Below are 57,671 nucleotides of genomic sequence, written 5' to 3'. Positions count from 1 at the left end.
GTAAACAGCTGCTGCTGCCCAAATCTCTAATCTTCCAGACTGGAGAGGATTGGTGCGTTTCCTTCCAAGTTTCTGTATCAGCTGGGTGCATAGTGTGGCACATTCCTCGTCCAACTTCTCGTTGCAGAAGTTCACAGCAAGTTCTGTTACCTTCACTTCTCTTTCTTTCAATTCTTTTTTGTCCATATTTTCTGATGCCTTTTATTTTTATTCAATAATCTTCACCTCGAATGGTTCATGCGTCTAAATATATTTATGTAATGCTTTCAAAGAAATACTTACTCCTTGAAATCCAAAGATGGCAAGTCTTCGTTGCCGTCAAACTTGTCGAAGTCGGAGCGGAAAAGGCGGTCTTGGATGATGCGGTATTTTTCAAACTCAGTCTCGGCATATTCCTTTGCATACTCTGCCGTCACCTCCCCAGCGTCTTTCAAGACGGCATCTCCACCAGCTTCTAAAACGATATCTATACGTTTCGCCCAATCCTCCATTGTCATGGGAATGTGACGGTCTGCCATGCGTTGGGCAAAATCCAAAATGGTGTTGACAAGTTTTCCCATATCATCAAGCTCCGATTCCTTGAGATAGTTCTTAGCTATGCTCACATCTGCTTTTACTATTTTTCCGTTGGGAGCTTTCTCCCATGTAGTCAACCCCATGTGTTCCTTGTCAGCATCGGCACGGTCAACGATAAGTTCTGCCGCAGTATGACCATGTACGGCAAAATGCATCTTGTTTTGCATTTTCTTATAAAATAGGCGGGTCGTTGGTGCATCCTTATTGTAGTCGATACTTGTGGCATAGATGTCCGTCAATTTCTGGTAGAACCGCCTCTCGCTCATTCTGATCTCGCGAATCTCGGAGAGCAGGTGCTCGAAGTAATCCTCCCCGATAAACGATCCGTTCTCCATTCTCTTCTTGTCTATGATGTAGCCACGCAGTGAGAATTGGCGGATGACATAAGTACACCATTGGCGGAACTGGGTGGCACGGATGGAGTTTACACGATATCCTACACTGATAATAGCATCGAGGTTGTAGAATTTGGTTTGATACGTCTTGCCATCTGAGGCAGTTGCCGAGTTTTTCTCGGTAACTGAATCTTCCTGCAGTTCACCAGACTTGAAAATGTTCTTTAAGTGCAAGCTGATGTTATCGGTTGAGCAGTCAAACAATGTCGCCATTGCCTTCTGTGTAGCCCACACCGTCTCGTCTTTATACAATACCTGTACGCCTTGTTCCTTACCCTCTGCCACGAAGGTAAGAAACTCTGCAGTGCTGTTACGTATTTCTTTTTTCTTTGCCATTGCTTGTGATTCTATTATTTTTCCATCGGTCTTGGAGCAAACTCTGTATGTAGGGTCTCCATCGGATGCTCTTTGAGGTCGATGAGGATGTTTGGGGTATTACCATTGGCAATGATCACCTTGATGCCGGCATTCGCTACATCCTGGGCGGTCTTCAATTTGGAAATCATGCCGCCTCTGCCGTGGCTACTCTTCTCATCGCTCACATATTCGCTCACATCTCGGTCGTAATATACCGAAGGGATGATGCGAGAGGTTGGGAGAGATGGGTCGCCATTGTAAATGCCATCTACATTGGAGAGCAAAACGAGGGCATCGGCATTCAGCATTCTTGCAATCAAGCCAGATAATTCATCGTTATCCGTAAACATTAGCTCGGTGAGGCATACGGTATCATTCTCGTTGACGATAGGGAGTACGCCATTCTCCAACATCAGTTCCATACAAGCCTTTTGGTTCTGATACTGTTCCTTGGCAAGGAAGTTCTCCTTCATGGTCAATACCTGTCCCACCTTGATGTTGTATTCTCTGAACAGGTCATAATACAATCTAATCAGCTTGCCTTGACCTACGGAAGAGAACAGCTGTCGCTGCTCTACACTGTCCAGCTGGTGGTCTACCTGCAATTCGCCCCTGCCTGCCATCACGGCACCAGAAGATACGAGTATCACCTCGTAGTCGTGCCTTCTCAACCAAGCCAGTTGGTCAACCAAAGCCGACATTCTAGTTACGTTCAAATGTCCATCCTCTCGGGTCAGCACGTTGCTGCCCACCTTTACTACTATTCTTCTCATGCTTGCATTTTAAAAATTATAACCGATACTAACGAAAAAGGCATCTTCATCTACACCATAGTTTCCACTTATGTCGTAACCACAGTTGATGTAAAGATGTTTTTTATTAAAGCCTACTCCCATTCGGCATCCAAAATCAATTTCATCTTCATCAAATCCGTATGCAAGGAAAGGACCCATAAAAGGTTGGATTGACATATTCTTTTTAAGATGTATGTGATAGGATAATAGGGCTGGGGATAAAATAGAGTGATTATCCCAATCAGAATAATATCTGTTGGTGTAATATAATCCAGTCTCGATATAGAATGGAAGTTTTGCTATACTGAAACTAGCAGCTAAGCCTGCGGTAGGGAAAACTTCAATGTTGGAACCATCCCAATCTGTTGGGGCAAAAGTGATACCTCCTCTAACTCCGAGTATCACTTTTGGGGCATTTGCCAATTTCTGTGCTTTCACACTATTGCCAATTAAGAGCAATAGTGTGAGTGTAAATATCATCTTATTTAATTTCTTCATCTTGCTTCGTTTTTCACTTAACCCCGTCTTTTTCCCGAATCTCTACTCTTCGAATCTTGCCGGAGATGGTCTTTGGCAATTCATCTACGAATTCGATTATGCGAGGATATTTATAAGGGGCAGTCTCATGCTTCACATGATCCTGCAGCTTCTTGATGAGGTCAGGGCCCGCCATACTCTTGTATTCATCCTTCAGTACGACGGTTGCCTTGACTACCATACCGCGGATTGGGTCAGGAACACCGGTGATGGCGCACTCTACTACGGCAGGGTGAGTCATCAGGGCATTCTCTACCTCGAAAGGACCTATGCGGTAACCCGAGCTCTTGATCACGTCGTCGATTCTGCCCTCAAACCAGAAGTAGCCTTCCTCATCACGCCAGGCCATATCGCCCGTGTGATAGAAACCATCATGCCAAACCGATTTGGTCTGCTTTTCATCACGATAGTAATATTTGAAGAGGCCGATAGGCTTGTCATCGCCGATGCGGATGCAAATCTCACCTTTTTCACCATCCTCGCATTCCGTCATGTCTGGACGGAGAATGTGAACATCATATTGTGGGTTAGGCTTGCCCATGCTTCCTGGCTTTGGTTTGATCCAAGGGAAGGTTCCGAGTGTCATCGTGGTCTCTGTCTGTCCGAAGCCCTCGTAAATCTGAACACCAGTAAGCTTCTGGAAGGTTTCTGCCACGGATGGGTTCATAGCCTCACCCGCAGTGGTGCAGTATTCAAGACTGCTGAGGTCATACTTAGAGAAATCCTCCTGAATCATGAAGCGGTAGATAGTAGGAGGGGCACAGAAAGAGGTGACATGATACTTCTCAATCTGGCGCATGATCTTATCCGCCGTAAACTTCTCGTGATCGAAGACGAAGACGGTGGCTCCGGCAAACCATTGTCCGTAGAGCTTGCCCCATACAGCCTTGCCCCAACCGGTATCGGCTACGGTAAGATGGATGGAGTTCTCATGGAGATTGTGCCAATATACACCCGTGGTCAGATGACCGAGCGCATAGAGGTGATCGTGTGCCACCATCTTTGGCTCGCCTGTGGTTCCCGATGTAAAGTACATCAGCAGGGTATCTTCGTTAGAGTTTACATGCTCCGGACGAACGAAAGGAGCACATTCGTTCCATTCCTTCATCCAGTCGTGGAAACCTTCAGGGATATCCGGACCGATACTAATCAATGTCTTGACAGTCGGACTCTCTGGCATTGCCTGATTAACCTGCTCTACCACGTAATCATCGCCGCAGCAGATGATAGCCTTCACGCTTGCTGCATTGTTGCGGTAAACGATGTCGTGCTTGGTAAGCATGTGGGTGGCAGGGATGGCTACGGCACCCAACTTGTGGAGACCGAGCATGGCAAGCCACCACTGATAGTGACGCTTCAGAATCAGCATCACCTTATCATCGTGACCGATGCCGAGACTCTGGAAGTAAGCAGCAGCCTTGTCGCTCTGCTCCTTCAGGTCCTTGTATGTAAAACGGATTTCTTCGCCACGTTCACTTGCCCAAAGCAGCGCCACGTGGTCTGGTTTGATCTTTGCCCATTCGTCCATCACGTCGTAGGCAAAGTTGAAATCTTCTGGTATGATAAACTCCAGATGCTCCTTGAAGTCTTGCTCTGAAGTAAATTTTGTCTGTTTTAGAAATCTCTCGATCATAGTTACTCTTCTAGATAATTATACAAAGGAACTTGGCAGGCTCATTGTTGAGTGAGCGGAAACAATGCGACTTTCTACTGTCGAAATAGATGCTGTCGCCCGGATTCAGCACCATCACCTTCTCTTCGATGGTTACTTCGAGCTGTCCCTCAATCACATAATCATATTCCTGCCCGTCGTGTCCGTTCTTGTTCGGCTTCTTGTCGCCTGGCAACGGATCCACCTGTACCATGAACGGATTCACCTTTCTATCCTTGAATCCTACGGCAAGGCTCTGGTATTTATACTGGTTGTTGCGGTCTATCTCCGGTCCCTGTCCCTTGCGGGTAACGTAGTATCCCTTCATGCGAGGTTCCTCTCCGAAGAGCAATACGTCAAGGTCGATGCCGTATCGCTTAGAGATTTTTGACAGGCGATAAACAGAAGGATCCGCCTCACCGGATTCTATCTTGAGGTAATGATCAAGACTGATTTCGCACAGTTCTGCAATTTCCTCGGCAGGAATATTGAGAACCTCGCGGAGACCTTTCAGCCTTTCACCGATTTGTTTGATTGCTTCATCCATAGTGCTATTCTTTTTAGTTGTTCCTGGCGAAGGTATATTGCAAACCTTCGCATTTTGGGGCAAAATTACGACTTTTTGTTGATATATCCAAACAATCTGCTGATAAATTAATAGATTAAAGTGATATTTATGTATAAGAGCATAAAACTATTAGAATGCGCAGACTTCATCTTCCATATACCAAACTTGTTTTTCTTTAGCATATAGTTTGAATCGTTGGACCCAGGAACAATGCCTGAAGATGTCTTTCTCAACAGGAAAGCATAATGAATTGCAAAAGGCAATCATAGAAGAGTTTGGTGCTCGGTTTGCACCTGGTGCCGAATGTCTTTATGTGGGTGATACAACAGAGAAAGACCTTGTAAAGAATGAGCAAAGACTCTGCGAGTTGGGTTTTGAGATAACATTGCATGATAAAATGCCAGATGTGGTTCTCTATCGGGAAGATAAAGATTGGCTTTATTTTATAGAGTCTGTTACTTCCGTAGGTCCGATGGATAACAAGAGAATAGTTGAACTTCAAGAGTTGACAAAGAATGTGAAGAGCGGTAAAATCTTTGTTACGGCTTTTCTAGATTTTAAAACATTCAAAAAGTTCTCGGAGTCTCTTGCTTGGGATACGGAAGTGTGGATGGCAGATATGCCCGACCACATGATTCACTTGAACGGTGATCGATTCTTGGGACCAAGATAATTTTCGTGTTATATGTGAAAAATGCTGCAAGAACTCAGATTCTTGCAGCATTTTTTATATATGGTTATTTCTTGTCTTTCTTTTTGAACAGCCCCTTGCCTTTATTGAACAATCCCTTTACGCCATCGCTGGCAGCTTTCACAGGGTTCTTGGCTGCCTCCTTAGCTGAAGGGGCATCTGAGCCGACAGTAACGTTCTCCGTTTGCGGCTTAGAACCAGGGTATGTGATTGTATAGGTATATTTGTTCTCGCTTTTCTTTACAAACTCATGGCGTATAGTTCCACCAGTTCCGCTCTTGGTAGAGAAACTCTCCTTGTTGCCTACTTTCTTGTAGTTAAGGACTTTGTCCCACTCTTCTTCGCCGCAGCCATCCATGAGAAAGCGCATGTTCTTGGTGTCCAGCTTTACCCAATAGCCGCCTACATCATAGGTGAATTTTCTTACGTCCTGTGCGTTAGCCGTAAGAGCAAATGTGCTTAGTACGGCAAATGTTAATAATAATCGTCTCATAATTTCATTTGTTTTTGATTAAACATATTGTTATTTAACTTCTTTCCAATCAATGAGTCCTTTGCCCATGTCATCTAATTCTACAGCTACCCCTATAACTTTTCGGTCATCTGCCAAGAATGGCTTGAGATAGCCGTTGTCAATCATTTGTTTTTCGGCAGCATTTATCCCTCCGTTGTTTGCTAACTTTAGTTCCATCACATAGATGAAACGAGAGGTGGAGGCTACGATGTCTATCCTGCCAGTTGATAGCATGTGTTCTACTTCTACTTGGCAGCCTATGGCATTCAGTATGGTGCTGATGATAAGGCGATAACGCTCCTCCATGTCCATACTTACCAATTTCTTATTGCTGTATGGGACATTTGAGATGAGAGATTTCATACACTGCTTGGCTTCTTCCAAATTGCCATTATTCATACTGTGCATCAACCTACTTTGTATGGAGACAATATCCGTGATGTCCTTCTGGGTCAGTGCAGGCAATACGGCTTTATAGAGAGCCTTTCTTACTTCCTCATTCGGAAAGCCTAAAGAATATCCATCTTCATCAAAACCCTTGATGGTGAGATAACCTGTCTGATAGAGAAATAGTTCGGAACCGCCTTCTATGACATCTGATGTCTCCAGTGTGTCTTTGTCGATGTAGCAATCTTCGAAGTCATGAAGGCGTAACTCCATGTTGTTTACGAATTTATTCAGCATGGAAGTGGCGCCGGATGAAATCCAATAGTTGCGCAGACGCAATTGGGAGAGGGCGTTGAGCAAGCTGAACGGATTGTAGATGTCGGTCATGTTCTCATCGCTGAAATGATAACCGTCATAATAGGTCTTCAACTTGTCGTGTGCTTCTTCAATGCTGCATTCCATCTTATCTGCCAAGGCTTCCAACTCTGGGGCGAAGTTGACTGTCATTTCTTCCTCGGTGATGCCACAAAGAGGGGCAAATTGTGGGAGAAAGCTGATGTTTGTCAGATGGTTAAGTACAGAGAATAGGGATATCTGGGTAAACTTCGTGATGCCTGTGATGAAGACAAAGCGAAGTACATTTCCTTTGAGTTTGAGTACGGAGAATACAGAACGATAAACTTCAGTGCAACCTTCATGCTCTGGTGTCTTCCATGAATGCTGCAAAGGGGAATCGTATTCGTCAATCAGTACCACTACTTGCTTACCTGTCTTTTGATAGGCTGTGTCAAGGATAACTTGGAAACGTACGGATTCGCGAAATGTCTCTTTAGGCTTGATGCTGTATAAAGCTTCATATTTCGAAAACTCAAGATTGAGATAGTCTTTGATTTCGGCAGCAGTAGCACCTGCACCGCTCATGTCAAGTCTGATGACGGGATACTCAGTCCATTCTTCTTCCAGTTCCATAATCTTCAGCCCATCAAAGAGTTCTTTCTTGCCTTCGAAGTAGCATTGCAAGGTATCTATAAGCAGAGATTTACCGAAACGACGAGGACGGCTCAGATAATTGTATAAATCACCTGAGTGAGTAAGTTGCCATACCAAGTCGGTCTTGTCAACATATAAGTAGCCATCCTTGCGGATAATGCTAAAGAATTGTATGCCTGCTGGCAATTTCCTTGTGATCATCTCTGCCATAGTCTTTCTGTTCTTTTATTCTTTGGCAAAGATACATTTATTTTTCCATTTATCCAAGGATTATGTGCAATAAATGTAGTTTGCTATCTTATAAAACATAAAAAATGCAGCAAGAGCATAAAACTCCTGTTGCATTTGCTTTTTTTTATGGGTTGTTTGCTATATGTCTTCTATCATCTACAGATAGATTTTATTTTTTTCCTGCCAGCAAACCATTGATGACAGCGCTAGTAAAGCCGCCCTGTTCCATGGTGTTGAGGCCCTTGATGGTGCAGCCGCCTGGAGTAGTAACCTTATCAATGGCAGCCTCAGGGTGTTCGCCTGTTTCCTGAAGCAGCTCTACGGCTCCCTTGATGGTCTGCAAGACAATCTTCTGGGCATCCTTTGCCTTGAAGCCCATCTCTACGCCGCCTTCCACATTGGCTCTTACATAGCGCATGGCGTAAGCGATGGCACACGACATGGCGGTGGCAGCAGGGAAGAGGCGTTCTTCCATGATGAGGCTTTCGCCCAATTCATCGAAGATTTCTGTAATCTGCTGGATTTCTGTGGCAGATGCATCTACAGGAGTGATGAAGGTCATCGACTGCTTGTAGGCGATGGCGATGTTTGGCATCACGAGGAAGAAGGTTGGGGTGATACCATCCTTGTCTAACCACTCCTTGATGTTGGCTGATGGTACACCGGCAGCAACGACTACGAGTTTCTGATTCTTGTAGTTGAGTGCCTCCTTGATTCCTTTCAATGTCTTCTCCACGCACCATGGCTTTACTACCACGCATACGATGTCTGCGCCGTGGCAAGCCAACTGGTTGTCGAGAGTTACGCTGGCTCCTTCGCTTGCGAAGTGATCCAATACTGGTTGGTTATGGTCTGATACCGTAATATCTGATGGAGTGAACTTCTCGCTCTGCAAGAGTCCTTCAGCCATAGCACCGCCCATGGCACCTGCTCCGATAATTGTTATTTTCATTGTCGTCTTATAGTTAAAATGCAATTATGGTGCAAAGATACTACTTTTATCTGAAAATAGCGTGTCTATAGACGATTTTTTAAGAAAGTACGCCTGTTTACTGACGATATTTTAAGAAATTCGCTAGTTTACTCCCATTCTGGAAGTATCTACGTCCTTGGTTCTCTTTTCCTTGTACTTGCCTATCTTATAGATGATGGAGATGGAGGCAGATGCCCAATCTTGCTTGATGTTCATGTGGTAGTCTTGATTGCCTTGTACTGATTTTGTAGAGAATCCCTCGTTGAAGATGTTGCTGCCTTTAACCACAATGCTCCATTTATCATTATCGGGAGCCCATCTCAACATAGCAATCAAGAGAAAGACTGATTTGATGTCATAGAGTCCTTGAATGGCTTTTGACTGATAGAATGGGTTAAGTATGAAATGGATGTGATGGCTTCGGCTAAGCTGGGCGGATAGATTTCCGGCAAGAATGGCAGAGATATGTTTGCGATTGAAGGGCAAGTCAAAGAAATCGTTACTCTTGTCATGTCTGTAGATTCCTGTTGCCGAAACACTTCCGTTCATCCAATTGCCTATACCGAAAGTCGTCGATGCTCTAATGCCCATAGTATGGTTATAGTCGAAATTGGTCTCCTTCATAATGACTGCCAGGCGGTCGGTAGTCTGATAAGGCAACTGCACAGAATAGTTGGGTTGGAACTCTGCAAATGCCATCAATGCATGGCGACTTTTGATAGTCCACATCAGGTTGGTCTCGTATGTAGAGTAAGGCTTGAGATGAGGATTTCCCCATATCTCCATATAGGTAGAGGCATAGTAAATGCTGCTCATAGTTGACCAATAGCTAGGAAACTGTGAGCTGGAACTGAAGGATAAGTTGAGTATGTTGCCAGGATAGGCTTTCCACGATGCATTAAGTGTGGGATAAATATGCCATTTGTTCCATTGTGGAGAATGGTATTGCTCTGCTTCGACAGAGGCTTCCAAGCTGATTCGCTCGTTTATTTGTTTGCTTATGCCGCCATAGAAACTCAAGATTCTTTCTTTGATATTCACCTGGCTGGTTGCATCTGGAATGTCTGCTCCATCCTTGTTGGTCGTGGTTTGGTAGCTTCTGTTGTTGCTGTTTTGGAATTTCATACCATACGACAGTTCCCAACCCTTCTTCAATGAGTGGGATTGATCGGCGGTGAAAAGCCATTTGTCTATTACCTGCTTGCTGTTTGTGTATAGAATACGTTCTTCGTCAAGCATCGTTCCTTCCAGATATTGCTGGCTGGGATTTTGGTAGTTGAGATAGGATATGCCTATTTGTAGTCCAAAGGGCAGGTTGTAGCTGGCATCTACATTGTGCAGGTAGGTATGTTCATTGCCCTGTTGCTGGGATGTGCCTGTTCCCATCGTTTCATGATGAGGATGACTGCTGTCCCATTTTCCTGTATATGCCAGGGATAGCTGGTGGTTATCAGCAAATGCATAACTCAGTCCCAAGCGATAGTTGTGAGTCAATCCAAGGGTTTTCTGTGAGGTCTTGTCATGATACGCTACTCGCTTTCCTTGAAGCGGATGATTGGCATTGGTAGTAGTTTCACCGTATGATGTTCCATCTGTAAATGAATACATGGCATCCAGTCCGAATTTTCCTTTTTGGAACAGCAGGTTGCCTTTGCCTTCCCCTTCTCCGTATTTGCATTGGCTCCAGATGCTTTGTATTTGTCCTGAAAGTAGGTTCTTTCCTACATAGTCTTTGGTAATCAGGTTGATGACCATTCCACGAACATGTAGGCGTGCTAGCGCTGCCAGCATCACTTCGGCTTTGGCTAATTGTGAGGCGGGCATGGCTTTTAATCGCTCTGCCAGTTGTGCGTAATTGAGCGTGGTTGGTTTGCCGTTGATGATGAGAGTCAGTTCCTTTCCTGCATAATTGATGTTGCCGTTTAGTTCGTTTACTCCTGGTATTCGGGTAAGGGCATCATAAGCGTTGTCTGCCGGCATTTTCTCTATGAGCAGTGGCATGTTGTAAACCAACTGTCCTCTTTCTGCCTTGACGATAGGACGTGTCGCCTTGACGAAAACCTCTGGCAGGTTTTGCATCATCATCTGGGTGGTAAGCGTGTCTTTTGCCTCTTCGTTTTGAGCGCAAAGGGACTGGCTCAGCAATAATGCTGAACCTAAGATAAAATTTATTTTCATGTATTTATGTGAGTTTGATGGTTATTGCTTGAGCTGCTCTTTGGCTTTGGATATGAGTTGCGCTGCCTCTTTTTTATCTTCTAGTCTGTTTGCATTTGCTAAGAACATCTGGAGATGCTGTTTCGCTTTCAGCTTGTTTTTGGAAGCGATGAACATTTGGGCGGCATTGTAATGGTTGAGAGGATTATCTTCCTCATCGTATAAGGTGCATAACTCAAAGTCACGGGCAGCGTCTGCATATCGGTTGTGTTGAAAATGTAAGTCGGCTAACCATTTATAGGTACGCAATGCTCTGCCTTTGGGTAAGGAGACTTCTAACGACTGATTGAAATGAGCCATAGATAGCGAATCCATGTTGAGGGCTTTCTCTGCCAACGCCAAATGGAAAAGGCAAGTGGCATTGTCACTTTTGAACTGAACAGCTTTCTGGTAATGTTTCAGCGCCTTTTCATTGTCCGGTTGGTCCTCATAACAGAGACCAAGGATGAAGTTGGATTCAAAATTATCAAAGCCTTGCGCTATCAACTTTTCATATAATGGTATAGCTTCGTCATATTTGAATTGCATGAATAGGGAATAGGCATATTCCTTGTTGATATACAAGTTCGTGGAATCACATTTGTAGATGTAATTCTTTGCAACTTTCTCGGCTCTGCCAGGTTGGTTTGCTCCATTGTAATGAGAGGCAAGTGAAGCAATAATCTCGCTGTCGTATGGAAATGAAGAGGCTATGCGCTCGCCCCAGAGAGAAACCTTGTCATTGTTGTTCTGATTGAGATATGCATAATAGAATATTCGCATGTCTTCGTGGTTGATGCTATCTGATGGAATCTTGTCAAGGCAAGAAATGCAGGCGGTGTAGTTGCCTACTTTCCGATAGCAGGAAGCCAGTTTTCTGCGTGCTTCCAGGTGAGATGGATTTGCTTCCAGATACTTTTGGTAGTATTGGGTTGCATGAAACACATCATATCTACTCAAACAGCTATCTCCTTGTTGAAGTAGATTAGCTGTAGTCTCGTTGGCCTTGGCATTCATTGCCATACATAGGCATAATATAAGGAACAATCTAAACTGTTTCATCGTTTTTGCTGATTATTTCTTTCTTACTTCGGGAGTGAAAACGACAGGCAAGGTAAACTCCATGTTGACTTCCTCGCCATCGGAGAGTCTGGCAGGCTTCCAATGAGGGCTTCTCTTGAGAAGTTCAATCACAGTCTGCTCGTAGGCTTTTACTTTGGGAGCTTCGAGAACTTTAAACAATCCCAATGTTCCATCCTTTTGCACGGTGAAGTTGATGACTACTCGTGCAGGCTTGTCTTCCAATCCTTTAGGATATTGGATGTTTGTCATCACCCATCTCAAGAAATCGTTGATGTCGCCATTGCCGTTGAAGACAGGCATCTGACCACCTTCCGGCAAAACTGCTATCGTCTTTAACACATGGGGTTGTGATACGCTTTGCGGTTTGAACATAAGGATGAGGGCTATACCTATTATTGCTATCACGCAAGCGGCAATCCCAAATACCTTTTTATATAAATGTGATTTTGTGTATCTTGTTTCCTGTGCTTTGCCCAGGAAATAAGTTTCTTCCTGATTGTTTTTTCCTTTCATACCTTTTACGATTTTATGGAATTGTCTAAAAGTGCTTTTAATTGTTTGAGTGGTTCCTTGCTGACGTGCAGGGTGAATTTCTCGCTAAACCGCTCGTTGTACAAAACTAGTTCTGAAGTATTGAGGTTGATGCTGAAAATATGCTGACTATTAATAATGTAGTTTCTGCCAACACGGGCGAAGAAGTGTACCGTTTGGGCAAGTTGCTCTACTATTTTCTTCTCAAAGGCCACAAGGTTGAACGAGAATGTGTATTCATCGCCGTTGGTGAGTCGGAGATTGCAATAGCTTCCTTCCGAACAGACGTATGCTATCTGTTCGGAAGCCACTCTGAGCAAGAAGTTGGCATTTGATATGATGAGATATTCTTCCATACTGATAAGTTTGGTGCAAAGATAAGCATAATATTTAAAATGTATGGCTGGAGGTATCGTGTTTTTTGTGAACCAGTGGACTTGCTTTGTGGAGAATATGAAGTCAAACTCCAGATATGACTATCTATTTAAGGTGGTCTACTAAAAATATGACTAAACTTCAGGAAAGTCAACGTGAATTATAAATAAGTTTTAACCGAGTCAACTCGTCTTACAGATAAAACTAAAAGTGGTCACCTAAAATCGTTAAACCACAAAGGTTTGCCATCCCACGTACTTGAGCAAGGATGACCGACGTAATGAACAAGAATGACCGACGTAATGAGCAAAGATGACCGACGTAATGAGTAAACATGCCCGGCTGTGCCGGGCACATTTGCCCAAGGCTTCGGGTAAAACTGGGCAACGCCTTTGGTGAATATCCTTGATGCCATGGAGCTGGCTCAAGAACCCTAGTTGCCTGACCTGGAGCGTGGCATTAGGTGGCATTAGGTGACAATAAAAGTACCGCTTATTGCCACGCATTATTCGTTTATAATCAATGAGTTAAATTCATGTGTGGCAGATGTGGCAATAAAAAAAGAAAAACATTTTTCTTGTGTATAGTGAACTTGCTGGCCAAGGCGATTTGCAACATTGTAGTTTCTTGACGATATGAGGTAGGAAGCGTTAGTAATCTTTTGTTACTTTTATTCAAAAGTAGAGACATTTAAGGTGATTTTTCGAGTTATCGGGCTAAAAGACTACAAAATGTTTGGTTAATCAAGAAAAATACCTTAACTTTGCCACCATAATTAAAGGGAATAGCTTATGAAAGGTAGAAGATATCCTCTCGGAATACAGACTTTCAAGAATATCATAGAGGGAAATTATGTATATGTAGATAAGACCGACTTAATCTATGAGTTGGTGCATGAGAAGAAATATTGCTTTCTGAGTCGTCCTCGACGATTCGGAAAGTCACTCCTTGTCACAACCCTACAAGCATACTTCGAAGGAAAGAAAGAGCTATTCAAAGGACTAAAGCTGGAAGCTTTGGAAAAAGATTGGGAGAAACACCCCGTTATCCATCTTGATCTTAGCAAGGGGAAATATTATAATATGGAAAGCCTGATAGAAACTCTTGATAAGATTCTTGAAACATACGAGGATTTATACCAAATAACTTCTGTTAGTACCGAGGCTTTTAATGTCCGATTGATTCGCATCATCAATGCCGCCAAGCAAAAGACCGACAGGAATGTGGTTGTGCTCATCGATGAATATGATGCGCCGATGCACGACTCTATGAAAGACAAGGACTTGCAGGACAAGATACGTGACATCATGCGCAACTTCTTCAGTCCTTTGAAGTCAGAAGAGGACAATCTTCATTTTGTCTTTTTAACAGGAATCTCCAAGTTTAGCCAGTTGAGTATCTTCAGCGAACTGAACAATATCACGAATATCAGCATGTGGGATAAGTACAGTTCTATCTGTGGCATCAGCAAGGAAGAACTCTTGGAAAATTTCCACGATGACATAGAGGAATTGGCGCAGGCCAATGATATGAACTATGAGGAGGCCTTAGCTGAGCTGAGATATAATTACGATGGCTACCACTTTAGTGGGAAAGGTGCCGATATGTATAATCCTTACAGCATGTTCAATTGCTTAGAGACCCATGAGTTTGATAGCTATTGGTTCTCTACGGGTACTCCTACCTTCCTGATAGAACTGCTTCAAGAGAAAAATGTTGATATGCTCCAGTTGGACGACATTTGGACAACCTCCGACCGCTTCGATACTCCAACAGAGAAGATTGTTGACCCTGTGCCGGTATTATACCAAAGCGGCTATCTCACAATCAAGTCATACAATCGTTTGGCGAAATTATACAAGCTTGCCTTCCCTAATGAAGAGGTGCGCAAGGGCTTCTCCAACAGCCTCTTCCGCTATTATGCCCCAGACGGCATGGGCGACCGTGATGCTATCTACATGGCATGGGCAAAGAACTTCATCCTGAGTGCCGAGGACAATATGGAGGCATTCCTCCCTCATCTCCAGACTTTCTACAAGAAGTTCCCATATACATTGGTCAACAACAACGAACGCCATTACCAAGCCGTGCTCTACACCATATTGTTAATCCTCGGATGTGATGTTACTCCAGAGATGCCTACATCTGATGGCAGAATCGACATGGTGCTGAAAACCAAGCGCAGCATCTATGTATTGGAACTTAAATATAAAAAGGATGCTGAGGCAGCGATGGAGCAAATCGACAGCAAGGACTATCTCGCAGCCTTCGCCGATGACAGCAGAAAGAAATACAAGGTGGGTATCAACTTCTCGGAAGACCGTCGAAGTATCGATGACTGGAAAGTGGAGGCATTGGCATAATACTGCTTGTGATGAATGGGTTAAACATCTTCTTATTACTATTTAAATATGAGGAGGTAAATATGGATAGATATCAAATTATACGTATAATCCATGACTATATGTCTAGGAAACCTGTGTTGAAGGCATGGATCTTTGGGTCTTTTGCTCGTGGTGAAGAAAAGGCTCAGAGCGATATAGATATTCTCTTTGTCCCCGATTTTGAGCATGGTTCGTTTACTTTGCTTACTCATGGAGGAATGTATGAGGATTTGAAGCAACTGCTAGGTCGTGAAGTTGACTTGGTTGTTGATGGCTCTTTGCGTCCGTATGCTCAGGAGAGTGTGGAACGAGATAAAATCTTGGTATATGAGAGAGCTAGTTAGGGAATTCAATGCAAGTCACCCGGAGATTCCTTGGAAACAGGTGGAAGGTATGCGCCATGTTTTGGTGCATGGTTATTCGCAGGTGTTACCTCGTATTCTTTGGGCAACAGCAAAAGAGAATATTCCCGAAATCAAGGCTCAAGTGGAGAAATACCTGAACGAGATAGATTGGGAACATTATTGTGGGGAATGACGAATCTGTTCAGCAATCATAACCAACCATTATATCAATGATGGAATGCCTCAGTCTGAGCGTTCTCCTTCTCGAAGACAATTCCTTCTTTTATGAGATGCAAGGCGGTTTGCAACTCCATGGCATTCTTTCGTCTAGTCCATTGTATTTTGAATTTAAACTGATGGGGGCTTCTCGCCCCCAAACCCCTCGGTGTTTTCTGGTATTAGATTATTTATTCTCATCTACCAGAAAATTACAGTTCTATGTTGAACTTGCGATCCTTCTTTTACATAGCTTCTACTTTACCATATCCGCATACCTCTTTACCATATCCGCCACTCCGATAGGTTTTCCCATATTTTCAAGTGAAAATTCCACTTCTATCCCTTTCTCAACAGCAGCAGATTGTGCGACTACGGCAAAAGTGCTACGCTCCGTTGCACTTTCTCATTATGCCCTGCATAAAAATCGATATGTCGGGCTATTTCTGTCCTGGCATGTTCAATTACTGCGACAGCATGTCGCAGTATCTCGGCATAATCGCAGTTCTCTATTGAAATCCAGTTTGTTGTCTGTTGTTGTCTTGGTTTTATGTTTGTTTACAGTTCATTTTTGGGAAACTGCTACAAAAAAGTAGAAAGTCCCTCATAAAAGTGTATGGATAGCTCGAAAAGTCCCTCATAAAAGTGTGTTAATCTTCTAAAAAGTCCCTCATAAAAATGTAATAGATTTTGCTATTTCATTGTTTTTCAGTCTTTTGCAGCAAGAATACAATAATAATACCATGAGTATATGAAGGAGATGATGTCGCATCGCAACCTTTTTGATGGCTTTTCTGTCTAATAACTAGACTGCAGTGTCAAGTATTTAGACAGATCATCTTATGGCCTTTTTCTATATATTCTGATAATCAGTCGCTTATGTTTTTGGCATAGCCGTTGCCTTGCTATTTTGCAACAAATAAGAATAGTAACAACATAAAGAATAATAAGACAATGAAAAGACTTGCATTAGTAGCATTCTTCAGTGGCATTGCCATAACACAGATGATGGCACAGAACATCAACGGCGAACAGATTTCCGACACGACCCTATTTGATAAGTTCTCCAAAGAACTTGGCGAAGTGGTGGTGAAAGCTCATCTTCCTCAATATAAGAAGACCCACGAAGGACTGCTGACCAACGTGGCAGGAACCGTGCTTGGCAAGATGGGTACGGCAGAAGATGTATTGAAGCATGTGCCGAGTATCGTGAAGAAGAAAGATGGATATGAGGTGGTCGGCAAGGGTACACCTATTATATATATCAACGGCAGGAAGATGCAAGACATCAGTGAGTTGGATAACATCAAATCTTCCGACATCAAGAGTGTGGAAGTCATCCAAAATCCAGGAGCCGCCTACGATGCTTCGGTAAATGCGGTAATCAAAATCAAAACCATCAAGAAGAAAGGCGAAGGCTTCGGCTTTGATACTCGCTCTGTGTATTGGTACAATAAGCATGACAATACCATCCAACAGGTTAACATGAACTATCGCCATAATGGACTGAATCTCTTTGCCACTTATAAGTTCTCTGATGCAACATGGATGCAAAAGGCCTCCTACAATCAGACTGTACATGTAGATACGCTTTGGCAACAGCATAACAACAACGAAGTAACAGGTCGTATAGAATCGCATCGTCTTATCAGTGGTTTTAGCTATGATTTCAATGCCAATCATTCCATTGGTGCGAGATACACCTTGACCTCGCCAGGCTATTCTCGCTCAAAAGATTTTTTCGATAGTCAGGTGACTGCCGACGGTAAGTTTTACGACTATATCAAAACCGATGGTCTGACGGTCGACAAGGACAGCCCTAGCCATCAATTGAATGCCTACTACAACGGCACATTGGGCAAGACCACTATTGATCTGAATACCGACCTCTATTTCAGTACAAACAGGGCTTATGCCTATAGCGATGAACAGAGCCAGGAGCACGATTCTCGTAACATCAACTCCAAGAATCGTGTGAGCAACAAGATGGTAGCTACCAAACTCGTAATTACCTCTCCTCTCTTAGGCGGTAATCTCTCTTATGGAGCTGAGTATATCAATACTCATCGTAACGATGACTACGAAGTGAATCGCACCGACCTCCTCGCCAACTCTTATAGCAAGTTGGAGGAGCAGACGGCAAGTCCATTCATCCAATATGCGCGCCTCACCCCGATAGGAAACATCACGGCAGGGTTGCGATACGAGTATGTAAGATTCAAGTATTATGATGCAGGCATCTATCAGCCCGAGCAGAGTCGCTCCTTCCGTAACCTCTTTCCTACCATCAGCTATGGTGCGAAGATAGGTAAGGTAATGGCACAGTTGAGCTATTCGGTAAAGACCTCTCGTCCTTCATATAGTCAACTGAGCAACAATGTATCTTATATGAATCGATTTACTCGCCAGACTGGTAATCCTTATCTCGACAACGAAACCAATCACAGAGTGGAATTATCGGGTGTATGGAAGTTCATCCAGTTTATGGTCAACTACAAGGACTCTCGCAATGCCATCATCTATTGGGCAGAGCAAATTCCTGAGGACGAAGCTATTACCATGATAAGTCGTAAGAACGTGAAGAGTCTCAAGAGCATGACCGCCTACATCAGTGCCGCTCCAAAGATAGGCATTTGGGCGCCACAAATCAACTTGGGCATGCAGAAACCCTGGTTCACCCTCCATACTGATGTGGCATCTTATCGCTTGAATCGTCCTATCTTCATGGGCAACTTCAATAATGCCTTCTCCTTGCCATGCGGCATCATCCTTAACGTGGATTATCGCTATCAGAGCAAGGGTAACACGATGAATGTATATCTTGCCAAAGAGCAGCATGTACTGGATGTCAGCATCAGTAAGTCATTCCTAAAGGATGCCCTTACCTTGGAAATAAAAGGCAACGACCTGCTTTACAAATGTTGGGATGCCGACTTGCTCTATAACCAGAAGATGGAACTCTTGCAAGTATCTAAGCGAGGTACGAGAGACCTGCAACTCACCCTTCGCTATAAGTTCAATACCACACGTAGCAAGTACAAGGGAACTGGTGCCGGTAATGCAGAGCTGAATCGACTATAAATATCTTTTATTACTTTTATTTGAAAGTAAAGCCATTTAAGATTATATTTTTTGAGGTAGGCTTGCACTTTTAGGCAGGAATGTTTGGAGATAAAAAATAAAAGGCGTATATTTGCAGCGTGAAAGTCGTTTAAAGTTAATGTTTTTATATTTAAGATATGAAAGAGAACAATAAATTAAAAGTAGTTCATACTACCTGGGAGGAGTTTCTTAAGGAGCATCCTGTAAATGAGGTAGTTGATATGCCATCTTTGCCTAATGGCTATGTGGCAAGGGTTGTGACTGTCAATGCGGTAAAAGTTTGATATAAGTTAAGGTTATAAGCTTATGGCTGTATTGAACAGGGAGTATGATAGTTTGGTTAATGTCATCCAGACTGATAGTATTATTATGCCGAGCATAGATGAGATTACTAAAAGTGGGCAGTTAAAATATACGCAGGTTTCATCTATGGTTTGGGATACAGGTGCAACCAATACCCTTATTTCTTCACAAGTGGTTGATGCGTTAGAGCTAGTTCCGTTGGAAGAAAGTCTTGTAGAGGGTGTTGGTGGAATAGTCAAGTCCTTGGTTTATGAGATAAGTCTTTATTTGGCGAATGACATTGTTTTCAAGAATGTAAAGGCACTTTGTAGTGACATTGGAGACTATGACCTTGTTGTGGGAATGGATATTATAGCTCAGGGAGATTTCGTTGTTAGCAATAATCAAGGAAAAATATGTTTTAGTTATCGTTATCCATCGAAAGGAAAGATAGTCTTGGAGCCTTAATAGCACAAGGGCATTTGCTGATATTGTCGGCAAATGCCCTTGTTGGCTTATATTGCAAATTCTTTATTCCACTATTTTCGCATACCTCTTGAACAGCTCCGCTACGCATTCACTCTCCGTCATCTTTATGGGGAAGGCATAGGCCAAGAGCGACAGCCAAAAATGTATCGGCTGCCGCTCTATTATTTGCTTTTGACATTTGCTTGCTCAATTAATCTTTTTTTCTTTTTCCTCACTAAATGCTTTTATCTCATCAGTAAGGACTTTCTGTAATTTCTCTTTCGGTACTATCAGCTGATAGTCTGCCACTCCGATAGGTTTTCCCATATCTTAAGTGCAAGTTCCACTTCTATAGCGTAGCTTCATCATTCAGCCCCTTGCTCAACAGTAGCAGATTGTGCGACCACGGCAAAAGTGCTACGCTCCGTAGCACTTTTTCATCATGCCCAGCGTAACGCTCATAAAATTTCATCATGTTCCAAAGTTGATGTGGCGAGACACCCATCTTCGGGTATCGTTCTTTTAGGTCTGCTGACAACCGTCTTACAACGCTGTCACCATACCCGCTTTCAATCTTGCGCTCATGAAGTATTTTTATACACCATTCCAATGTGAAACAAAAAAGCAGCAAACCGCAAAGGGCTTGCTGCTCACGATAGGAGTGATTCCTATTTCTTTTATGGGTTGAGTTTTCTTTATATCCTTATCTCAATGGTTTTATACTTCCTTCAATACGGTTTCCAATCTTCCGATGAAGTCATCCACATTCTCCTTGGTCAATACCAATGGAGGGAGGATACGGAGGATGTTGGTGCCGGCGCAACCGGTGAAACAGTGCTGCTCGTGGATGAGCTTGCTGCGAACTTCCTTGTGAGGAATGTCGAGTACGGCACCTACCATCAAGCCACGGCCACGAACCTCTGTGATATGGCTGTTGCGCTTCTGCAACTCCTTCAACTGGGCGATGAGATATTCGCCAACCTCATGCGCATTCTCTACCAGGTTCTCCTTCTCGAATACATCGAGAACGGCGAGAGCGGCAGTACATGCCAGGTGGTTGCCACCGAAGGTAGTACCCAGCTGACCATATACAGGAGTAAACTCAGGAGAAATCAACACGCCACCCATAGGAAAACCATTGCCGATACCCTTGGCTACGGTGATGAGATCTGGCTTGATGCCCAACCACTGGTGAGCAAAGAACTTACCGCTTCTGCCATAACCGCACTGGATTTCATCGCAAATCAGGAAAGTGCCGTATTTCTTGCAGGCTGCCTGCAAGCCCTGAGCAAACTCAGGAGTTACCATGTTGCAGCCACCTACGCCCTGAATAGCTTCGATGATACAAGCACATACATCGCCCTTGGCGAGTTCCTTCTCCCAAGCCTCCAAATCGTTGATAGGAAGATAGGTTACGTGACCATTATCATTGATAGGAGCGATGATCTTTGGATTATTTGTTACCTCTACGGCAAGGGATGTTCTGCCGTGGAAAGCCTTCTCTATAGAAAGCACGCGGGTTCTTCCGTTGGTGAATGAAGCCAGCTTCAAGGCATTCTCATTCGCCTCGGCACCTGAGTTGATGAGGAAGAACTGATAATCTTCATAACCGCTTATCTTGCCCAGACGCTCAGCGAGTTTCACCTGCAACTTGTTGATGACAGAGTTGGAATAGAAACCCAGGTTGTTCAACTGGTTGGTGAGCATCTCCACATAGTGAGGATGGCAATGACCGATGCTGATAACGGCATGACCGCCATAGAGGTCGAGATATTCCTGCCCCTTGTCGTCCCATACCTTGCAGCCCTGTCCTTTTACAATATTAATATCGAAAAGAGGATATACGTCGTAAAGTTTCATGTTAAATCTATGTTTTAAGAAAGACAACTCATAGAGTTATCTTATTACAAACTATTTTTTATGATAGAAGAACGAATGATTTTTCATCCGTTCTTCCGTATTCTTTTATCTAAAATGCTGATGGCTTGAGCTTTAAACCTGCAGTCTGGTCGAGACCAAACATGATGTTCATATTCTGAACAGCCTGACCTACGGCACCCTTCAGAAGATTGTCGATGCAGGAAGTGATGAGGAGCTTATCGCCATACTTATCCACATGAACCAGGCACTTGTTGGTATTCACCACCTGCTTCAGGTCGATTGCCTTATCCACATAGTGAGTAAACTTGGCATCCTTGTAGAACTCCTTGTAACCTGCTACGATTTCCTCGATTGGCTTATCGGTCTTCACAACTTCTGTAGCGAAGATACCGCGGGCGAAGTCGCCACGGTAAGGGATGAAGTCGATGGCTGCATCGAGATAACCCTGTGTCTGCTTCAGACTCTGACGAATCTCTGGCACATGCTGATGGTTGAATGCCTTGTAGATGCTCATGTTGTTGTTGCGCCATGAGAAATGAGTAGTGGCGCCTGGCTTCTGACCAGCACCGGTGCTACCGGTAATGGCGTTAACAGATACATCGCTGTTGATGAGGCCCATCTTAGCAGCAGGCAACAAACCAAGTTGAATGCAAGTTGCAAAACAACCTGGGTTTGCCACGTGCTGAGCTACGGCTATTTTTGATTCATTTATTTCTGGAAGACCATATACAAAATCGTGAGCTGCTGGGGTTGGCTGCTGGGTAGCAACCACAGTCTCAGGGGCAAGACGGAAGTCTTGTGCCAGGTCGATAATCTTCACGTTCTCCGGAACATTGTGCTCCTTCAGGAACGCCTCGCTCTTGCCGTGACCGAAGCAGAAGAAGATGACATCCACCTGGTCGAAAGGCATCTCGGCGGTAAACTTCAAATCAGTCTCGCCATACAATCCCTCGTGAACCTCAGCCACCAGGTTGCCGGCGTTGCTCTCGCTATTGGCGAATACAATCTCTGCCTCAGGATGGTTGATAAGGAGGCGAATCAACTCACCTCCTGTATAACCAGCTGCTCCTAAAATACCTACTTTTACCATATTATCTTTCCTCGTTAGGGTGCATACCATAATAAACACGGAGTGGGGTAGAGCTTACCTTGATGAAGCCCTTCGCATCCTCGGCTGTCCAACCGTGCTGCATCTCACCATACTCACCGAGCTTAGACTTGGTCAAATCGTCTGGTGAGTCGATACCTACAGTCTGGAAACTGTATGGACGGAGCTTCAGGATAGCTGTACCGTTTACGTTGCGCTGAGAAGAAGTCAGCATTGCCTCGATATCCGGCATTACAGGCTCCAGGTACTGGCTCTCGTGGAGGAACATTCCGTACCAGTTGCCTACCTGGTCCTTCCAATACTGCTGCCACTTGCTCAATGTGCTCTTCTCCAACAGGCGGTGAGCCTCGATGATGAGCTTAGGAGCTGCAGCCTCGAAAGCTACACGACCCTTGATACCGATGATGGTATCACCCACGTTGCAGTCGCGACCGATAGCGTAAGATGCACCAATCTCCTCAATCTTCTGGATGGCAGCAATCTTATCATCAAACTTCTCGCCGTTGACAGCCACAATCTCACCCTTCTCGAAGGTAATCTTCAGTTCAGCCTCTTCTTCCTTGGCAGTAACGTGCTTCAGATAAGCCTCCTCAGGGAGACCCTGGGTTGGGTCGAGAATCTCACCGCCGCAGATACTGGTTCCCCAGATACCTACGTTATAAGAATACTTCAATTTGGTGAAGTCTGCATAGAAACCATGCTCGTTCAGATAGTCAACCTCCTCCTTACGGGAAAGTGCCTTGTCACGGGTCAAGGTGATGATCTCTACACCAGGAGCCATTACCAGGAAGGTCATGTCGAAACGAATCTGGTCGTTGCCGGCACCTGTACTTCCGTGAGCGATGGCGTCAGCACCAATCTCCTTGGCGTAACGAGCGATGGCGATAGCCTGGAAGATACGCTCAGAAGATACAGAGATAGGGTAGCAGTTGTTGCGGAGCACATTACCGAAAATCATGTATTTCAATGATTTCTCGTAATACTCGTGGGTAACGTCGAGAGTGACGTATGCCTTGGCACCCAACTTATATGCGTTCTCCTCGTTGGTCTTCAACTGCTCGGCAGAGAAACCACCTGTGTTAGCGCATGCTGCATAAACATCCCAGCCATCCTGGGTCAACTTCATTACAGTGTATGATGTATCGAGACCGCCGCTAAAAGCGACTACTACTTTCTTATTTGCCATTTTATTTTATGTTTAATATGTGATGAATAATGTTTAGATGGCATTCTTGCCAACACCTTAATCATATATAAGGATTTAAATTTCTGCAGAAGGTCCGTCAATCTTTCTGATTCTCTCAATCACCTCCTGAGGAAGCTTGATAGGCAGATGCTCCTCTGGGTCGAAGAGCATGGCGGTGCAGATGCAGTATTTGCGGTTGGTACGATGGAGGACATCTACGTTGATGCAACCCTCGCAACCACGCCAGAAAGACTCGTCATCGGTCAGGTCGGCGAAGGTAACAGGAAGATAACCCAGCTGGGTGTTCATCTTCATGACAGCCGAACCGGATGTCAAAGAGAAAATCTTGGCATGAGGCCATCGCTGTCGGGCGAGCGTAAAGGTCAGGTTCTTGATGCGTTTAGCCAGTCCCATACCACGGAAGTCTGGGTGAACGATCAAACCTGATGTGGTGACATAGTGCTTGTTGCCCCAAGTCTCGATGTAGCTGAAGCCTGCGAACTTATCGCCCTGAAGTGCGATAACCGCCTTTGCCTCTCTCATCTTGGTAGCCACATATTCAGGTGAACGCTTGGCGATACCTGAACCACGTTTCTTTGCTGCTTCTGCGATTGTAGTCAGAATGGTGTCGATGTACTTGATGTGACTTTCGTCAGCCACCATTACTTTTACTTCTTCCATTTTCTCTATATATTTATAATGTATTTGTATTCTTATTTATTATCTTTATGAATGTCAGGAATAACTTCAGCCAAAGCATTGATTACTTCTTCTTCGGTAGTTCCTTTTTTCTTTACCAGGAATATCGTATCATCACCAGCGATGGTTCCCAGTATTTGAGGAATATCACTGTTATCTATGTTGTAGGCGATACTGCTGGCGTAGCCTGGTCTTGTTTTGATAACAACCATGTTGCCAGAGAAGTGGACAGACTGGAATCCTGTACTCACCATCATCTTGGCAACAGATGAAGGATGGGAAACTCTCTTATACAAGGTGTCGTTTGGCAAGACATAAGCATATTTACCGCTGGAAGAAGCGGCTTTCGCAACCTTGAGCAGTTTCAAATCTCTACTCAATGTTGCTTGCGTTATCTGGAAGCCTTCTTTGTGAAGAGCTTGCAGGAGTTGCTCCTGCGAACTGAGCTCCTGGCTTGAGATAAGCATCTTTAATGTTTCTAATCTGCTATTCTTTACCTTCATGTGATGTATTTTTATACGTTTGCGGTTGCAAAATTACAATAAATATATGAAAACGCCAAGAATATATGAATAAAATTTGCATAATTAACGATAATTTGTTGTTTATTATTGTATTTATGCATGAAATATGCAGAATAAATATGCATGTTATGCATTTTGCGGTTTTGAGGAGGAGGGAATAAAACGTATTTTTGAGATATTTTGCATTTTTCTTGCTTAAAACTTGCTGTTCTTAATTTTTTTGTTTATTTTTGCAGCAACTAATCTTTAAGCCTATGGTAAATAAAATAACTATGAACTTATTGATTCTGTTGGCCATACCCTGTATTCTCTATGGTCGTAGTTTCAATGTGATGGATTTCGGTGCTCGAGGTAACGGAATCAGTGATGACGCAATCGCCATTCAGAAAGCTGTGGATGCCTGTACGAATGCCGGAGGGGGAGATGTGGTCTTTTCCGCCAATCATACATTCCTTTCAGGACCCGTACAGTTGAAATCAAACGTGAACATCGTTCTTGAAACCAATTCCGTCTGGAAAGCCAACCCCGATGAGAGTATCTATCATCTCAGCGCCTTCGGCAAGAACGAGGGTGAAGGTATGATGTGGATATGGGCGAAGGATGTGGAGAATCTTTCGTTCTCTGGGCATGGTACGATTCATGGCAATGGTATCAAGTTTATGGGGGCTGAACTTTTTGATAGTTATGAGCTCAAGCCGGTCACCACTTTCGATCCCCGTCCGCATGTGCTTACCCTGATGGGAGTCAGGAATCTCAATATCCGTGATATTACCATTCGGGAAGGTGCTTACTGGACGGTGCATCTCATCGGTTGCGATGGGGCAGTGATTGATGGAATCAATCTGCTCAACAATCTCAAGATCCGTAATGGTGATGGCATTGATATTGATCATAGCAAGAATGTGCGCATTGCCAACTGTCATATTACCAGTGGCGATGATGCTATCTGCCTGAAAAACCGCCGTGAGTTTGAAGAATATGGTTCTTGCCACGATATCGTTGTAACGAATTGTGTGATGGAGAGCCGCAGCTGTACAGTGAAGATTGGCAGTGAGAATATGGATTCCATCTATAATGTGGTTATCGACAATTGCGTGATCAAGGGTAGCAACCGTGGTCTTGGTATTCAGAACCGTGACGAGGGAACCGTGAGCAATGTGGTTTTCTCTAACATCATTCTGGATTGCCAGCTGTGGAGCGATGTATGGTGGGGCAAGGCAGAATCTATTTACGTTACTTCTTACCCTCGTGCCAATGGAAATCACAAGGATGCCAACTGGCGATTCCCTAAAGGTCAGACGGTAGGAAGATGTGGCGAGGTGAGTCATATCTACTTCAATCATATTTATGCCACTTCAGAAAACGGATGCTTTATCGGCGGAGATACTCCGGATAAGGTAAACAATATCTATCTCAACAATGTACATCTCAACTTGAAGAAACTGACAGGCTATGATGGCGGCGTGTATGACAAGCGTCCATGTCGTGGCGAGGGCTTTATATATAATAAGGTATATGGAGTCTATGTGGAGAATGCCAGGGATGTAGAGATTGATGATCTGAGAGTGCAGGTTGGAACGAAAGTAAACTATGGAGGAAAAACTTTCGGTATAGATGACTAGAAAAACAATCTTTTAATAGAATTGAAACTAAAATCTTAAACAGGTGTAATAAGGTAGTACTACCTTTGCATCCGATTATTTATAACAAAATCTAATAAGTTATGCAAATAGTACAAAAGACAAATGGAAGAATCATGAAAAGAGTATTGCTTTCTTCCGCCCTTCTGCTGGTGAGTACACTCACATTTGCACAAAGTAAGGTCAGCGGTACCGTAAAAGATGCCAATGGCGAACCTCTCATGGGCGTAAGCGTCATGGAGGTAGGTACTAACAATGGTGCGGTTACCGATATAAATGGTAACTACACCTTGAATGTGAAGCCAGGAGCGAAGCTGAAGCTCTCTTACATTGGATTTACGTCAAAGACCATTAAGGCAAGTGGCAATAGTCAGATTGTGTTGGATGAAGATAACACTGCCCTCAACGAGGTGGTTGTGGTAGGTTATGGTACGATGCGTCGTAAGGATGTTACCTCTTCAATTACTACCGTGAAGGCTGAAGATTTGAACCAAGGTGTGTTCACAGACCCAGGTCAGATGCTTCAGGGAAAGGTTCCGGGTTTGGTGGTTTCTTCTACTGCCGATCCTAACGGTTCTCCTACCATTACACTTCGTGGTGCTTCTACTCTCCGTACAGGTGCCATGTCACCTTACTATGTAGTGGATGGAATTCCTGGAGTTGATATTTCTATTGTGTCTCCAGAAGATATCGAGTCCATTGACGTTCTTCGAGACGCTACAGCTACGGCCATCTATGGTTCCAAGGCTGCCAATGGTGTAATCATCATTACTACCAAGAAGGGTGCTGAGGAGAAAACCAATGTCTCTTACAATGGCTATGTGGCTTTTGATAATATTCTGAAGAAATATGATGTGTGTACAGCTGATGATTTGCGTCAGTATGCAAAGGACAACAATATAACTCTCAAGGATGGTGGCGCCAATACGGATTGGCAAGACGAGGTGCTTCGTACTGGTATAAGTCATAATCATAATGTAAACATTAGTGGTGGAAATGGTTCTACTAATTATATGATTAGTGCCGATCTCAGAAAGCGTGAGGGTGTCATCAAGATGACAGGCTTTGACCGTTTCAATGTCCGTTCTCTTGTGTCAACCAAGACATTGAAAGACCACCTTACTGTTTCTCTTGGTGCGAATATGATGTATGGCAAACACTTTGGCGTACCATCTGGCAATGAGGGTGCATCTGTGCTTGATGCCATGAACTACTATTCTCCTACAAATGCCATCAAAAATGCGGATGGAATATGGACAGTAGGCTCTGGTTCCAAGAACTATAACCCTCTTGCATTGATGGAGGAAAATAAGTCTGAGACTGTATGGAAACGTAACCAGTTTGTTGGTAAGACCGCCCTCGAACTTTGGAAGGGATTCGTTTGGAGTGTCAACTATTCTTGGAGTAATTATCAAAGTACTTATAGTGCCTATAATACCCGTAACTCTCAGTTGGAGGGTATTGGCAACAAGAATGGTCAGGCTACCCGTAATACTTATTTTGGTCGTGAACAGACTTTTGAGACTTATCTCAACTACGATTTCAAGGTCGGAAAGAGCAAGTGGGGCTTGATGGGTGGTTATTCTTGGGAAGAAAAGAAGAATAACGATGGATTCGGTCTCAGTGTTGAAGGTTACTATAATGATGATCTTGGATGGTATAATATGTCATACGCACAAACCATCTTGGGTGTTCAGAACTCCGTTCAGAGCGGCTATTTGGAGAAGGTACGTAATATCTCTTTCTACGGTCGTGTGAACTACTCTTTTGACAGTCGTTATATGCTTCAGGCAACCATTCGTCGAGATGGCTCTTCTGTATTCGGCAAGAACAATCGTTGGGGAACTTTCCCTTCTGTATCTGCTGCCTGGAATATCACTGAGGAGAAGTTTATGCAGAACCAGCATATCTTCGATAACTTGAAACTTCGTGCGGGATATGGTATTTCTGGTAATGCCATGGGCTTCGATGTGTATTCTTCTTATAATACGTATGGTGCTTCTGGTACATTCGTATATGATGGTAAGACTTATCGCACATACGGTGCAACCAAGAATGCAAACCCTGATTTGAAGTGGGAGTCAACAGGTATGTTGAACATTGGTCTCGACTTCGCATTCTTGAAGGGACGTCTGAATGGTACTGTAGAAGTTTATCATAAGAAGACCAAGGACTTGATTTGGAGCTATCCTGTTTCTACAACTCAGTACATATATGGTTGGATGGATGCCAATGTGGGTGAGATGACCAATAAGGGTATTGAGTTCACATTGAATGCGGTGCCTGTTCGTACCAAGAATTTCATGTGGAGTACTACCCTCAACCTCTCTCATAACAAGAATACTGTCGATAAGATGCAGAATGAGACATTCCATACTACTAATCTCACCCAGGGTGACCCAATGGTAGCTGGTGTTTCTGCTGATGGTTGGACACAGAGAATTATGGAGGGCGAACCTATTGGTACATTCTATACGTATCAGTATGCAGGAATTGTAAATGGACGCTCAGAGTACTATGTTCTTGATGAAAATGGTAATCGTACAGGCGAAACTACCAATAATCCAAGTTTGAAAGACCGTTCTATAACTGGTTGTGCGCAACCTAAGCTCAATGCAGGTTGGAATAATACGCTTACTTATAAGAACTGGAGTCTGAACGCATTTATCACAGGTGTGTTCGGTAATGACGTTTATAATAGTGCTCGCGCTCACTATACGGCTGCTCAAATGTTCTCAGATGGTAAGAACGTATTGAAAGAATTCCTTTCTAATCCTGTTGGCGATGCTTCAAGCTCACTTCCTTCGGACCGTTATATAGAGAAAGGATCTTATGTTCGTCTTCAGACGCTCTCTTTGAGTTATACATTCCGTAATTGCTTTAATGACTGGATTCAGGATTTGACTCTTTATGGCACAGCCAATAACCTCTTTACGATCACTAACTATAAGGGACTTGATCCTGAGGTGAATATGGGTGGCATTGATCCGGGTATCGATTATCGTTGGAGCCGTTATCCACATACACGTACCTTCATGGTGGGTGTTAAGATTAATTTCGGTGGAAGCAAGAAGAAAAAGGCTACGCCACAGTATATCGACCGAGAGGTAATCAAGGAAGTACCAGTAATCAAGGAAGTGGTTAAGGAGGTTCCAGGAAAGACAACATTCGTACAGAGCACATACGTTGTGACATTCCCTGTAAATTCTGCAGAGATTGGTAATACTTCAGAACTTGATGGCATCAAGAGTGGCTCTAATGTCGAGATTGTAGCATACGCTTCTCCTGAAGGCAAGTCTTCTGTAAATCAGCAGTTGTCTCAGAAACGTGCAGATGCAGTAGCTAAGTATCTACAGAATAAGGGCGTGAATGTGACTCGTATTATCGCCAAGGGTGCGGATACCAATCATGCTAACCGTATCGCTATTGTGACTGTTAAGTAATAACATTTAATCAGATTACAGAATATGAAACTAAATAGATTGTTTATTTCAGCTGGATTGTTAGCTATGACACTTACCGGCTGTACGGATTTGGACATGAGTCCAAACTCGCAATATACTGAGGATCCTAGTCAAAACTCAGGAGTTGATCCTATGATTGTTGTGGAGGCAAAAATGGCGGATGTATATTACCATCTTGCAGGAACATTGGGTCGCCGTTATATGGAGGCGCAATGCTTGGCTTCCGATGAGTTTACTTCACTCGCTTTTGCTGGCGGTTATTATGACAGTGGTACCTATGCTCACCAAGCACTACATTGTAGTTCTCCTAATGATGCCTCTATCGGTTGGTATGATGATGTGACGGCTGGTATTACAAAGGCGAATACCATCTTGGAGGAATTGGGTAGTGGAGCTTCTGCCCAGATGAAAGCGCCTGCTCGTGCCATACGTGCTTATTATACCTGGATTTTGATGGATAATTATGGTGATACGCCTATTTTGGATAAAGTTCAGGCTGAAGGTTCTGTGGTACCTCGTTCTCCACGTAAGGAAGTTGCGGAGTGGATTGAGAGTGAGCTTAATGACATTATCCCTGCATTGACGGATGATGTTACTGAAAATACATACGGCAAGCCTACTAAATGGATGGCAGAGGCTCTTCTTGCCAAGCTATATATCAACTGGCCTGTTTATACGGCGGAGTCGGTTGACCAATATGATGCAGCAACTGCTGCAAATCCAAAGTTGGATGCTTGTATTGCTGCTTGCGATGATATTATCAATAGTGGTAAGTTCAATTTGGGTTCTGTTGACTATCTTCATAAGTTCTCATACGACAATAGCTGGAAGGTGGAAGACTTCATATACGCAATACCATATGATGCCATCAATCGTCAGGGTATGCAGTATGCTCGTCCTCGTACATTCAAGGATATGAAAAATTTGTTGCCAAATGTCTATGGTTCAACAGATAAGTTTACTCAGTCGTTTGGTGGTAACATGGTAGTCACTCCTGAGTTTGCCAAATTGTTCTCTCTGGATGGGGATATTCGTAATCTCAGCATTCTTCGTGGTGATGTCTATGTTCGTGACCCAAAGACTTTACGTCCTACAACTGAACCTTTTATGTATAAAGGCAACCAGGTACATTTTACGGAAAACATCACTCTTGCTAAGAAAGATAACACCATTGAAGTTGGCAATGACGCAAATGCTTATCAGCAGGGTTGTCACTCCATCAAATGGTTTACTACTCCAGCCGACTATAATAATGGTCGTAACCAGTCTAATGACCTGCCGATTTTCCGTTATGCCGATGTTCTCCTTATGAAGGCTGAGGCTCTTACTCGTCAGGGTAGTAGTGGTGCAAAAGCTCTCTTCAACCAGATTCGTTCATACGCAGGTGCTCCAACGATAGCTAACGAACCTACCTTGCAGGAAATCTATGATGAGCGTGGTCGTGAATTCTTTGATGAGAACTGGCGTCGTAATGATATGATTCGTTTCGGTCATTATGAGGATGAGTTCTTCCCTCATTACAAGGACTTCCCGGATGCAAGCTTTGACAAGCGTCATCGCATCTTCCCAGTGCCACAAAACACAATCAATTTGAATGGTTGGGAGCAGAATCCTGGATATTGATAAATCATGTGATTTAGATAGCAATAAGGGAGGGTGGCAGTCTGCTGCTCTCCCTTTATTATTACAGTAACGCACTCTTTTACCGCAAATTCAGAAATAAAAAATGAAGCGAATCTTGGCCTTAGCATTATATTGCGTCCTTGGGCTATCCTCATTGATAGCGCAAGATTTTTCCCGATACGTTGATCCACGTATCGGAAGTGAGGGATTGGGTAGAACTTTCCCCGGACCTTGCATGCCATACGGTATGGCGAAGCCGGGACCGGATGCCGTGTCTATGCCGAATGCGGGATGGGCGCCGATGCCTGAGCCTCTCAAAGGATTCTCGCAGATGCATGTCAGTGGAACGGGTGGTGGACAGAAGTATGGCAATATCCTGATTCAGCCTTTCTTGGATGCAGGGGAAATCATCCAGAAACGGGTGGATGAGAAGATTGCCCTGGGATATTATGCCTGTACTTTTGAGAATGGAATCCGAACGGAGATTACCGCCTCAGAACGTTGTGCCTTCTATCGATTGGATTATGGCAGAAAACAGAAGGGAAAACTCCTGATAGATGTGGCTACCTTCCTGGGTATAGATACGATTCCAGATAAGCGCGAAACTCAGCAGTATGTGGATTCGTATGTTACTTGTGATGGGAAATATGCCGTCTCAGGATGGAGTACTGTAAGGGGTGGTTGGAACAATGGCGGCCCTTATACCGTATATTTCTATTTGCAGAGCGATGCGCCTTTATCTAATAGCGATGTCCCTTTAGCTAATGGCGAAGCGCCTCTATATAATAAGGTGAAGGAATCAAAGACAAGATTGGATGTTGCCTTCTCGAAAAGTACCGTCAATCTGAAGATTGGTATTTCGCATATCAGTATTGCCCAGGCAAGGAAGAATATCCCTGCCTGCGGCTTCGATGCCCAGTTGAAGAATGTGCGGAAAACCTGGAACGGAAAGTTGGGAAAGATAGAAATCGCAGGAACCGAAAAGCAGAAGCGGATGTTTTATACAGCTCTTTATCATACGATGCTGATGCCTGTGGATAAGTCGGGTGAAAACCCTCATTTCGCCGCTACGCCTTATTATGATGATTACTATGCCATCTGGGATACTTACCGTACTTCCATGCCTTTGCTTACCTTGATTGAGGAACCGCAGCAGCGTGATATGGTCAATTCCCTGCTCAATATCTACAAGCATGACGGTTATATGCCTGATGCCAGAAGTGGCAACTGGAACGGTAGAACGCAGGGTGGCAGTAATGCGGATATTGTCATAGCTGATGCCTTTGCCAAAGGAATGAAGGGTATCGATTATGAACTGGCGTTGAAGGCGATGATCAAGGATGCCGAAGTGCCGCCAACGGATGATGATGGCTTTGTGGGCAGTGTGCCTGAGGAAAAGCATGGTAGAGGTGGATTGATGGAATATAATACGCTGGGCTATATTCCGTATGGAATAGACCGTGCCGGCAATCGTACCGTTGAGTATAGCTATGATGACTGGTGTATTGCCCAGGTGGCAAAAGGACTGGGTTATCCGGAACTCTACGATAAGTATATGAAGCGTTCGCATAACTGGCGCAACCTCTGGCGTTCTGATTATGAATGGCAGGGGATGAAGGGATTTATCATGCCGAGAGATGCGGATGGCAGATGGCTCGACTCTGTGCCTTGGGGCAAGTCGAAGGTCTATCATCCTGTGATTCCTTATCATCCGGATACCAAGGTGGCGCCCTGGTATCTTCCATGGTGGTCAACCTTCTTCTACGAGGCTTTGTCGGCTGAGTATAGTCTCAGTATTCCGCACGATGTGCCGGGACTGATTGAGGCTTGTGGAGGAAAGGATGCTTTCATCAAACGACTCGATACCTTCTTCGCCAATGGCCATTTCAATGTGGCGAATGAACCGAGCTTCATGACTCCTTACCTGTATCATTGGGTGGGGCGCCCTGACTTGAGCGTTCAGCGAATCCATCAGATTGTGAACGATAACTATGATGATTCTCCTGGTGGTTTGCCGGGTAATGATGATGGGGGAGCGATGTCGTCCTGGCTTATTTTCAATATGCTGGGTTTCTATCCTATTGCAGGACAGAATCTCTATATCGTAGGTTTACCGATGGTTCCGGAATACACCATCCATCTGTCTAATGGAAAGGACTTGAAGGTGGTGAGAGAAGGAGAGCAATGGAAGCAGATGTTCATAACTCACGATGTGTTGATAAATGGTGGAAAACTTGTGCTCCCTCATTCTTCTGCTGTGGAAAAGGTTGTTGATAAAGCTTCCAAACCGTTGAATATAAAGGAGAAAGAGAAATTCACACTTTGTGAACAACTTGTGGATAAATACGGGAAAACTATTCCGGTGCAGTTTATATCTCACTTCATTCTTAATCGTCAATATCGTCAATGGGAAGTGGGTGTAGATTCCGTGAGTATCCCTGATACCCTTGTGCTGAAATGTAATCAGTCGGTCTATCTCATCCCTCGTCAACTCGTGGCTGAGGCTGACGGATTCTGTTGGGATAGTCCGCAGAAAGGAAAGAACCTGTATGTTTGCAACCAATGCTCCAATCATGGAATGCGGGATGGCACCTTCCTGTTTATCTCCCGGAAAGCCCTGCAGCAACTTCTGGGTACAGGCTCATTCGTTTATAATGGGATCGTATGGCGTAAGGTTTCGCAAGATGCAGAGAGTGTCACCGTGAAGGCTGAACAGGATGATACCGTGATGCAGATAGCCACCACCGGAAATCTCCCTTGGGTGCTGCGTATGGAAGGAAATCCTTTAGGTATTGATTGGAGGTTGGAAAAACAATAAATGGGAGTATTCTCCGTTTCATATATTATATGAACAGAAAAGTAACATTATTATATATCTCTTTGGCTTGCGTGCTATCCATGCAAGCTCAGACCCGCCAGCAGATGGGTGGCGTCTATTATGCTTACCCGGAAGGACCTTCTGCCAAGACAGGAACTTTTGGTACGGCTACCTATGTGCTGTCTGATTCTCTGAATGTTCCTCAGGGATACGCACCTTTTTATATCAGTCATTACGGTCGCCATGGTTCCCGTTGGATGCCGAAGGATGACCGGTATGTCTGGATCTGCAAGCATTTTGAAGATGAGAGTAATCTCACTCCGCTGGGTCTGCAGGTGAAGGGAATGCTGCAGCGTGTATGGGAGAATGCCAAGGGTAATGGTGGAAAACTGAGCAAGTTGGGTGCTCTTCAGCATCAGGGCATCGCTCATCGTATGTTTGAGCGTTATCCACAGATCTTTGCTGCAGGCAATGCGGTGAAGGCCCGCTCCAGCGTGGTGGATCGTTGCGCCAGGAGTATGCAGGCTTTTACTTCGGAGTTGCATACCCTTCAGCCGGGTTTGAATCTTGATGTCAAGACCGATTCTGCCGATATGGCTTGGATAGCGTATGTCTCTCCTGAAATAAAAGCTTTGGAGAATCGTACGCATGTGCAGGCACATGTATCACCTCGCCGTTTCCTTCTTCAGTTATTTAAGGATGTCTCTCAAGTAGATGAACCCTTGAAGCTGATGACCGAGATGCATACGGTAGCCTCTTCCATTCAGGATGTAGGCTTGAATTTCCCTACTTATCCGCAGGATATAGAAGATGGATTGAATGCGCTGTTTACGGATGAGGAGTTCCGGGCTATCTATGATGCCAACAACCGTCGCATGACCATCAATAATGGCAACGACCCGACCAACGAGTCGATTCCGGCACGCTGTGCCATCTCGCTCTGGCAGAATATCGAGGCTGAGGCTGATGCAGCATTGCGTTCTCCCCGTTCTTCCGCGACCCTTCGCTTTGGTCACGATACGGCTCTTTACCGTCTTCTGTCGTTCCTTTTCGATACGGCTTCTCTTCCGCAGAGTGCCAGAGAGGATGAGGAAAAGGTGGTCTTGGGTAATGGGGTAGACAGGATGGACCGTGTGGTTCCGATGGCTGCCAACCTGCAGATGGTATTTTATAAGAATGCTCAGGATTCGGTTCTTTTCAAGTTCATGCTCAATGAGCGGGATATCCAACTCAGTGGTCTTGCTCAGGTAGAATACGGTACTTGTTATTATTCCTGGAATACATGGAAGCGGATGATGCACGAACGCATCCACAATCTGGAGCATATCCGCCAGCTCAATGCCCTCAATACGATGGTGGGTACAGCACAGGCGAATACCCAGACTGCCGGCATGTTTGGCAAGGGTAGCGAGGAACATGGACAAACCCTTCCGGCTGTCCTCGTTCCGAACGGACAGAACTTCTGGACGCCGCAGACACAGGATACCGAACAGAAATGTATTGCACCTTATTATTATAAGGATACCCACTTGCAGGGTTTCCGCAACAGCCATTGGATAGTGGGAGGCTGTACGCAGGATTACGGTTCCTTTACCGTAGCTGCATTGGGTGGTAACCTGCGTCTTCAGCCAGAGCAGCGTGCCACGCCATTCAGTCATGATGATGAAATATCCCATCCTCATTACTATGCTGTTCACCTCAAGCAGGAACATCTCAAGGCAGAGCTCACGGCATTGAGTCATACTTCCATCCTCCGTGTCACGCCCGACAAGGATGAGCTGGTGCATCTGGTCATCAATCCGAACAGTGACGAGGGACAGGGGTATATAGAGATTGATACCGTCAACCATGTGGTATATGGCTATAATCCTGTTCACCGCATTTATCAGGGATGGGGAGAGCCGGCAGGCTTCAGCGGTCATTTCGTTCTGGCATACGATGAAGATGAGCTTGTGGATTACGGTGTCTTTGACGGTGATAACAGAATAAGTAGGGGATTGAAGATGCAGGACAAAGCGCGTATTGGTGCCTGGCTCACCTTCCGTGGCAAGGCAGGCAAGTCGATGGAGTGGCTGTCGGCTTCTTCCTTCACTTCCCGTGAGAATGCACTGGGAAATCTCAATGGCGAGAACTATATGTTCGGAGGCTTGGACTTTAACAGTATGATGCAGTTTGCTGCTGAGTTCTGGTGCGAGCGTTTCCATACCATTGATGTTGAGAGTAAGAATCAGTCCAAGGTGAACCAGTTCTATGGTGCCCTTTACCGTTCTTCATTCCTGCCTCATGAAATCAGCGATGTGAATGGTGATTATCCGGAGTTCTCTACCGGTACTCAGGTTGATTATTCTGTTTATGGAAACTATTCTCCATATAATGCCCTGAAGAAGTATGGCGATTTCTCGATGTGGGATATATATCGTGCAGAGTTGCCGCTCTATAGTCTCATCACTCCGAAGCTCTCTGGCGAGATGATGCAGTCACTGGTCCAGATGTATCGGGAGGGTGGCTGGATGCCTATCTTCCCATGTTGGAACAGTTATACGGCAGCGATGATTGGCGATCATGCGAGTGCGGCTCTTGCTGATGCCTATGTGAAGGGCATTCGTAACTTTGATGTAAAGAAGGCATACGACGGCATGCGACAGAATGCCTTCTCCACTCCTTATTACATCAGGGATTATAAAGACGGCAAGGGTCGACGTGCCATTACCTCGTATATTGAGAACGGATATATTCCTCTGGAGAATCCGGTGGCAGATGCTTTCCATACCAACGAACAGACATCCCGCACTTTGGAGTATGCCTATGATGATTTCGCCGTGGCTCAGATGGCGAAGGCTTTGATGGATTCTTGTCAGAATATTTCTCAACGTCAGAAGTATCAGGAAGATTATCAGCTGTTGATGCGCCGTTCTGAAAACTGGCGCAATGTCATCAATCCTTCTACGGGTTGGGCTGACGGCAGGACAGAGAAAGGTAAGTGGGAAAACAATCGTGATCTGGTTCATCGCAAGAGCTATATCACCGAGGGTGCTACCTGTCATTATACCTGGTATGTGCCACAGAATCCGGAAGGACTGTTTGAGGTAATCCGCAACAGCAAGTCGGCTAAGGGCGATGATCCTGTGGTTACCCGTCTGGATGATATGTTTGACAAGGGATGGTATTGGCATGGCAACGAACCATGTCATCAGATACCTTATCTCTATGATGCGGCTGGTGCACCGGAGAAGACTCAGGAGCGTGTTCATCATATCCTGAATACCGAGTATAATGATACGCCGGGTGGATTGTCGGGCAATGATGATGCGGGCCAGATGTCGGCATGGTATGTTTTCTCTTCCATCGGTTTCTATCCGGTTTGTCCAGGTACGCCAGAGTATTATATCGGAACGCCAAGCTTTGATAAGGTGACGTTGAATCTGGAGAACGGCAAGCGATTTGTTCTGTCGGCTCAACGTAGGAAGGCAGATGATTATCTCATCCAGTCTACCACCTTGAATGGAAATCCTTGGAGTGATTATCGCATTTCCCATCAGCAAATCTTGCAGGGTGGTGAACTGCACTTCGAGATGAAAGCCATGAAATAAATGTTAAAATAATAGTTTCATTCCTATATAAAAAAGTTTCATTCCCCCCAATGAAACACCTATTTGATAGGAATGAAACTATTTTTTTGCCGAAAAATTTGGAGCTTTACGATATTTTCGATAACTTTGCATCACAAATATGATAAAACAGTATAGACTTTATCATTTGCTTTTTCTAAAAAAAATAAAGTTGGTTAACCCGTTGATGGGCCAGCCAACTTTCTTTTTTTATATGATTCTTAAAACTTAATCCTTGTTGCTTCCTCCGAAGATGCGGAGCAGATAGAGGAAGAGGTTGATGAAGTCGAGATACAGGGTCAATGCACCGAGCAAGGCGAGCTTCTGGGCTCCTTCACTTACGTCGTATTGTGTCTGGAGCATCTGCTTGATCTTCTGGCTGTCCCAGGCTGTCAGACCCGTAAAGACTGCCACACCCACATAACTCAGGATGTAATCAAATCCTGGACTCTTCAGGAACATGTTGACTACGGTCGCGATAATCAAGCCAATCAGAGCCATGAAGAGGATCTTGCCGATAGAGGTCAGGTCCTTCTTGGTGGTATAACCGTAGAAAGCCGTTACGCCAAAGGTTCCCGCTGTGATGAAGAATACCTTTGCGATGACCATCGGACTGTAGACGTAGAAGATGGATGAGAGCATCGCACCGTTCAGTACCGAGTAGCCGATGAACATCAATGTGGCTGTACCCAATGATAGGCGGTTGATGGCACCGCTCAAGGCGAAGACCAGAACCAGCTCTGCGATAATCAATCCCCACATCATCTTATGAAGACTCATGAAGAGGGTAGGACTGGCAGCAACACCAAAGGCGGTGACACCGGTTATCAGGAGAGCCAATGTCATCCAGGTATAAACCTTGCGCATCAATACAGGGAAGGCACCGCTCAATCCGCGCTCTCGTTCGTTGAATGCAAAGCCATTGCTCTGCTGATTGTTCTGATTATTTATCAGATTGTACATTTCTTTTTCTGTCATAATTTATCTTACTTATTTGTTTGTAATCTCAAAGAACTAAGCGCAAAGATAATGCCAATTATTGAAACTAGCAATTATCTCTGCGCTTTATTAACATTTATTCCGTAATATTACGTTATTCCGACTGTCTTTTTACAATCTTCCAGCCGTTATCTTACGGCTATCTTCCTAACGGCAACTTGTTTGCCGCCTCGTGTCACCTCTACGACCACCGTACCGTTCACGGCTGTGCGAAGTGTCTCATTCTCAGCTCTAGCCTCCTTTTGGGCAGCAAGAACTCCCGTGGTACCGTATACTCTGATGAAGTCGGCAGGCTTCAAACCCTTCACGCGAATGATGCCCCTGCCATCGGTGCTGACCGTAATGACTGACTTCATGTCAGTTGTCATACGGTTGAAGCTGATGCTGAATCGGCTGTTCATCTCGCCAGCCTGGGTGGCATCGAACTGATAGCTTCCTTCCTTCAGATCTACCGCCTTTCCGGTTTCCTTGTCCTTCAGCCAAACGGTTTCGTATTCGCTGGCATCGCAATCCTCAGGGATGCTGATGGAGTATTCACCCGTCTCCGGCAGACTGACGCCGATGCTCTGTTCTGCTTCGATACTTACGGCTGAAAGGAGTGAGTAGCGCCCACCATTACGGTTAGCATAAATCTGGGCATTCTGGCTATTTATCCATTTCACGCCGTCACTTCCCAGGTCGAAGTCTGATTTCGCCTCCTGTGCAGGAACTGCGTTCAACTGGAGCTGGTCATCTACAGGAGTGCCGTTGCCCGCTCTGCTTGTTCTGCTGTTCTGGGTGATAGCGATGTCGAGGGCTCGGGTTGCTTGATAGGCTGTTGTTGCCCTTGCTTCCGAATGCCCTACTATCACGCTTTCTGAATTATCCAGAGTGGCAGTCTGCGTAAACACGGCATCCATCGCCGGGATGTAGCCATCCGTTGTGCTACCATCATAGGTATTGATAGCCTTGTAGCTGCCGTTTTCTTCGCATTGGTAGATGACTCTGCCATATTCCATATCGCTATAGTTCATGGCGCAGAGATAAGGAGAACCGAAGAGGTTCCAGCCCATGTTCTCCTTGTGGGTGAACTTCAAACCGCCGCCATTACTGTCTGACCATGGCTGCTGGTTGTTGTTCTGCGTCAAGATAATCTGTCCTAACTGACTACCGTTCTCTGTGTAACTGATTCCATAGAAACGGACGGTCTTAGCTGCTGTGGCATCCATTCTGAAACCTGCGGTAAAGTTTCGCTGGTTATCCACACCTCTTACCCATGCTTTACTATCGTTTTGGTCAAACTTATAGTCGTATTTGGCACGAGTAGCTGCATTATAGTAGTAGGCTACTACGCTACCATCAGCAGGATTATTTGTGCCCTCAACCTCCATATTGGTAGCCTTGAAAGGCATGGAGAAGAAGTTGGTTCCTGTCTTCAGGTTTCTTTCCACGGCAAAGTTGGTGAGGTTTACATAACTGTTGTTGCCTCTTAAACCAGCGTGGTGCTTCAAAAGCAGGAAGCCTGGGCTGAACGGATTCGTTTCTGTATAGAATGTGTTGTCGAGTTTCAGCTCCTTGTCTTCTGCCATGACATAGACCACAGATTTACCATGAGGATAATCTGTCTTCTTTGCTTCTGCCTCGTTTGTCAGATACCAAGTCTCGAAACATCCGTTATCTACCTTGTCTCTGATGCGTTGGTTGCCGGCAAGGTCATGGTTGTGCATCACCATGTCGATGCATTCTTGGGTTTTGCTTGCGTCTGTGTTAGCGTTGATGTCGCCAGATGTTTCATCAAGCTGGTACTTCCAATAATCATCTTTCACATATTTATTATAGGTGGTTACAGATGCTCTGTTGGCAGCACTACCATCTGGTGATAGTAATTCGCCGGAAGCAGTTACATTGACGGTCTTTACATTCTCCACGGTTCCTAATGCCAGACTGTTGTAGAGTAAACCTTCTGCATCTCCAGTTACGTTTGTGGTTGCATCAAGGACAGAGGTAGAGAGCATGCTGTTGCCCTGGAGGCTGACGTCGCCCGAAACCTTGAAACCATCAACAATACACATATCTGTAGTTCCGCTGTTGAGTGTCAGTCCATTGATGGCAGACTGACTGGCAGACTCGATGATTCCTTTTCTCTGAGTAAGGAGATCCTTCACGATAGCATCTGGTTCTGTTTCAGAACTTTTTTCTTCGTGCATTGAACCAAACATCTTGACGCCTGGCATGCTGATGTTCACGTTATCAGCCTTCAGGTTCCTATCTACGAAGACGTAGCCATATTTACCTGCATTCTTGTTGGCATAAAGCTCAGCCAGGTTAATGGCGCCTTGCAGGTCGTTGGTTGGGTTATCCCAGCTTTCACCTGTTCCTGCAACAGCAGAACCTTCTTTTACATAGATAATATCCCGCAACTTCGTGTCGCACTCGTATGCACCGATATCGATGTTGTCGCCAATCAGACGGGCTGTATTGCCCAAGTCCTTTTCTGCAGCTAAAGTTGCAGGATAATCAATCTCCTTGCCTTTGTATTTTTTATCCAACCCAACGTTTTTGCGATAATTCTCATTGTTTCCTTGGTCGAGTAACTTGAGGCTAGGGCGAATTCTATAGTCGCCATTTTCCGGATCAACAAAGTTTGGACCATTTAGCACATCACCATTTTCGATACTTTTATCAATCATGACATTATTATATCCAATATCTTTTGTAAGATCTTGCAAACCATTCTTCCATGCCACAGAATTATAGACACTTTGGGTTCCAACAACCGCAGTGTCTGTATTGTTAACAAATGTAGCATTTGTTATGTCTGCTGATTGGGATTTAGTGATTTTAAGACCATTTCCTTCTCCGTCAGCAAACAATACGTTCCACATCTTTATGCCGGATTCGTTATCTTCTGTTGCAGCATTATTGTTAACTACCATTCCGGTTTTCTTGTTCTTTCTAAAGGCACTATTGTGTACCTTTAAAAGACTTCCTTCATTATTGGTAGACAAATTAACCATCGCATTTACTCCCACGCCACTCTGGTTCTGGAATGTGAAACCGGAAATAGTTACCGGCTTACCATTCGTTACGATATTAAGCAAGTTTTTGGTTTCGCCCGCCTTGGCTGGGTTCTCAATGAGTACCGAAGGTTTGCTGAAGTCTTGCACCTCTGTACCGTCAGCATTTTTCGAGCCCGTACAACCACCTACAAGTTCAATTGATTCTATATATTTAGCCTTCTCGGCATTGTTTACAATGAGAGAGAAGGCATCACCGCTAGAGTAGGTTGGCGAATAATAGGTACCTCCACGTACAAACACTTTTCTGTTGTTGTTGATTGTAGTACCTGAAAATTTGTTACCAGAAGGGTTAGCCATGGCAATGATGGCACCACGAAGGTCGGTGCTTTGGTTATCCCAACTGCTACCATCGCCATTTCCTTTCTCTTCCGTACCGATATAAACCTTTTCAAAGTCTGTAAACGTGAATACATACTGGAATTCATACATACCGATGTCGATAGGCTTTTCTGCTTCATCACCTTTCTCGTCTTTCGGACCTACGTATCTGTAGTATTCCTTACTGCTGTTAGCAGAACGGATATACTCAGATGGATAACCATATTCCTTAAGGCGATTATTGTGCATACTCCACCAATTCAGATATTTACCAGTCTCGTTTGTATTGTCTGCATCCTTCTTTCCGTCACCTGCATCTGTAAGCACAGAGATAGCCTGAGGATTCCATTTGGCATCCGGTTTATAACCTTCGTAACCCTTTGTGGTTGTAGGCTCTGTGAAACGTGGACCAGCCGATGCAATATTCTCCTTGTTCAACTTGATATTGCCATCCGTTGCTGGAGAAACTGTAGAAGCAGGTAATTCATCCCAGGCACAGTTGCGCATGTGCTCTCTCTTGAGGAGAACTTTGTCACCCTCAGTTACAGTTGATTCATTACCCCAAATGGCGGTATTATATAATATAGGTGTAATCGTACCGCTTGTTACCTCGTTCTCCACATGAATAGCTCCATCTTGCTTTGCCTTGTTGTTCACGATGAGGCTGTTTACGATGTAGGCATCCTGATAGCCCGCAGCCATACTGCCGGCATCGTTTGCTCTACGGATGTAGATGGCTCCGCCTTGTGATTTTTGTGTGCCCGTATATCTGCCACAAGTTACGTCATTGTTGGCTAAGAGCGAGTTGACGATATGCAGGTTTCCATTCTCTGATTCTGTGAGATAGAGATAGATGGCTCCACCCTTACCAGGTTCGGTGACTTCATCCTGACTAGCTTTTTCTGATACGTTACTGTTTCCGCTGATAGTACTGCCGATGATGTCTAGACTTGCATTGTTTACATAGACAGCTCCGCCATGCAGACCGGAGTTTTTGATCAGTCGGCAACGGTTCAATGTATAGTTCACGCGGTTGGTGTAGATACCGCCTCCTCGACCAATCTCGGCAACTTCGTTAGTTCCTCCTTCTTCAGTCTTCAGTTTTGTCATGGTCTCACCATTCATGATGGTAATACCGTCTAATACGACTTCGTTGTTCGATGTAGTCGAAGTATTAGTTGATCCCGCATTGCTGTAGACTACATGATATACATTACGTTCCTTTTCCGATGCCTTGATGTCACCGGAAAGAATCGTAGGATTCTGGAACTCCCATGGCTCTATCAATCCGTTCTTATTGTTGTCGGTCATGTAGTCCTTGTTGCGTTTTGCCAGAATATCTTTGATGGCTTCATCTGGAGTCAAAGTCTTACCTCCAAAGCTTGTAAACTTATCTTCAGTTTCTTTTCCCGTAGCAGGATCAACAGGAGTAGAAGAATACAGGTCATCTTTCGAGAAACTGCCGAAGATATCTACGTTCACAGGGATGGTGAAGCTCTGCAAGCGGCGGTCTATCGTGTTTTGCTCTGGCGAAAGGTCTTTATTCTGTCGCATCTTGCTCGGCTTGTAGGTTCCACCTGTCATCAGAATCTCGAAGTGGGTATTATCATTCGCCACATTCTTTTCTCGTGCCTCATTGATGTAATCGAGGGCTGCTTCGAGACTGTTGAAAGGAGTCAGGAAGGAGCGGCCATAATACTTTGCCTTCTCTTCTTCTGTTACAATCTCACCACCTGTCTGAGAAACGAACAGGCGCTTCAGAAGCTTGCTTTTATTAAACTCAGGCAGATCAGATGTGTATGCACCTGCTGTCTGTTGCTTGGTCATGTTTCTTTCCTTACCGGTAATGTCGTAGCTGCTGATACCATAATTCTTCCATGCATTGACGTATTCTTTCTCAACTCCGTTGCCAATCAATGGTGAATAGGCACGAGGCTTGAAGATTTTGTTGTCGTTGAAGTAACTGTCCAGGTCGCTGGTCATTTCCGTATTCATTCTGTTGGCTGGCAACGCCATCTTCTCTACAAAACAATAGTTGTATGGATAGAATAATTCTTCCGAATATTTTCCGATTCCCTGCAGAAAGTCGTGAGACTGATAGTTCACATCACCGCTGATGTTGTTATCGGTCTGTGCCGTATTTCCCCATATCACGGTGTTACCGCCAATCAGGGAGTTCTCCTCCTGGTAGATTCCGCCACCAATGGTTGCCTCGTTTCTGGCAATGGTGCATGAGATGACGTAGGCATGGTAGTTCTTGATGTCTTCGTTCTTATCGTTGGAACGGAGCGCATAGATGGCACCACCTTTCTGTGCCTTGTTTCTTACGATGACACTACCGCTTACGATGCTACCTTTCAGCAACATGAGAGCACCGCCCAGGGTAGCCTGACAGTCGGAAATCTCACAGTTGCGTACATGTGCCATTCTTGGTACAATGGCTGCACCACCCATACTCTTGAAGCCCGATTTGTCGCTTGCGTTACCATCAATCAGGCGACAGCCATCTATGATGGTATTCTCTGTCAAGGCAGTGGTGTTGTAGTCGTCATAGTCGCCCGTAGGCCATTTGCCGAAGCACACGGTGTGGTAGCCGTTCACCTCCTGGTTAACGGCAGAACCTTCTTTTACTTCGGTCTTCGCGCTCAATACCGTCTGGTATGAGCTGATACAGTCGCGTATGTCATTATCCCAATTGGCGGTTCCATCTTTCAGCTTACCTCCTTCCTGGTCACCCTCATAGTAACCACCCATCAGGCATACTCCGTTAGGAATCAGGAAGGTATAGCTCTGCGGATCGCTAGGGTCTGCCAGCGTATTGGCATGATAAGTAAAGCGCTTTCCGGTTTCATCAGCCTGATAGCCTGCCACTTTTACAAACACCTGATGCTTTTGGGTGTTATCTGTGATGTCCCGGTTCTCTGTTTCAAATTTCTTTCCCGCAGCAGTCAGCACATCCTGCAGCTTGTCAGCACAGGCAGCGTTTTCCGGACTGTCTCCACTTCTGTTTCCCCATCCGTTTTGGGTTACATAATAAATGTAATCTACAATACCTGCGCTGTTTGTCTTTTTCTGTGGCGCGATATTGGCAGTATTGTTAGCCTCATAGGCACCGATATCTATGGCGCAGTCCTTGATACGGTTGGTATAGTCCATATCGGTTTCCGGAAGGATGATTCCATTTCCTACATTTGTGGTACCGCCATTCAGACACTTGTTACCTGCTAAACCATCAGCCTCGTTCAGGCGGAAGTTATTCTTTAATCGGGCATTGCGGAAGCGGAAAACTCCGTCTTTTCCACTTTCGTAGGTCTGGTCTTCAAATGGGAAAGCCTGAGCCTTCGTTCCCGTAAAGTTACCATCGCTTTCCTGGAATTTGTTGCTGAGGTCACTACTGTTCATGTAGCAGTTGTGAGATGGATTCATTTTGTCCTTTGCCGCAGAGTTTACCTGATCTGTAATCTGCTTGCCGTTGTTATAATTATCATAGATGATACAGTTGTAGAGTGAAAGCTGCGATGCAACTCCGGTTTTGGCATCCTGCCAGTGATAGATGCCGGTTCCGTTTTGCGCCATATTGTAGGCGATGGTATTGTTGTAGAACTTGGCACTCTCCAGGAAGATACCTCCGCCACGACAGCTGCTTCCGTTATAGCAACGGTTGTTTGCCACCACAAGGTTGTAGCCGGTACCTTGAATCATATAGGCTCCGCCTCCATAACTTTCACTGCTGTTGGCATAACTCAGGTTTCTCAGCAGGTAACTGTTCGAAATCTTACTGTTCTCGCCGTCCATATACAAACCGCCACCACGCACGCGACTGCCATGGTTGAAGTTGTTGACGATGATAAGGTTTTCCAGTTCTACTCCTCGGAATACACGCACACCAGCTCCTCCGTCACGATTGGCACCAGGATAGTTGATGATGTAACCGTGACGTACAGAGAAGCCATCCCATTTGGCATGCTCGTAATCCACGTAGTTTTTATCGTCTTTTAAAGGTTCTTTATAGCGTACAGCATTACCGTCGGTACGTGTGGTGTTTCCATCACCCGATGGCGACCAGGTAGGAAGGCATACGTCTGGCTGATACAGTACATAATGGCGCTCTGTTTTCCCGCTGTTTATCAATGTTTTTGTAAAGTCATAATTAGAGCCATCAGAAGGCTTGTTCTCCTGATACCACATTTCCTTGCTGCTGTTTGTGAAGTATACAGGCGATTCCTTTCTGATTTGTAGAATGGTCTCATATTTGGTCTTGTCCAGATTCTCGTATTCCTTGCGTGCCGGCACGTATTGTGACAGCAGCGGATGACGGTCGTCTTCTCCAGGATAGCCTTTGTATGGGAAACCGCCTATTACCTCCACCTTGTCTCTGACAACAAAGCCTTTGTAGTCGGTATAGATGCCTGCACCTACCCAAACTACTACCCAGTCTTTCTTGTCTGTGATATTCTTATTCAATTCTGCCGCTCTTTCCACAGCATATTGCAGACCGCTGATGTATTGCTCCTTTCTGTTGTTGGTAATTTTGTTATAGGTTCCCCAATTGTTGGAATAGGCTCGCGCTTGGTTATCTGAGTTTGTCCAGAAATCGCCATAAGAATCTATTTCAGAACGATACTTGCCTTTAGCTTGTCTATAATCCATATTGTCAATAGTGGTGCTAAGCAGCGTATTGTCACCCTGCTTTACATAGAAGTCATTGCCCGTTCTATCAATTGTATTGTCACACATGGCGTTACCGATGATGGCCTTGTCCCAGCTGCTTCCGTCATATTCGGTTCTAGATTCATTCAGAAGATTGAAGTTCGGGTTGCCGTCCTGGTCGTCATTATTGGCATCGCTGCTGCTTTTATAGTCCTGGTTGTACGAACGTACGTAGATAATCTTTCCTGCTTTTGGCAGGAGAGCTTCGTATGCACCCAGGTCAGGAACACCACCTAAGTTGCGGTCTTCGCCGGTGATGTCCTTGGCTGTTGTATTTGCATTGCTTTCTTGGGCACTGTTGATGATTGCACCAGCCTCTGCAGAACTGGTCAACGGACGGAAGGATGAATAGCCTCCGTAATAAACGTTGCCGCTCATCTTGGCACCCACTTCATTGGTTGGGTTGCTGAAGTTCAGGGCTCCGTTTTTTCCAAGAGTGTTAATATCCATGCTGCTGTTCTTGCATTTCGAATCATCCCATGTGCCGTTGATGTTCAGTTTGTTTCCTACAGCATACGAGGTAGCCTTCACAAGGTCGTAATCTGGTGCTACTCCCTCATTGTTGATGATGCTTACATGGTTGAGTGTGAGAGTGTTGTTGCTGCCTTGGCTTTTGTTCAGATAGATGATGGAAGGCAGCCCCGAAGGATTTGGATTAAGCGGATCCTTGCTCGTATTGTTATTGATGACGCAGTTTTCCAGTTCCAATTTCACATTCACAGCATCCGGCATGGTAGCGATAGCACCGCCATCTGCCGCCGTGTTGTTCTCAAAGATGCAATTCTTCAGCTTCACGGTAGTTGCTTGGCTGCTCTGGTCCATGCTGCCTATCAGCACGCCGCCACCATAAGGCATGTAGGCAGTACCGGCAGCGTATGCATGGGTAAAGGCATAGCCGTCGATGGTGATGTTGGCACCTGCTTCGATGCGGACCAGATGGTAGAGACCCTCGTTGAGTTCTGAACCGTTCAGGTTTCCGTTCAGCTCGGTGCGGTATTTGATAGGGTCGCGGTCTTCATCCTTCGGATTCGGATTCTCTGAATATTCCGGATAACCGCCATACACGGTAATTGGGAGTACGCAAGGTTGAATGTTAAAGGTGCATGACCTGGCATCTGTTTCCTCGAACGTGTAGGCAATCTTCGGTTCGAAGATACCCTCACGACCGCAGATTTCAAACTCCCATCCGCTGTTCTTCTCAATAGTGAAATCCTCTGGTGTAGTATTGTCCTTGGTAACTACCTTGATATTGTCCCCAGCCTTGATGTCGGCAAGATAACCGAGTACTTCATCTGCAGATGTTGAGGTATAGCTCTTTTCCCACGACTCTCCTGTTCCGTCCACCAGTTCTCGTGAACGGTCAAAGTAGATGCGCAGGCGTTTCTTGCTGTCATTCTTTTCAAATACAAGGTCGTGGTTGTCAGCCATATAGGCTCCTGCTGACGGAACCGAACTGATAGCTTTTCCGTTCAGGTCTATTTTTGGCTGATACAGGTAGGAAGATGGTAGGAGAGCATAGCTGATACCCACGTTGCGCAGTCGGCTACCTGTCAATGTTTCCCAGTAATAGTTCACCGTCTTCATGTCTGTAAGAACGCCACGGTTCTCGTCGAAGGCTTTCACCGTGTTGTAAGGTGCTTCCTTGCCCATCACGAATCCCTTGCCCGAGTAATACGTGTTGATGGAGATGGTTCCGCTCTGATAGGTGCTGGTCCATTTGGCTGCATTTACATCCGAGATGGCGTTGTTGTAGAACTGTACGGTCTCTTCTGATGGGTTGGCTGCATAAATCTGTGCCATGGACGCAGAGTTGCTGGTGCCAGACTTGTGCCGGAGCAGCGAGTTGTTCCAGATGACGTTGTTGGCAAGAAGACCTTTTTCCTTGATATACACACCACCCGTATTGGATGACAGCTCGTCAGCAGGATCCTTGGTGTTGTTGGTATAGTTGTTGACGATGGTGTTGTTAATCACCAGTCCGTGACCATCCAGATACACAGCACCATTTCGGGTACTGGTATTGTTACTGATTACCGAGGTGGCAAGAATCTGATAATAGGCTTTCTCTGGGTTGCTAGCGTCACCCTTCAGATAAACACCTGCTCCCTGATAGGCAGAACAGTTGGTTACCATACTTCGGGTGATGAAGCCGGCTTCGTCAATATAGATGCCTCCGCCCTGGTAAGCCGAGCAGTCGTATACCAGGTTACCTTCCGTCTGTCCGTTCTTGCAGTAGATGCCGCCGCCACGAGGCTTGATGCTTCCGCTTTCTTTCATGCCCGGGTTACAGAATCTCACGGTACAGTAACGCATTCGGGCTGACGGGTCGTTGATATAAACGCCTGCACCACAGTCTGGGGCGTATTGGGTTGCGTTCGTTTCGTTATATTTACCTCCCTCAATGGTGAAACCTTCCAGATATACTTCGTCGGTAAAGGCTTTTTCTTCAGGCAGGGGAGCAAACCATACCACATGGTAGGAACCGCTGTTCTTTATGTTCCAGGCTTCGTCATTATTATTCCAGTTGGCATCATCGCTTCCCTTGAATTCCGCACCCCTGATGATAGATTCCTGATTCCAGCCCCATGGCTTTAAATTCTTGGAGTCCTCAATGCGCTCGGAACGTCTTTTCTCTGTTCCCTTGAAGGAGCCATAAACGCTGATGCCATTCTTCATCAGTAGGGATACCGGTGCAGAGGCATCATTAGCAATGATACGGTCTTTTACTACATAGGTTCCGGCTGCTACCCAGACTTCGCCTTTCTCGCCTGGTGCCTTTTCTGCCAAATTGTTGATGGCCCACTGGATATCGTCCGTGGCATTTTCCCATGATGATCCGTCGCCAAGTCCCTCTTTCTGGGGCTTCACGTATCTGATGCGTCCTGGCTTCATTCGGGCATACTCGTAGGCGCCGATGTCGATGGTGTTGTCCTGATTCTGGTAGCGTGTTCTACCCATGATGTCGGTAGAGGTAGTTTCCAGGTTTGCTTTAACTACGTTGTTGGTGTAGTATTCCAGATTTCCCTTGTTCAAAAGGGCAGAGGTTTCCTCAAAAGTGAAGGCGGTGCTGTATAATTGCTTCAGGTTACTGCTGAACGAGAAGTCGTAACCCTGGGTTACGGCAATCTGCTTGAACCAAGGGGCTGGCTCAATGCCGTGGTTCTCTTTGCTGATCCTTACGTTCCCGTTTGCGTCGGTGTTGGCCTTGGAATCGGTTACCTCTACTTCCGGAAATGCACAGGAATAGAAGGCAGGACGGCTGTCTTGCTTGCTGAGTGCAGTGGAATGCCAGAGCACGGTGTTGTAAACTGCTCCGCCGCCATTGCTGTTTGAAGCCCCGTCTGTGGTCAGGTCTGCGGCTGATACGGTGTTGGCAATAACAGAACAGTTGACGATTTTCGATGTGTTCGAAAGTCGGATACCGCCGTTCGTATTGTTGTTGATGTTGCAGTTGTAGACGGTGGCTGTTCCGTCTATCCACATACCGCCACCTTCGTTTTCGCTGGAGCCTCGCTTGCCTGCCACATTATTAAAAATGCTGCAGTAGCTGATGGCTGACTGCGGGTTGGTACAGGAATTATCTACATAGATGGCACCGCCGCGCATGCCGTAGTTGTTCGCAAAGTTACATTGCGAAATACGGAAGTAACGGCTGCCGGCATTGTTGTCGTTGCTGTTGTTTACCACGTAGATGCCGCCGCCTCTGCCATTTGCAGAAGTGTTCTCTCCCTTGGCATTACCTGCTGCGATGAGGAAACCGGAAACTATAGTTGGCTTGTTGCCGTCGTTGGTGTTGTCCTGTGTTACGCCCATCTGGAGGGTCAGCACATGAATGGCATTGTCGGTGCGGGTGGTGTTCTCTGGATAGATAATCAGCTGCTGGCTCGCCTTGTCGTTGGTGTTGATATCGCCCACCAGAGCCGTCTGATACTTCATCTGATATTTGTGTCTGCCCGTAGGGAGATCGTTCTTGTTGTTTTCATCTCCTGCAAAACCTCCATACATGGCAACGCCCGAAGGGAGAACGAAGCCTCCCTCCGGTGCCTTGTAGATGTGACCGGTAATATCCTCGTAGCCTTTCACCCAGATTTCATCGCCAGCCTTGGCTTGGCTCAGCGCTTCTGTCAGGGTGATAGCATTCTCCCACGATAAACCGTCGTTGCCGGATGCAGTTATCTCGGAATCTGCTTTTACATGATAGGTCTTGCCTTGTGCTGACAGCTGGCAGGTGCAACCCAGGAGGATGAGGACTGCTATGATTTTCCTGTATGTCGTATGTTGTATTCTCATGCTGAAAAGAGTTTTATATGTTGAAATTATTGATCGTGATATCTGATTTATCACCGAGTTTGGTGCCCTTGATGGTTACGTTTATCTTGTACCAGCGGGCTGGGATAAAGCCATCTTTCAGATTACTCATGTCAAATGTCACGTTGTATGTCTTGCTCGTTCCCTCTTTCTCAGTATCAAGCTGGAAGGTGAGGCGAGGAGGATTGGTTCCGTCTGGGAAGGTATAATGATATACTCTTCCGTTACGCTTGCTGATTTCCGAGGTGTTCACAAAGGTTGTGTGGCCGCTTACCGAAGTCCTGGAAGTTACTTCTTGGTGGTAAAGGGTAGGGAAGAGTCTTCCGCATCCTGCATCAGCTTTCGTTGTTCCTTTCGGTTCTCCGTGATAAGTAAACTGGCTTACTTTCACGTTGGTATATTTCAGATTTCCATCCTTGTCTTTCTCGTAGGCTCCCTTGGCATCCCATTGGATGTCAATCTTGGCAGCCAGTCTGCCCAGTACCATGCGCCAGTATTGCTTGGTGTTGATATTGGCATTGATGTTTTTTTCTACTTTTATATCTCTGTCATTGGTGAGAATTTGCGTCTCAGGGTCTAGCTTGAGTGCATAGCCTGTGGCTACGCTGATAAACTTGGCTATGTCGATGGCTCCGTTTTTATGAGCATAGTCGTTGCTAATCTGTAAATTATAAATGTCTGAGTTATGGTCTTGTCCGTCTTTTGCGATGCCGTCTAGCATCTTTTCCAGATCCAGCCCCTGTCCGCTACTATAGGTAACCCCATAAACGCAACAGGTGCCTAACGGCAGATACATCGTATAGGTGCGAAAGCCGTTGGCATCAGGTCCTGAAAGGGTTGAGGTGGGATGGGTGACGAGGGTATCCCGGTCGAATTCTTCTTTGGTATAGGTGTCGTAATATACCATTTTCTGGGGTGCTCCATCTATGATTTCGTCGCCTTGGGCCTTTTCCTTATAGGCAACGATGATGGTGAGCTGGTCCCAGTCTACCTTGTCGTTGGTGTCTGCTCCCGGGTCTCCGACGCGTGTGTTTGTCTTATCGGCAGGCACAGATAGGGTGAGCGAGATGGGTGCCAACGTATCCATCGGTCTCACCTCGTCCTTCTCGCTGCATCCTGCCAGCATGATAAGCGATAGTATCGCAAATATGTATTTCGTAATATGATTCATGTATCAAATCTTTATAGCCGTTGAATTGGCTTGCCCTTCGGCCGCCGAACGTTGTTTCTTCACTCTTCGTTCTTCACTCTTCACTTAAATGTCAATGTCGTGGCTTCCTCCCGGTTTCCAGTCGAGTTTCACACTTACGCCTACAGCGGTGTTACTGGTAGAGAGCGAACCGTCTTCCTTCAGTCGGGTCTTGATAATCTTAAGCTTGCCGGCTTTCAGTGGTTCGTTCATCGTGAAGATGGTTTCGGTATATTTACCGTTTATCTGGGTGATGACGTGGTAGCGCCATTCTGATTGGGTGCTGGGGAAACTGACCGTATAGAGGGCATCGTGAGAAGGGATGGAATAGGTTGTCATGCCTTCGTTGAGTCGGTTGGCTCTCACCAGGGTATTCCGGGTTGAGGTGTAGAGACTGTCGTTCACCTGGAACTGGGTTGCCATGCCTTCTACAAATCCCCAGAGTCTGGTGGGCTGCACCTTGCTCTGGTCGATGACCACCACCGCAGCACAGTTTGCCATATAGAGGGTGGTATACAGGTCGTGCTCAAAGTCGTTTTCGTTGATGGTGAAACGGGAAGAGAACAATCCGATGTTATGGCTGTTGATGGTATCTTTCTGCTCTTGCTGCAGGGCGAGCGTCTTACAGGTGTTGGCTCCTGTAATCTGTACGTTGTCTGCACTGCCGGTATTGGCGAGGGAGAGATTCTTATAGTTGTTGCGGGGCAGATAGATGGTATAGGATACCGAGTTGGTACCCATTTTGTTTGCCTCGTGGTGGAAGAGGTCTTCGCCTACGAAGAAGGAGAGGTCGTTGTCGTGGGCATGGTCGGTGAAGACCTTGCTGAGCGCCTGTTTCAGTCTCTCTGCTATTTCCTGTTCGGTGATGAGATTCAGATCCATGTCGATGATGGTATTAATCTGCGTATTGAGTACCAGGTTATACCTTATCTTATAGTCTTTGCCGCACTTGCTCATGTCTTCATCGATACAAGAAGACAATCCGAAGGCGATGCCTATCGTCATCATAGCTATCAGAAACATTCTATATCGAATCTTCATTGTTCTTTCCGAGTTTTTAATTTCATAATCTGTATGTCTCCCTTATTGGGAGTAGTTCTGTCCAGTATCTCTGTAAGATAGGAAATTATCTCTATGAAATAAAAAAATATCTCTGTAAGATAGAAAATTATCTCAGTAAGATAAATCCTTTTCTCCGCTTCATATTTCCCTGCAGGAGTGTGGTAAAAATATTTGAAACCCCAAAAATGCAGTATTTTTGAAGGAGAGAATCGTGAAAACTGAAGGTTCTGAAGGATGGGTATCACAGAATGTGTAATTTCTGTTAAAAAGCAAACCGTTTGGACAGATTTTGGGGCTGAAGGAACTGAAGGCAGTTTTCAAACATAATAATATCATATCAAAAACAGCATTTTAACATATGGCCAAATATATTGCAATTGCTTGATAATCATATAATTGCATCTTTTTTGCTCTACGCTGCATATAAAAATGATTTTTTAATTTCATCCTTCAGTTCCTTCTGTGCATCCTATCCTTCAGTTCCTTCAGTTTTTTGAAGGGTATCCTTCATTATCTTTTTCTTACAAATTTACATCGAATGTAATACCAGACTTCCACTCGAGGTCTACTGCGAGACCAACGTTGATACCTGATGTTCTGAGGTCAGGAATACAGTTGTATGCTTTCTTCAAATCCTTGATGGTGAAGTTTGCGGTTGTTATATGATCCTGCACGAATACACGGTCAACGCCAGCTGGTTTAGTTGTAGCTGTTGAAGCAGTAGGGTCTAACTTACCAACCAGATAGAACTTTGTATTCTTAAGAATGATACCATCTTGTCCGTAGAAGTCCATGCCTGAGTTGTTCTCTAACTCGATGGTTACAAATACAGGCTTTGTATCTGTACTTTTGTTATCAAAGACAAGAGTATAGTTTGGTGTTGAGGTAGATGTACCTGCTGTAATTGTACCATTCATGTTTTGGTCATAGATGGTATTTGCAAATGTCTCTGTAGGCTCATACTTCCAGTCTACTGATTCAGGCTGACCACCAATCAAAATACCACTTACAGGGAAACCGTCTGTAGGAACTGTAATCTGTTGATCCGCTTCTAGCTTACCTGCCTGTTTTGCATTGTCATCTAGTTTTGCTGCATTACATTTTACAGTAGATTTCAACACAGCCACACTATACTGAACTGGGTCTTTCAAACCTACAGTTTTTGTGGAATTTACAACTGCTTTTTCTTCAAAGTTTGTCTTTGCGGTCCAACCAGTTTCTGTGTTTTGTGTCCAATCATTATACGCAGGAAAATCACTTAAACTAGACATGTCTTTATCTGAAACCATAGTCTTTGTATTTACAAAATACGACAGTTCGGCAGGATAGCATATCTTTTGATAGTTAATAGTGTTGCCAGTACTGAAGAGGTCGTTTCCTGGAGCGCTGTATGCAAACTTGCTCTCCCCAGTATTCCAGCTTAAAGCAGCAACACCATCTGGCAAGTTGAGATTTCTCGGAAATTCTCTGAGTGTATTTATCGTACCCAAAGCTTCTTGGCATTTTTTGTAAATCTCTGCTGTTAATTTTTTGGTATCTGGAACGCCTGCTTCAGGAGTCTCACCTGCTAATGCTGCCATCAGACTCTCAATACAAGCTTTTACAGATGCTTTTGAACCTGCTTTAAGCTTAATGAAAGTCTTATATCGATCAGCTAAAAACTTTTTCTCATGATCTGTAAGCCATGAAAGGGAAGTAGATACATTGTCGATATTTGCCCAAGTATAATCTGTTCCATTATCATTAACCTTTGCGTTGGCAATTGCATTTAATGCACCGATGATAGCTTGAGCATCTTCGTCAGTTTCGAAATCAGCATCGCTCTTGATAGGAGTTAACTTATGTGATATGTTTGCTAGAGTTTTTCCTGAGGTTCCCTCATCGGTAATCTCACCAGTCCTGAATGAAGATTCTCCATTTTTGGTAGCTTTACCGTAGAAGGCTATATAGCTAGTTCCTACAGGAATTTCAATATCACGATAAAGTCTACGATAATCGTCCTGAGCATATGCATTGTCGTCTGTGCCGATATTTATAATACTTGTAGCATCAGTGATACTTGTTGTCGTTGCAGGATCTCCACTGAAAGTCAGCAGAACAATGTCTGAAATGCCACGGAAATGGTTATTCTGCTGAGTCATGTCAGCAGTCATACGAGTCACCTTCTTCGCCTGATTAGCCGAAGGATTATTGCCATAAGGGATGTTGATGGCGAACTGGGTCTTAACAACCTGTCCTGCCACACCTGTACCGCCTGTAGGATCTGCTGAATCTGATGAGCAGGAAGAGAAACCTGCTCCGCTTGCAAGAAGAATGATTCCTGCTAAGCCGAAAAACTTCACTTTCTTCATAATCTAAAATTGATTTAAATGTATTATTACTATTTTTTATTCTAATTTGGCTTGTCCGTATCTTTTGTGTCCAAGTTGTAAACTAGAGAGACTGCCAATTTGGTAGGCATGACGAAAGCTTTCGTCTTCTTCTCGATGGCACTGGCACATTTCTCACAATTATATTTGGTATAATGTGTAATTCCAATTCCCAAGCCAATGGCTGCCTCCAGGTTCCAACGGTTGCTCTTGTCGAGCTGCCAGTCATAGCCATAGACGAAGCCAATGGCTCCTAGATCGCCTTGAAATCGGTGGTTCTTGACCTTTGGAAAAAGACCAAAAGGGAAATGTACCCTGCCCACATTGTAATGAGAGTAGAGTAGGTTGGCTCCAAGGAAATGCCCTGAAAAAGGACTGTCGAGCCAACGGCGTACTTCTGTTTGTAAAGCAATGTGCTTCAGTTTCTTGTTCTTGCTAAAAGTAAATGGGTTCCATCCAGTGGAGAAGTTTATTGACCATTGGTCTGAAATCTTTTTCTCTGCTTCTATATTGGGCGTAGTTGTTGCCCAATAGGCTAGGTTGGTCTTCAATCGCCAATCTTGTGCCGAAATAGGAGTAGTCGTTAGAATAAAAGCAAGAAGGAGCCACATGCTCAATCTTCTGTTGATGTTCATCTATCAGCGTCTTTTATATTTACTGTTCTATATTATTTGTCTAATTATTTTATCAGAAAAGCTAATTTCATTATTGCTGCAATTTTATCTCGTATGTTATTTTCTGCTGCAAATATAGCCAAAATATCTCTTATAGGCTTACAAAAACAGAAAAAACTTCTTTGATTTAAGGTCTGTTAACCAAAATGCTAAAAATCCCCCCCGTCTGTCCGATTCTTTTACTTTTGAAAGCTTTTGCCCTTATAGGGCGTGTGGAGCTTTCACGCGAAACTTATTTCATTATATATTTATGCGTATGTATGCACACCTGTGTGCCTGTGCCAGCGCACGCACAAATATAATAATGTGTCTTTTAGAATTTGGGTTATTAAAGTATTTATAAGTGTTAAAATGAGACTAAAAAACAAACTTTTTTTCGGAAAAGATTTGGTGGAATGGAAAATAGTTAGTACTTTTGCACTCGCTTTTGAGAAATACACTTTCTCTTAGCAATTAAAGAAAGAGTTCTTTGAAAGATTTTACATAAACAGACAAGTAGTACAAGAAGCGGTTAACTTCTTAGAAATAAGGAAGTTGACTGGGTAAAAGAAACGAACCGTCAAGCAATTGACAAGTCAGGTTTACTAAGCTTCAATAAACGAAAAGGATATTCGTCCTAAGTACAGACAACAAACACCGATTGCTTCAGCAATGAGGCAAGACGTAAAAATGATACTTTACAATGGAGAGTTTGATCCTGGCTCAGGATGAACGCTAGCTACAGGCTTAACACATGCAAGTCGAGGGGAAACGACATCGAAAGCTTGCTTTTGATGGGCGTCGACCG

Annotated in this window: 36 protein-coding genes and 1 pseudogene (1 of these 37 running past the window's edge); 12 read left to right on the top strand and 25 right to left on the bottom strand. The window is 44.8% G+C overall.

The window, feature by feature from the left end; genetic code table 11:
- From ACTQ16_RS08990 to ACTQ16_RS08965, 6 genes and pseudogenes are all read right to left on the bottom strand, one after another.
- A protein-coding gene (locus ACTQ16_RS08990; RefSeq protein WP_006847547.1) for a DUF6398 domain-containing protein crosses the window boundary here: on the bottom strand, positions 1 to 186 show its 5' portion. 237 nt of this gene lie to the left of the window's left edge; the window shows 186 of its 423 coding nt (coding positions 1-186); it begins with the start codon at positions 184 to 186; its stop codon lies beyond the left edge, outside the window.
- 92 nt (positions 187 to 278) lie between these two features.
- The gene (locus tag ACTQ16_RS08985) at positions 279 to 1,307 is read right to left on the bottom strand and encodes a virulence RhuM family protein (RefSeq protein WP_235391046.1); all 1,029 of its coding nucleotides are present in this window, start codon (positions 1,305 to 1,307) and stop codon (positions 279 to 281) included.
- A gap of 26 nt (positions 1,308 to 1,333) precedes the next feature.
- A pseudogene (gene proB / locus ACTQ16_RS08980) lies at positions 1,334 to 2,101 on the bottom strand (glutamate 5-kinase); the annotation flags it as partial.
- 9 nt (positions 2,102 to 2,110) lie between these two features.
- On the bottom strand, positions 2,111 to 2,620 hold the full coding sequence (locus tag ACTQ16_RS08975) for a hypothetical protein (protein ID WP_441937068.1): 510 nt from the start codon (positions 2,618 to 2,620) through the stop codon (positions 2,111 to 2,113).
- Between the two features lie 13 nt (positions 2,621 to 2,633).
- Positions 2,634 to 4,292 (bottom strand): AMP-binding protein, encoded by a 1,659-nt coding sequence (locus ACTQ16_RS08970; RefSeq protein ID WP_441937066.1) that lies wholly within the window; start codon positions 4,290 to 4,292, stop codon positions 2,634 to 2,636.
- Positions 4,293 to 4,302: 10 nt separating this feature from the next.
- Positions 4,303 to 4,857, bottom strand: a complete 555-nt coding sequence (locus ACTQ16_RS08965; protein WP_006847542.1) for a helix-turn-helix domain-containing protein — start codon at positions 4,855 to 4,857, stop codon at positions 4,303 to 4,305.
- A 208-nt stretch (positions 4,858 to 5,065) separates the two neighbouring features.
- On the opposite strand from ACTQ16_RS08965, the gene ACTQ16_RS08960 reads away from it, so the two are divergent.
- Positions 5,066 to 5,551 (top strand): BsuBI/PstI family type II restriction endonuclease, encoded by a 486-nt coding sequence (locus tag ACTQ16_RS08960; RefSeq protein WP_287622006.1) that lies wholly within the window; start codon positions 5,066 to 5,068, stop codon positions 5,549 to 5,551.
- Positions 5,552 to 5,615: 64 nt separating this feature from the next.
- Here the strand turns inward: ACTQ16_RS08960 and ACTQ16_RS08955 are convergent, their stop codons facing one another.
- The 7 genes from ACTQ16_RS08955 to ACTQ16_RS08925 form a co-directional block, all read right to left on the bottom strand.
- The gene (locus ACTQ16_RS08955) at positions 5,616 to 6,062 is read right to left on the bottom strand and encodes a hypothetical protein (RefSeq protein WP_441937064.1); all 447 of its coding nucleotides are present in this window, start codon (positions 6,060 to 6,062) and stop codon (positions 5,616 to 5,618) included.
- A 30-nt stretch (positions 6,063 to 6,092) separates the two neighbouring features.
- On the bottom strand, positions 6,093 to 7,670 hold the full coding sequence (locus ACTQ16_RS08950; protein ID WP_441937062.1) for an AAA family ATPase: 1,578 nt from the start codon (positions 7,668 to 7,670) through the stop codon (positions 6,093 to 6,095).
- Between the two features lie 190 nt (positions 7,671 to 7,860).
- Complete coding sequence (locus ACTQ16_RS08945) at positions 7,861 to 8,643, bottom strand: pyrroline-5-carboxylate reductase dimerization domain-containing protein (protein WP_298531074.1); 783 nt, start codon at positions 8,641 to 8,643, stop codon at positions 7,861 to 7,863.
- A 123-nt stretch (positions 8,644 to 8,766) separates the two neighbouring features.
- Entirely contained in the window at positions 8,767 to 10,842 is a 2,076-nt protein-coding gene (locus ACTQ16_RS08940; protein WP_441937060.1) for an outer membrane beta-barrel protein, read from the bottom strand.
- A 21-nt stretch (positions 10,843 to 10,863) separates the two neighbouring features.
- Positions 10,864 to 11,922 carry a tetratricopeptide repeat protein gene (locus ACTQ16_RS08935; protein ID WP_235391053.1) on the bottom strand — a complete coding sequence of 353 codons (1,059 nt, stop codon included), beginning with the start codon at positions 11,920 to 11,922 and terminating at the stop codon, positions 10,864 to 10,866.
- A 12-nt stretch (positions 11,923 to 11,934) separates the two neighbouring features.
- Positions 11,935 to 12,456, bottom strand: coding sequence for an energy transducer TonB family protein (locus ACTQ16_RS08930; protein WP_288770274.1), 522 nt, complete (start codon positions 12,454 to 12,456; stop codon positions 11,935 to 11,937).
- 5 nt (positions 12,457 to 12,461) lie between these two features.
- On the bottom strand, positions 12,462 to 12,830 hold the full coding sequence (locus ACTQ16_RS08925) for a LytTR family transcriptional regulator DNA-binding domain-containing protein (protein ID WP_235391055.1): 369 nt from the start codon (positions 12,828 to 12,830) through the stop codon (positions 12,462 to 12,464).
- 810 nt (positions 12,831 to 13,640) lie between these two features.
- Here ACTQ16_RS08925 and ACTQ16_RS08920 point away from each other — a divergent pair.
- The 6 genes from ACTQ16_RS08920 to ACTQ16_RS08895 all read left to right on the top strand — a co-directional run bounded on the left by ACTQ16_RS08920 (position 13,641) and on the right by ACTQ16_RS08895 (position 19,645).
- The gene (locus ACTQ16_RS08920) at positions 13,641 to 15,212 is read left to right on the top strand and encodes an AAA family ATPase (RefSeq protein WP_441937057.1); all 1,572 of its coding nucleotides are present in this window, start codon (positions 13,641 to 13,643) and stop codon (positions 15,210 to 15,212) included.
- A 101-nt stretch (positions 15,213 to 15,313) separates the two neighbouring features.
- The gene (locus tag ACTQ16_RS08915; RefSeq protein ID WP_246031356.1) at positions 15,314 to 15,577 is read left to right on the top strand and encodes a nucleotidyltransferase family protein; all 264 of its coding nucleotides are present in this window, start codon (positions 15,314 to 15,316) and stop codon (positions 15,575 to 15,577) included.
- Entirely contained in the window at positions 15,561 to 15,770 is a 210-nt protein-coding gene (locus ACTQ16_RS08910; RefSeq protein WP_294970991.1) for a HepT-like ribonuclease domain-containing protein, read from the top strand. The genes ACTQ16_RS08915 and ACTQ16_RS08910 overlap by 17 nt, the downstream gene beginning before the upstream one ends.
- Before the next feature lie 977 nt (positions 15,771 to 16,747).
- Positions 16,748 to 18,874 carry an outer membrane beta-barrel family protein gene (locus ACTQ16_RS08905; protein ID WP_337946726.1) on the top strand — a complete coding sequence of 709 codons (2,127 nt, stop codon included), beginning with the start codon at positions 16,748 to 16,750 and terminating at the stop codon, positions 18,872 to 18,874.
- Between the two features lie 158 nt (positions 18,875 to 19,032).
- The gene (locus ACTQ16_RS08900) at positions 19,033 to 19,179 is read left to right on the top strand and encodes a hypothetical protein (RefSeq protein ID WP_158556307.1); all 147 of its coding nucleotides are present in this window, start codon (positions 19,033 to 19,035) and stop codon (positions 19,177 to 19,179) included.
- A 22-nt stretch (positions 19,180 to 19,201) separates the two neighbouring features.
- A complete protein-coding gene (locus ACTQ16_RS08895) occupies positions 19,202 to 19,645 on the top strand; it encodes a retroviral-like aspartic protease family protein (RefSeq protein ID WP_235391811.1) in 444 nt (147 codons plus the stop codon).
- A 349-nt stretch (positions 19,646 to 19,994) separates the two neighbouring features.
- On the opposite strand, the gene ACTQ16_RS08890 is transcribed toward ACTQ16_RS08895, so the two are convergent.
- The 6 genes from ACTQ16_RS08890 to argR all read right to left on the bottom strand — a co-directional run bounded on the left by ACTQ16_RS08890 (position 19,995) and on the right by argR (position 25,022).
- Positions 19,995 to 20,183: a DUF1016 N-terminal domain-containing protein gene (locus ACTQ16_RS08890; RefSeq protein ID WP_235391818.1), complete on the bottom strand. Its 189-nt coding sequence runs from the start codon at positions 20,181 to 20,183 to the stop codon at positions 19,995 to 19,997.
- A 179-nt stretch (positions 20,184 to 20,362) separates the two neighbouring features.
- A complete protein-coding gene (locus ACTQ16_RS08885; protein ID WP_287549069.1) occupies positions 20,363 to 21,505 on the bottom strand; it encodes an aspartate aminotransferase family protein in 1,143 nt (380 codons plus the stop codon).
- 109 nt (positions 21,506 to 21,614) lie between these two features.
- Positions 21,615 to 22,616 carry an N-acetyl-gamma-glutamyl-phosphate reductase gene (gene argC / locus ACTQ16_RS08880; protein ID WP_118154055.1) on the bottom strand — a complete coding sequence of 334 codons (1,002 nt, stop codon included), beginning with the start codon at positions 22,614 to 22,616 and terminating at the stop codon, positions 21,615 to 21,617.
- Between the two features lies 1 nt (position 22,617).
- Positions 22,618 to 23,820: an argininosuccinate synthase gene (locus ACTQ16_RS08875; RefSeq protein WP_089544441.1), complete on the bottom strand. Its 1,203-nt coding sequence runs from the start codon at positions 23,818 to 23,820 to the stop codon at positions 22,618 to 22,620.
- 75 nt (positions 23,821 to 23,895) lie between these two features.
- Positions 23,896 to 24,501 carry a GNAT family N-acetyltransferase gene (locus ACTQ16_RS08870; protein WP_203041610.1) on the bottom strand — a complete coding sequence of 202 codons (606 nt, stop codon included), beginning with the start codon at positions 24,499 to 24,501 and terminating at the stop codon, positions 23,896 to 23,898.
- A gap of 32 nt (positions 24,502 to 24,533) precedes the next feature.
- Positions 24,534 to 25,022: an arginine repressor gene (gene argR / locus ACTQ16_RS08865; RefSeq protein ID WP_153121964.1), complete on the bottom strand. Its 489-nt coding sequence runs from the start codon at positions 25,020 to 25,022 to the stop codon at positions 24,534 to 24,536.
- A gap of 293 nt (positions 25,023 to 25,315) precedes the next feature.
- Here argR and ACTQ16_RS08860 point away from each other — a divergent pair, with 293 nt between their 5' ends.
- The 5 genes from ACTQ16_RS08860 (at position 25,316) to ACTQ16_RS08840 (ending at position 38,178) form a co-directional block, all read left to right on the top strand.
- Positions 25,316 to 26,665, top strand: a complete 1,350-nt coding sequence (locus ACTQ16_RS08860) for a glycoside hydrolase family 28 protein (RefSeq protein ID WP_441937054.1) — start codon at positions 25,316 to 25,318, stop codon at positions 26,663 to 26,665.
- Between the two features lie 101 nt (positions 26,666 to 26,766).
- Complete coding sequence (locus ACTQ16_RS08855; protein WP_441937053.1) at positions 26,767 to 30,126, top strand: SusC/RagA family TonB-linked outer membrane protein; 3,360 nt, start codon at positions 26,767 to 26,769, stop codon at positions 30,124 to 30,126.
- Between the two features lie 24 nt (positions 30,127 to 30,150).
- Entirely contained in the window at positions 30,151 to 31,770 is a 1,620-nt protein-coding gene (locus ACTQ16_RS08850) for a RagB/SusD family nutrient uptake outer membrane protein (protein WP_294970979.1), read from the top strand.
- Positions 31,771 to 31,873: 103 nt separating this feature from the next.
- Entirely contained in the window at positions 31,874 to 34,588 is a 2,715-nt protein-coding gene (locus ACTQ16_RS08845; RefSeq protein ID WP_441937051.1) for a GH92 family glycosyl hydrolase, read from the top strand.
- Between the two features lie 29 nt (positions 34,589 to 34,617).
- Entirely contained in the window at positions 34,618 to 38,178 is a 3,561-nt protein-coding gene (locus tag ACTQ16_RS08840; protein ID WP_441937049.1) for a GH92 family glycosyl hydrolase, read from the top strand.
- Positions 38,179 to 38,424: 246 nt separating this feature from the next.
- Here the strand turns inward: ACTQ16_RS08840 and ACTQ16_RS08835 are convergent, their stop codons facing one another.
- The 6 genes from ACTQ16_RS08835 to ACTQ16_RS08810 all read right to left on the bottom strand — a co-directional run bounded on the left by ACTQ16_RS08835 (position 38,425) and on the right by ACTQ16_RS08810 (position 56,845).
- On the bottom strand, positions 38,425 to 39,174 hold the full coding sequence (locus ACTQ16_RS08835) for a Bax inhibitor-1/YccA family protein (protein WP_153121954.1): 750 nt from the start codon (positions 39,172 to 39,174) through the stop codon (positions 38,425 to 38,427).
- A gap of 149 nt (positions 39,175 to 39,323) precedes the next feature.
- On the bottom strand, positions 39,324 to 51,572 hold the full coding sequence (locus ACTQ16_RS08830; RefSeq protein ID WP_441937047.1) for a hypothetical protein: 12,249 nt from the start codon (positions 51,570 to 51,572) through the stop codon (positions 39,324 to 39,326).
- 13 nt (positions 51,573 to 51,585) lie between these two features.
- Positions 51,586 to 52,761, bottom strand: a complete 1,176-nt coding sequence (locus ACTQ16_RS08825) for a hypothetical protein (RefSeq protein WP_441937046.1) — start codon at positions 52,759 to 52,761, stop codon at positions 51,586 to 51,588.
- Positions 52,762 to 52,845: 84 nt separating this feature from the next.
- Complete coding sequence (locus ACTQ16_RS08820) at positions 52,846 to 53,820, bottom strand: hypothetical protein (RefSeq protein WP_441937044.1); 975 nt, start codon at positions 53,818 to 53,820, stop codon at positions 52,846 to 52,848.
- Between the two features lie 542 nt (positions 53,821 to 54,362).
- Positions 54,363 to 56,192: a hypothetical protein gene (locus tag ACTQ16_RS08815; RefSeq protein WP_441937042.1), complete on the bottom strand. Its 1,830-nt coding sequence runs from the start codon at positions 56,190 to 56,192 to the stop codon at positions 54,363 to 54,365.
- 41 nt (positions 56,193 to 56,233) lie between these two features.
- Positions 56,234 to 56,845 (bottom strand): DUF3575 domain-containing protein, encoded by a 612-nt coding sequence (locus ACTQ16_RS08810; RefSeq protein ID WP_441937040.1) that lies wholly within the window; start codon positions 56,843 to 56,845, stop codon positions 56,234 to 56,236.
- Positions 56,846 to 57,671 lie beyond the last annotated feature (826 nt).

The sequence above is a fragment of the Prevotella sp. LCP21S3_D2 genome, from assembly GCF_052118345.1.
Classification (GTDB): domain Bacteria; phylum Bacteroidota; class Bacteroidia; order Bacteroidales; family Bacteroidaceae; genus Prevotella.
This window is presented reverse-complemented; position numbering and strand designations above follow the sequence as displayed.

Bases quoted from the DNA above. Each gene is read 5' to 3' on its own strand.
- ACTQ16_RS08985 (WP_235391046.1), bottom strand. From the start codon at position 1,307: ATGGCAAAGAAAAAAGAAATACGTAACAGCACTGCAGAGTTTCTTACC.
- ACTQ16_RS08975 (WP_441937068.1), bottom strand. From the start codon at position 2,620: ATGAAGAAATTAAATAAGATGATATTTACACTCACACTATTGCTCTTA.
- ACTQ16_RS08970 (WP_441937066.1), bottom strand. From the start codon at position 4,292: ATGATCGAGAGATTTCTAAAACAGACAAAATTTACTTCAGAGCAAGAC.
- ACTQ16_RS08965 (WP_006847542.1), bottom strand. From the start codon at position 4,857: ATGGATGAAGCAATCAAACAAATCGGTGAAAGGCTGAAAGGTCTCCGC.
- ACTQ16_RS08955 (WP_441937064.1), bottom strand. From the start codon at position 6,062: ATGAGACGATTATTATTAACATTTGCCGTACTAAGCACATTTGCTCTT.
- ACTQ16_RS08950 (WP_441937062.1), bottom strand. From the start codon at position 7,670: ATGGCAGAGATGATCACAAGGAAATTGCCAGCAGGCATACAATTCTTT.
- ACTQ16_RS08945 (WP_298531074.1), bottom strand. From the start codon at position 8,643: ATGAAAATAACAATTATCGGAGCAGGTGCCATGGGCGGTGCTATGGCT.
- ACTQ16_RS08940 (WP_441937060.1), bottom strand. From the start codon at position 10,842: ATGAAAATAAATTTTATCTTAGGTTCAGCATTATTGCTGAGCCAGTCC.
- ACTQ16_RS08935 (WP_235391053.1), bottom strand. From the start codon at position 11,922: ATGAAACAGTTTAGATTGTTCCTTATATTATGCCTATGTATGGCAATG.
- ACTQ16_RS08930 (WP_288770274.1), bottom strand. From the start codon at position 12,456: ATGAAAGGAAAAAACAATCAGGAAGAAACTTATTTCCTGGGCAAAGCA.
- ACTQ16_RS08925 (WP_235391055.1), bottom strand. From the start codon at position 12,830: ATGGAAGAATATCTCATCATATCAAATGCCAACTTCTTGCTCAGAGTG.
- ACTQ16_RS08920 (WP_441937057.1), top strand. From the start codon at position 13,641: ATGAAAGGTAGAAGATATCCTCTCGGAATACAGACTTTCAAGAATATC.
- ACTQ16_RS08915 (WP_246031356.1), top strand. From the start codon at position 15,314: ATGTCTAGGAAACCTGTGTTGAAGGCATGGATCTTTGGGTCTTTTGCT.
- ACTQ16_RS08910 (WP_294970991.1), top strand. From the start codon at position 15,561: ATGAGAGAGCTAGTTAGGGAATTCAATGCAAGTCACCCGGAGATTCCT.
- ACTQ16_RS08905 (WP_337946726.1), top strand. From the start codon at position 16,748: ATGAAAAGACTTGCATTAGTAGCATTCTTCAGTGGCATTGCCATAACA.
- ACTQ16_RS08900 (WP_158556307.1), top strand. From the start codon at position 19,033: ATGAAAGAGAACAATAAATTAAAAGTAGTTCATACTACCTGGGAGGAG.
- ACTQ16_RS08895 (WP_235391811.1), top strand. From the start codon at position 19,202: ATGGCTGTATTGAACAGGGAGTATGATAGTTTGGTTAATGTCATCCAG.
- ACTQ16_RS08885 (WP_287549069.1), bottom strand. From the start codon at position 21,505: ATGAAACTTTACGACGTATATCCTCTTTTCGATATTAATATTGTAAAA.
- argC (WP_118154055.1), bottom strand. From the start codon at position 22,616: ATGGTAAAAGTAGGTATTTTAGGAGCAGCTGGTTATACAGGAGGTGAG.
- ACTQ16_RS08875 (WP_089544441.1), bottom strand. From the start codon at position 23,820: ATGGCAAATAAGAAAGTAGTAGTCGCTTTTAGCGGCGGTCTCGATACA.
- ACTQ16_RS08870 (WP_203041610.1), bottom strand. From the start codon at position 24,501: ATGGAAGAAGTAAAAGTAATGGTGGCTGACGAAAGTCACATCAAGTAC.
- argR (WP_153121964.1), bottom strand. From the start codon at position 25,022: ATGAAGGTAAAGAATAGCAGATTAGAAACATTAAAGATGCTTATCTCA.
- ACTQ16_RS08860 (WP_441937054.1), top strand. From the start codon at position 25,316: ATGAACTTATTGATTCTGTTGGCCATACCCTGTATTCTCTATGGTCGT.
- ACTQ16_RS08855 (WP_441937053.1), top strand. From the start codon at position 26,767: ATGCAAATAGTACAAAAGACAAATGGAAGAATCATGAAAAGAGTATTG.
- ACTQ16_RS08850 (WP_294970979.1), top strand. From the start codon at position 30,151: ATGAAACTAAATAGATTGTTTATTTCAGCTGGATTGTTAGCTATGACA.
- ACTQ16_RS08845 (WP_441937051.1), top strand. From the start codon at position 31,874: ATGAAGCGAATCTTGGCCTTAGCATTATATTGCGTCCTTGGGCTATCC.
- ACTQ16_RS08840 (WP_441937049.1), top strand. From the start codon at position 34,618: ATGAACAGAAAAGTAACATTATTATATATCTCTTTGGCTTGCGTGCTA.
- ACTQ16_RS08835 (WP_153121954.1), bottom strand. From the start codon at position 39,174: ATGACAGAAAAAGAAATGTACAATCTGATAAATAATCAGAACAATCAG.
- ACTQ16_RS08830 (WP_441937047.1), bottom strand. From the start codon at position 51,572: ATGAGAATACAACATACGACATACAGGAAAATCATAGCAGTCCTCATC.
- ACTQ16_RS08825 (WP_441937046.1), bottom strand. From the start codon at position 52,761: ATGAATCATATTACGAAATACATATTTGCGATACTATCGCTTATCATG.
- ACTQ16_RS08820 (WP_441937044.1), bottom strand. From the start codon at position 53,820: ATGAAGATTCGATATAGAATGTTTCTGATAGCTATGATGACGATAGGC.
- ACTQ16_RS08815 (WP_441937042.1), bottom strand. From the start codon at position 56,192: ATGAAGAAAGTGAAGTTTTTCGGCTTAGCAGGAATCATTCTTCTTGCA.
- ACTQ16_RS08810 (WP_441937040.1), bottom strand. From the start codon at position 56,845: ATGAACATCAACAGAAGATTGAGCATGTGGCTCCTTCTTGCTTTTATT.